Genomic DNA, 57,134 nt, shown 5'->3' with positions numbered 1-57,134 from the left:
CATTGCTCCGACCGGGTGATACCGGGGTGTCGGAAGGGTGACGCGGGAGCATTGAGGGGGTCGCGTCGGCCGCTCTGTGAGCCTGATACCGTGGGTGACGCACATCCCGACGTCCTTTAAGGTCCGTCCCGTGAGGCGGAGAAGGAGGTCCGTTTCGTATGGACAAGCAGCAGGACGCGCCCTCGGGCGCGCAAACCGATGCGCGGCCCGTTCTCGAGGGTCCCGACATCGCCCGGGTCCTGACCCGCATCGCCCACGAGATCGTCGAACGCGCCAAGGGCGCCGACGACGTGGTGCTCCTCGGCATCCCGACCCGGGGCGTCTTCCTCGCCCGGCGGCTCGCCGACAAGCTCGAGCAGATCACCGAGCGCAAGATCCCGGTCGGCTCGCTCGACATCACCATGTACCGCGACGATCTGCGCATGCACCCGCCGCGTGCCCTGGCCCGCACCGAGATCCCCGGTGACGGCATCGACGGCCGCCTGGTCGTCCTCGTCGACGACGTGCTCTTCTCCGGCCGCACCATCCGCGCCGCCCTCGACGCGCTGAACGACATCGGCCGCCCGCGCGCGGTGCAGCTCGCCGTCCTCGTCGACCGCGGCCACCGCGAACTGCCCATCCGCGCCGACTACGTCGGCAAGAACCTCCCGACGTCGCTGCGGGAGACGGTCAAGGTCCAGCTCGCCGAGGAGGACGGTCGCGACACCGTGCTGCTCGGTGCCAAGCCGGCCTCCCCGGGCGCCCACCCGTAGCACCCCGCGTACGCGCCCAGCCGTGCCGTACGCCTGCTCGGTGTGCCCGCACGCACGCCCGGCCGCCCGAATTATCCCGCTCTTCCGCATGAATCGCCCTACGGAGCCTGACAGATGCAGCGTCATCTCATCTCGGCCGCCGACCTCACCCGCGACGACGCCGTCCTGATCCTCGACACCGCCGAGGAGATGGCCCGGGTCGCCGACCGGCCGATCAAGAAACTGCCGACCCTGCGCGGCCGGACCGTCGTCAACCTCTTCTTCGAGGACTCGACGAGGACCCGGATCTCCTTCGAGGCCGCCGAGAAGCGCCTGTCGGCGGACGTCATCAACTTCACCGCCAAGGGCTCCAGCGTCTCCAAGGGCGAGTCCCTCAAGGACACCGCCCAGACCCTGGAGGCCATGGGGGTCGACGCCGTCGTGATCCGGCACGGCGCCTCCGGCGCCCCCTACCGCCTGGCCACCTCCGGCTGGATCGACGCCCACGTCATCAACGCCGGTGACGGCACCCACCAGCACCCCACCCAGGCCCTGCTGGACGCCTTCACCATGCGCCGCCGCCTGGTCGGCCGCGACGCCGGCCTCGGCAAGGACCTGGACGGACGCCGGATCACCCTCGTCGGCGACATCCTGCACAGCCGTGTCGCCCGCTCCAACGTCGACCTGCTGCACACCCTGGGCGCCGAGGTCACCCTCGTCGCCCCGCCCACCCTGCTGCCGGTCGGCGTCGAGACCTGGCCCTGCGAGGTCTCCTACGACCTCGACTCCACGCTGACCAAGTCCGACGCGGTGATGCTGCTGCGCGTGCAGCGCGAGCGCATGAACGCCGCGTTCTTCCCCACCGAGCGCGAGTACTCCCGCCGCTACGGCCTCGACGGCGACCGCATGGCGAAGATGCCCGACCACGCCATCGTGATGCACCCCGGCCCGATGGTCCGCGGCATGGAGATCACCGCCGAGGTCGCCGACTCCGACCGCTGCACCGTCGTCGAGCAGGTCACGAACGGCGTCTCCGTCCGCATGGCCGTCCTCTACCTGCTGCTCGGCGGCAACGAACCCGCCGTGACCCACGCCCGCCCCACCGAGGAGAAGTAAGAAGATGAGCAAGACCCTGATCCGCGGTGCGAAGGTGCTCGGCGGCGAGCCGCAGGACGTGCTGATCGACGGCGCGACGATCGCCGAGGTCGGCACCGGGCTGTCCGCCGAGGGCGCCGAGGTGGTCGAGGCCGACGGCAAGGTGCTGCTGCCCGGCCTGGTCGACCTCCACACCCACCTGCGCGAGCCCGGCCGCGAGGACTCCGAGACCGTGCTGACCGGCACCCGGGCTGCGGCGAGCGGCGGCTACACCAACGTCTTCGCCATGGCCAACACCTTCCCGGTCGCCGACACCGCCGGCGTCGTCGAGCAGGTCTGGCGGCTCGGCCAGGAGTCCGGCTACTGCGACGTGCAGCCCATCGGCGCCGTCACCGTCGGTCTGGAGGGCGCCAAGCTCGCCGAGCTGGGCGCCATGCACGAGTCCGCGGCCGGCGTCACCGTCTTCTCCGACGACGGCAAGTGCGTCCACGACGCCGTGATCATGCGCCGCGCCCTGGAGTACGTGAAGGCCTTCGGCGGCGTCGTCGCCCAGCACGCCCAGGAGCCCCGGCTCACCGAGGGCGCCCAGATGAACGAGGGCGTCGTCTCCGCCGAGCTGGGCCTCGGGGGCTGGCCGGCCGTCGCCGAGGAGTCGATCATCGCGCGGGACGTGCTGCTCGCCGAGCACGTCGGCTCCCGCGTCCACATCTGCCACCTGTCCACCGCGGGCAGCGTCGAGATCGTCCGCTGGGCCAAGTCCCGCGGCATCGACGTCACCGCCGAGGTCACGCCGCACCACCTGCTCCTCACCGACGAGCTGGTCCGCTCCTACAACCCGGTCTACAAGGTGAACCCGCCGCTGCGCACCGAGCGTGACGTGCTGGCCCTGCGCGAGGCGCTCGCCGACGGCACGATCGACATCGTCGCCACCGACCACGCCCCGCACCCGCACGAGGACAAGGACTGCGAGTGGGCCGCCGCCGCCATGGGCATGGTCGGCCTGGAGACCGCGCTGTCGGTGGTCCAGGAGACCATGGTGGACACGGGCCTGCTGGACTGGGCCGGCGTCGCCGACCGCATGTCCTTCAAGCCCGCCAAGATCGGACAGGCCACCGGACACGGCCGTCCCGTCTCGGCTGGTGAGCCCGCCAACCTCACCCTCGTCGACACGGCATACCGTGGCCAGGTGGACCCCGCGGGCTTCGCCTCGCGCAGCCGCAACACCCCCTACGAGGGGCGTGAGCTGCCGGGCCGTGTGACGCACACGTGGCTGCGGGGCAAGGCCACGCTCGTCGACGGGAAGCTCACGTGACACCTGTAATCCTGCTGGCCGCCGAGAAGGAATCGGCGGAAGTGACCGACTGGGCCGCCCGCATCGGCTGGGTCGTCGGCCTCGGCCTGTTCGTCGCGCTCGTCTACTGGCTGATGCGCGAGGGCTGGAAGTGGCGCAGCACCCTCCAGGGCGACCTGCCCGAGCTGCCCAGCGCGCCGGACGCCCCCGGCCCGGTGAAACTGAGCCTGAGCGGTCGCTACCACGGCTCCACCAGCGCCGGGCAGTGGCTGGACCGCATCGTGGCGCACGGCCTGGGCACCCGCAGCCGGGTCGAGCTCACGCTGACGGACGCGGGCCTGGACGTCGTACGCCCCGGCGCGAACGACTTCTTCGTCCCCGTCGCCGCGCTGCGCGAGGCCCGGCTCGACAAGGGCATCGCCGGCAAGGTGCTCACCGAGGGCGGCCTGCTGGTCGTCACCTGGGAGCACGGCGACAAGCTGATCGACTCCGGCTTCCGCTCCGACCACGCGGCCGAGCACAACGAGTGGGGCGAAACACTGAACGACATGATCAACAAGACGGAAACGGAAGGCGCACGATGACGACCTCCACCCGGGGAGCCGGCAAGGCTCCCGCCGTACTCGTCCTGGAGGACGGCCGGATCTTCCGCGGCCGAGCCTACGGGGCCGTGGGGGCCACGTTCGGCGAAGCCGTGTTCTCCACCGGCATGACCGGTTACCAGGAGACCCTCACCGACCCGTCGTACCACCGCCAGGTGGTCGTGATGACCGCCCCGCACGTGGGCAACACCGGCGTCAACGACGAGGACATGGAGTCCAAGAAGATCTGGGTCTCCGGCTACGTCGTCCGCGACCCCGCCCGCGTGCCCTCCAGCTGGCGCTCCCGCCGCACGCTGGACGACGAGCTGGACGCCCAGGGCGTCGTCGGCATCTCCGGCATCGACACCCGCGCCCTCACCCGCCACCTGCGCGAGCGCGGCGCCATGCGCGTCGGCATCTTCAGCGGGGAGGCCATCCAGGACGACGCCGCGCTGCTGGCCCGCGTCCAGGAGGCCCCGGAGATGAAGGGCGCCGACCTCTCCGCCGAGGTCGCCACCACCGAGGCGTACGTCGTCCCGGCGATCGGCGAGAAGAAGTTCACCGTCGCCGCCGTCGACCTCGGCATCAAGGGCATGACCCCGCACCGCATGGCCGAGCGCGGCATCGAGGTGCACGTGCTGCCCGCCACGGCGACCGTCGAGGACGTCTACGCCGTCAACCCCGACGGTGTCTTCTTCTCCAACGGCCCCGGCGACCCGTCCACCGCCGACCACCCCGTCTCCGTCATGCGGGGCGTCCTGGAGCGCGGCACCCCGCTCTTCGGCATCTGCTTCGGCAACCAGATCCTCGGCCGCGCCCTCGGCTTCGGCACCTTCAAGCTGAAGTACGGCCACCGCGGCATCAACCAGCCCGTGCAGGACCGTACGACCGGCAAGGTCGAGGTCACCGCGCACAACCACGGATTCGCCGTCGACGCCCCGCTCGACAAGGTCTCCGACACCCCCTACGGCCGCGCCGAGGTCTCCCACGTCTGCCTCAACGACAACGTGGTGGAGGGCCTCCAGCTCCTCGACAAGCCGGCCTTCAGCGTCCAGTACCACCCCGAAGCGGCGGCCGGCCCGCACGACGCCGCCTACCTGTTCGACCGCTTCGTTTCCCTGATGGAGGGCCAGCGTGCCTAAGCGCACCGATATCCAGTCCGTCCTGGTCATCGGCTCCGGCCCGATCGTCATCGGCCAGGCCGCCGAGTTCGACTACTCCGGCACCCAGGCGTGCCGGGTCCTGAAGGCCGAGGGCCTTCGGGTCATCCTCGTGAACTCCAACCCGGCGACGATCATGACCGACCCGGAGATCGCCGACGCCACCTACGTCGAGCCGATCACTCCCGAGTTCGTCGAGAAGATCATCGCCAAGGAGCAGCCCGACGCCCTGCTGCCCACCCTGGGCGGCCAGACGGCGCTCAACACGGCCATCTCGCTGCACGAGAACGGCGTCCTGGAGAAGTACGGCGTCGAGCTGATCGGCGCCAACGTCCAGGCGATCCACAAGGGCGAGGACCGCGACCTGTTCAAGGAGGTCGTCGAGGAGGTCCGCAAGAAGATCGGCCACGGCGAGTCCGCCCGGTCCTACATCTGCCACTCCATGGACGACGTCCTCAAGGGCGTCGAGGAGCTGGGCGGCTATCCGGTCGTCGTCCGCCCGTCCTTCACCATGGGCGGCGCCGGCTCCGGCTTCGCCCACGACGAGGAGGAGCTGCGCCGCATCGCCGGACAGGGCCTCACCCTCTCGCCGACCACCGAGGTCCTCCTGGAGGAGTCCATCCTCGGCTGGAAGGAGTACGAGCTGGAGCTGATGCGCGACAAGAACGACAACGTCGTGGTCGTCTGCTCCATCGAGAACTTCGACCCCATGGGCGTCCACACCGGCGACTCGATCACCGTCGCGCCCGCGATGACGCTCACCGACCGCGAGTACCAGGTGCTGCGCGACGTCGGCATCGCGATCATCCGCGAGGTCGGCGTCGACACCGGCGGCTGCAACATCCAGTTCGCGGTGAACCCCGAGGACGGTCGCGTGATCGTCATCGAGATGAACCCGCGCGTCTCGCGCTCCTCGGCGCTCGCCTCCAAGGCGACCGGCTTCCCGATCGCCAAGATCGCCGCGAAGCTCGCCGTCGGCTACACGCTGGACGAGATCCCGAACGACATCACGCAGGAGACCCCGGCCTCCTTCGAGCCCACGCTCGACTACGTGGTCGTCAAGGCCCCGCGCTTCGCCTTCGAGAAGTTCCCGAGCGCCGACTCCACCCTCACGACCACCATGAAGTCGGTCGGCGAGGCCATGGCCATCGGCCGCAACTTCACCGAGGCCTTCCAGAAGGCGCTGCGCTCGCTGGAGAAGAAGGGCAGCCAGTTCACCTTCGTCGGCGAGCCGGGCGACAAGAAGGCGCTGCTGGAGGAGGCCGTCCGGCCCACCGACGGCCGCATCAACGCCGTCATGCAGGCCATCCGCGCGGGCGCCACGCCCGAGGAGGTCTTCGAGTACACGAAGATCGACCCCTGGTTCGTCGACCAGCTCTTCCTGATCAAGGAGACCGCCGACGAGCTGGCCGCCGCGCCCGAGCTGACCGCCGACCTGCTCGCCGAGGCCAAGCGGCACGGCTTCTCCGACCAGCAGATCGGCGAGATCCGCGGCCTGCGCGAGGACGTCGTCCGCGAGGTGCGGCACGCGCTCGGTATCCGCCCGGTCTACAAGACGGTCGACACCTGCGCCGCCGAGTTCGCCGCGAAGACGCCGTACTTCTACTCCTCCTACGACGAGGAGACCGAGGTCGCGCCCCGCGAGAAGCCGGCCGTCATCATCCTGGGCTCCGGCCCCAACCGCATCGGCCAGGGCATCGAGTTCGACTACTCCTGCGTCCACGCCTCCTTCGCGCTGAGCGACGCCGGGTACGAGACCGTGATGGTCAACTGCAACCCGGAGACCGTCTCCACCGACTACGACACCTCCGACCGGCTGTACTTCGAGCCGCTCACGCTGGAGGACGTCCTGGAGATCGTCCACGCCGAGCAGCAGGCCGGCCCGGTCGCGGGCGTGGTCGTGCAGCTCGGCGGCCAGACCCCGCTGGGCCTGTCCCAGGCGCTCAAGGACAACGGCGTGCCGATCGTCGGCACCTCGCCCGAGGCCATCCACGCCGCCGAGGACCGCGGCGCCTTCGGCCAGGTCCTCAAGGAGGCGGGCCTGCCCGCCCCCAAGCACGGCACCGCCACCACCTTCGCCGAGGCCAAGGCCATCGCCGACGAGATCGGCTACCCGGTCCTCGTCCGCCCCTCCTACGTCCTCGGCGGACGCGGCATGGAGATCGTCTACGACGAGACCCGGCTGGAGGCGTACATCGCCGAGTCGACCGAGATCAGCCCGTCCCGGCCGGTCTTGGTCGACCGCTTCCTGGACGACGCGATCGAGATCGACGTCGACGCCCTCTACGACGGCGAGGAGCTGTACCTCGGCGGCGTCATGGAGCACATCGAGGAGGCCGGCATCCACTCCGGCGACTCGGCGTGCGCCCTGCCCCCGATCACGCTCGGCGGCTTCGACATCAAGCGGCTGCGCGCCTCCACCGAGGGCATCGCCGCGGGCGTCGGCGTGCGCGGCCTGATCAACATCCAGTTCGCGCTGGCCGGGGACATCCTCTACGTCCTGGAGGCCAACCCGCGCGCCTCGCGCACCGTGCCCTTCACCTCGAAGGCGACCGCGGTGCCGCTCGCGAAGGCCGCCGCCCGCATCTCGCTGGGCGCGACCATCGCCGAGCTGCGCGCCGAGGGCCTGCTCCCGGCCAACGGCGACGGCGGCACGCTCCCGATGGACGCGCCGATCTCCGTCAAGGAGGCCGTGATGCCGTGGTCCCGCTTCCGGGACATCCACGGCCGCGGCGTCGACACGGTCCTCGGCCCGGAGATGCGCTCCACCGGCGAGGTCATGGGCATCGACTCCGTCTTCGGCACGGCGTACGCCAAGTCGCAGGCGGGTGCGTACGGCCCGCTGCCGACCAAGGGACGGGCGTTCATCTCGGTCGCCAACCGCGACAAGCGTTCGATGATCTTCCCGGCCCGCGAGCTGGTCGCCCACGGCTTCGAGCTGCTCGCCACCTCCGGCACCGCCGAGGTCCTCAAGCGCAACGGCATCAACGCCACGGTCGTGCGCAAGCAGTCCGAGGGCACCGGCCCGAACGGCGAGAAGACCATCGTCCAGCTCATCCACGACGGCGAGGTCGACCTCATCGTCAACACCCCGTACGGCACCGGCGGCCGCCTCGACGGCTACGACATCCGTACGGCGGCCGTGGCCCGCTCCGTGCCGTGCCTGACGACGGTCCAGGCGCTGGCGGCGGCGGTCCAGGGCATCGACGCCCTCAACCACGGCGACGTGGGAGTGCGCTCGCTCCAGGAACACGCGGAATTCCTGACCGCGGCCCGCGACTAGCAGCCCCGAGGGGGACACCGGAAACGGTGTCCCCCTCTTCATGAGGCTTCATGAGGACACCCATGTACAAAACCTTCTTCTTGCTCGTCTTCAAGCGGATGGACCCGGAGCGGGCGCACCACCTCGCCTTCCGCTGGATCCGCCTCGCCGTGCGCGTGCCCGTCCTGCGCACCTTCGTCGCGGCCGTGCTCGCGCCCCGCCACAAGGAGCTGCGCACCGAGGCGTTCGGCCTGCGCATGCACGGCCCCTTCGGACTGGCCGCCGGCTTCGACAAGAACGCCGTCGCCATCGACGGCATGGCCATGCTCGGCTTCGACCACGTCGAGATCGGGACCGTGACGGGGGAGCCGCAGCCCGGCAACCCCAAGAAGCGGCTGTTCCGGCTGGTGAGCGACCGTGCGCTGATCAACCGCATGGGCTTCAACAACGACGGCTCCCTGGCCGTCGCCGCCCGCCTGGCCTCCCGCACGCCCGTGTTCAAGACGGTCGTCGGCGTCAACATCGGCAAGACCAAGGTCGTCCCGGAGGAGGAGGCCGTCGGCGACTACGTGAAGTCCGCCGAGCGCCTCGCCCCGCACGCCGACTACCTCGTGGTCAACGTCTCTTCCCCGAACACACCCGGCCTGCGCAACCTCCAGGCGACCGAGGCGCTGCGCCCGCTGCTGACCGCCGTGCGCGAGGCCGCCGACCGCGCGGTCACCGCGCGGCGCGTCCCGCTCCTGGTCAAGATCGCCCCGGACCTCGCCGACGAGGACGTCGACGCGGTCGCCGACCTGGCCGTGGAGCTGGGCCTGGACGGCATCATCGCCACCAACACCACCATCGCCCGCGAAGGACTCGGCCTGACGTCCTCGCCGGCCCTGGTCCAGGAGACCGGCGGTCTGTCCGGCGCTCCCCTCAAGGCACGTTCCCTGGAGGTGCTGCGCCGCCTCTACGCGCGCGTGGGCGACCGGATCACCCTGGTGGGCGTCGGCGGCGTCGAGACCGCCGAGGACGCCTGGCAGCGCATCCTGGCCGGGGCCACGCTGGTCCAGGGCTACAGCGCGTTCATCTACGAGGGGCCCTTCTGGGGACGGGCCGTCCACAAGGGGCTCGCCGCGCGCCTGCGGCAGAGCCCGTACGCCACCCTCGCCGACGCGGTCGGCGCCGACGTGAGGAAGAACGCATGACGGTACTCGAGCCCTTCGGTGCGCGCCTGCGCCGTGCCATGGACGAACGCGGGCCGCTGTGCGTCGGTATCGACCCCCACGCCTCCCTGCTCTCCGAGTGGGGCCTGAACGACGACGTGGCCGGTCTGGAGCGCTTCAGCCGCACCGTCGTGGAGGCCGTGGCCGACCGGGTGGCGGTCCTCAAGCCGCAGAGCGCCTTCTTCGAACGTTTCGGCTCGCGCGGCGTCGCCGTCCTGGAGAAGTCGGTGGAGGAGGCGCGGGCGGCCGGCGCGCTGGTCGTCATGGACGCCAAGCGCGGCGACATCGGCTCCACCATGGCCGCGTACGCCGAGTCCTTCCTGCACAAGGGCGCGCCGCTGTTCTCGGACGCGCTGACCGTCTCCCCGTACCTCGGCTACGGCTCCCTGAAGCCGGCCGTCGACCTGGCCCGCGAGAACGGCGCGGGACTGTTCGTGCTGGCGCTCACCTCCAACCCGGAGGGCGCCGAGGTCCAGCACGCGGTGCGGGCCGACGGGCGGAGCGTCGGGGCGACGATGCTGGCGCACCTGGCCGCGGAGAACGCGGGGGAGACCCCCCTGGGCTCCTTCGGCGCGGTCGTCGGCGCCACACTCGGCGACCTCTCGTCGTACGACCTGGACGTCAACGGGCCGCTCCTCGCGCCCGGCATCGGTGCCCAGGGTGCGACGCCGGCGGACCTGCCGGGGGTGTTCGGGGCGGCGGTGCGCAACGTCGTGCCGAACGTCAGCCGGGGTGTTCTTCGTCACGGCCCGGACGTGACCGCGCTGCGGAACGCGGCGGACCGCTTCTCCGACGAGGTCAGGACCGCGGTGACGGCCGCCTAGGCTTCCAGACCTTGGATACATCCTCAAATCCGAGGCAATATGTCTGAAATGTCTAGCCTGACGGAGGCTGACCAGGACTTTTCCGCCGTTCTCGCTGACTCTGGCGGAGTTGACCGCTAGTCTCCGTCGAGAGTCCTCGGGCAAGCGTGTTGCCCGCGACTCCCCAGGTGTGGGGCGACTAGGTTCCTCACCGGTCCGTATCCGACAGTTCGACATCCGAGGTGACGTAGGCGTGGCTCTTCCGCCCCTTACCCCTGAACAGCGCGCAGCCGCGCTCGAAAAGGCCGCCGCGGCTCGCCGGGAGCGGGCCGAGGTCAAGAATCGACTCAAGCACTCCGGCGCCTCCCTCCACGAGGTCATCAAGCAGGGCCAGGAGAACGACGTCATCGGCAAGATGAAGGTCTCCGCCCTCCTCGAGTCCCTGCCGGGCGTGGGCAAGGTCCGCGCCAAGCAGATCATGGAGCGGCTCGGCATCTCCGAGAGCCGCCGTGTGCGGGGCCTCGGTTCCAACCAGATCGCCTCCCTGGAGCGCGAGTTCGGCAGCACCGGCAGCTGAGTCCGGACCACTCCGGAACAACTGGAATAATCGCCGCATGGCTGCAACATCCCGGGGGACGACCCCCGTGCCCCCGGAATCACGTCCGCGGCTGACCGTGCTCTCCGGCCCCTCGGGGGTCGGCAAGAGCACGGTCGTCGCCCATATGCGCAAGGAACACCCCGAGGTCTGGCTCTCGGTGTCGGCGACGACCCGCAAACCTCGTCCCGGTGAGCGGCACGGAGTCCACTACTTCTTCGTCACCGACGAGGAGATGGACAAGCTGATCGCCAACGGCGAGCTGCTGGAGTGGGCCGAGTTCGCCGGCAACCGCTACGGCACGCCGCGTGCGGCCGTACTGGAGCGCCTGGAGGCCGGTGAGCCGGTGCTCCTGGAGATCGACCTCCAGGGCGCGCGGCAGGTCCGGGAGTCCATGCCGGAGGCCCAGCTCGTGTTCCTGGCCCCGCCCTCCTGGGAGGAGCTGGTGCGCAGGCTCACCGGCCGGGGTACCGAGCCGCCGGAGGTCATCGAGCGCCGCCTCGCCGCCGCCAGGGTCGAACTGGCGGCCGAGCGGGAGTTCGACCGGACCCTGGTCAACACCTCCGTCGAGGACGTGGCGCGCGAGCTGCTAGCCTTGACGAACGTCGTGTGATCGTTACCGGTCACTGTGACTGAATCTTTCCCATCCATCGGAAGGTAGAGCGTGTCCTCTTCCATCTCCGCGCCCGAGGGCATCATCAACCCGCCGATCGACGAGCTCCTCGAGGCCACGGACTCGAAGTACAGCCTCGTGATCTACGCGGCCAAGCGGGCCCGCCAGATCAACGCGTACTACTCGCAGCTCGGCGAGGGTCTCCTCGAGTACGTCGGTCCGCTCGTCGACACCCACGTCCACGAGAAGCCGCTCTCGATCGCCCTGCGCGAGATCAACGCGGGTCTGCTGACCTCCGAGGCCATCGAGGGTCCGGCGCAGTAACACCGGCGGTAGTATTTTCAGCCTGAAGCTGACTTATCCACAGGCCCGGCAGCCCGACTGTCGGGCCTGTGGTGTGTGATGGGTCGTACGCGCTGCCCGAGCGCGTCATCCGAGCCGGGGAGAGACGGTGGAAAAGCCCAAGGTCGTTCTGGGGGTCAGCGGCGGGATCGCCGCGTACAAGGCCTGTGAGCTGCTGCGCAGGCTCACGGAGTCGGGGCACGAGGTCCGTGTCGTCCCCACCGCCTCCGCGCTGCACTTCGTCGGCGCCGCCACCTGGTCCGCCCTGTCCGGCAACCCGGTGTCGACCGAGGTGTGGGACGACGTCCACCAGGTCCCGCACGTGCGCATCGGCCAGCACGCCGACCTCGTCGTCGTCGCCCCGGCCACCGCCGACATGCTGGCCAAGGCCGCCCACGGCCTCGCCGACGACCTCCTCACCAACACCCTGCTCACGGCCCGCTGCCCGGTCGTCTTCGCCCCCGCCATGCACACCGAGATGTGGGAGCACCCGGCCACCCAGGAGAACGTGGCGACGCTCCGCCGCCGGGGCGCGGTCGTGATCGAGCCGGCCGTCGGCCGCCTCACCGGCGTCGACACCGGCAAGGGCCGGCTGCCCGACCCGGGGGAGATCTTCGAGGTATGCCGCAGGGTCCTCGCCCGCGGTGTGCGCGAGCCCGACCTCGTCGGCCGGCACGTCGTGGTCAGCGCCGGCGGCACCCGGGAGCCCCTCGACCCGGTCCGCTTCCTCGGCAACCGCTCCTCCGGCAAGCAGGGCTACGCCCTGGCCCGCAGCGCCGCCGCGCGGGGTGCCCGGGTCACCCTCGTCTCGGCGAACGCGTCGCTCCCGGACCCGGCCGGCGTGGACGTCGTCCCGGTCGGCACCGCCGTGGAGCTGCGGGAGGCCGTGCTGCGCGCCGCGACGGACGCAGACGCCGTCGTCATGGCCGCGGCGGTCGCGGACTTCCGCCCGGCGACGTACGCCGCCGGGAAGATCAAGAAGAAGGACGACCAGGAGCCCGCGCCGATCACCCTGGTGCGTAATCCGGACATCCTCGCGGAGATCGCCGGCGACCGCGCGCGCTCCGGGCAGGTGATCGTGGGCTTCGCCGCCGAGACCGACGACGTCCTCGCCAACGGCCGCGCCAAGCTGAAGCGCAAGGGCTGCGACCTGCTCGTGGTGAACGAGGTGGGGGAGCACAAGACCTTCGGTTCCGAGGAGAACGAGGCGGTCGTCCTCGGTGCCGACGGCAGCGAGACCCCGGTGGCACACGGCCCGAAGGAAGCGCTGGCCGAAACCGTGTGGGACCTCGTGGCGGAACGGCTGGGCTGAATGACTCATTCACTCCACGGACCTCGCCGACCCCGCGTATTCGAGCGTGGCGACCCTGGCCAAGGGCGCTCCGTTCTGGGCAGAATGCCCGTGCCGCAGGTCACAGCCCTTCCGAGAGGCGAGACGGGTGGGCCCGTGGCGGAGTGCGACCGATAAACTGTTCTCGGACGTCGCCGGGTGCAGCTCCCCGCGCCGTCCACCAATGATCAGCCAGCAGCCGCTGCAACCCCAGGGAGCGTTGTGTCCCGTCGCCTGTTCACCTCGGAGTCCGTGACCGAAGGTCACCCCGACAAGATCGCTGACCAGATCAGCGACACCATTCTCGACGCGCTTCTGCGTGAGGACCCGACCTCCCGGGTCGCCGTCGAAACCCTGATCACCACCGGACTGGTGCACGTGGCCGGCGAGGTCACCACCAAGGCCTACGCGGACATCGCCAACCTGGTCCGCGGCAAGATCCTGGAGATCGGCTACGACTCCTCGAAGAAGGGCTTCGACGGCGCCTCCTGCGGCGTCTCCGTCTCGATCGGCGCGCAGTCCCCGGACATCGCGCAGGGTGTCGACACGGCCTACGAGAACCGGGTCGAGGGCGACGAGGACGAGCTGGACCGCCAGGGCGCCGGCGACCAGGGCCTGATGTTCGGCTACGCGTCCGACGAGACGCCCACGCTGATGCCGCTCCCGGTCTTCCTGGCGCACCGCCTGTCCAAGCGCCTGTCCGAGGTCCGCAAGAACGGGACCATCCCCTACCTGCGCCCGGACGGCAAGACGCAGGTCACCATCGAGTACGACGGCGACAAGGCCGTCCGGCTCGACACGGTCGTCGTCTCCTCGCAGCACGCCAGCGACATCGACCTGGAGTCGCTGCTCGCCCCCGACATCAAGGAATTCGTCGTCGAGCCCGAGCTCAAGGCGCTGCTGGACGACGGCATCAAGCTCGACACGGAGAACTACCGCCTCCTGGTCAACCCGACCGGCCGCTTCGAGATCGGCGGCCCGATGGGCGACGCCGGTCTGACCGGCCGGAAGATCATCATCGACACCTACGGCGGCATGGCCCGCCACGGCGGCGGCGCCTTCTCCGGCAAGGACCCGTCCAAGGTCGACCGCTCCGCCGCGTACGCGATGCGCTGGGTGGCGAAGAACGTCGTCGCCGCGGGCCTCGCCTCCCGCTGCGAGGTCCAGGTCGCCTACGCGATCGGCAAGGCCGAGCCGGTCGGTCTCTTCGTGGAGACCTTCGGCACCGCCAAGATCGACGCCGAGAAGATCGAGAAGGCGATCGACGAGGTCTTCGACCTCCGCCCGGCCGCCATCATCCGCGACCTCGACCTGCTCCGCCCGATCTACGCCCAGACCGCGGCCTACGGTCACTTCGGCCGTGAGCTGCCCGACTTCACCTGGGAGCGCACCGACCGCGTGGAGGCGCTGCGGCAGGCGGCGGGGCTGTAGCACCCCGGGGCGCCACCGCAGTCCGCGCCGGACGGCACGTCGACGAAGCCCGGTGATCCCGATGGGGACGCCGGGCCTCGGCGTGTCCGGGGACCCGCGCCGCAAATCGTTCGCGGGGCCCCGACGCACCCGTCTACGCTGATCACCCTCCCGGTGCGCAGGCCGCGGGTACTTCCGATGGAGCGCGCCTCGTCGCGCGCGGTGAAATGGGAAACACGTGACCGCTGCCACCCTGATCTCGGGAGGACGACACGACGCGCGTCCGGTGCGGAGGCGACGGGTACTTCGGGGCGCTGAGCCCCCGCGGGTTCGAATCCCGTCGCCGGTCGGCCGAGGCCGGCCGGCGTGGCCGAGTGGTCCAAGGCGCAGTCGCACCGTCGCCGGTGAGACGGTGAGAACTCGGGCGCCGTCGGTTGTCAGTGGTCTTTGGTAAGAATGCAGGCGTGAGCAGCGAGAACGAACCGACGGGCGGTGGCGCGGGGGACGCGCCGCCCGAGCAGCTCGCGCTCATCCGGGAGAGCGTGCGCCGGGCGAAGGCGCCACGGGCCAAGCCGCGGACCTGGCGCGGAGCGGCCCTCGCCAAGGAGCTGCCCGTCGCCCGGGTCCTCGTCGACAAGGGCGTGCTCCACCTCGACCGGTACTTCGACTACGCCGTGCCCGAGGAGCTCGACGCCGACGCCCAGCCCGGCGTGCGGGTGCGGGTGCGGTTCGGGGCGGGCCGGCACCGGGTGCGGGACGGGCGGCGCGAGGGCGGGGGACTCGTCGACGGGTTCCTGATCGAGCGGCTCGCCGAGTCCGACTACTCGGGTCCCCTGGCCGCGCTGGCCCAGGTCGTCTCGCCCGAGCCGGTGCTCGACGGGGAGTTGCTGGGACTCGCGCGGGCGGTCGCGGACCGTTACGCGGGCAGCCTCGCCGACGTCCTGCAACTCGCCGTACCGCCGCGCAGCGCGCGCGCCGAGAAGCGGACGTCACCGGACCCGCTGCCCCCGCCACCGGTGCCGGATCCGGGGTCCTGGGCGCGGTACGAACAAGGGGCGGCGTTCGTGGCGGCCCTCGCCTCGGGGGGCGCGCCGCGCGCGGTGTGGAACGCGCTGCCCGGCCCGCAGTGGGCCGAAGAGCTGGCGCGGGCCGTCGCGGCGACGCTGGCCTCCGGACGGGGCGCGCTCGTCGTCCTGCCCGACGGACGGGCGGTAGCCCGCGCCGACACCGCGCTGACCGCCGTGCTCGGCGAGGGACGGCACGCGGTGCTCACCGCCGACGCGGGACCCGAGAAGCGGTACGCGCAGTGGCTCGCGGTGCGCAGGGGGTCCGTACGGGCGGTGGTGGGAACCCGGGCCGCCATGTTCGCGCCGGTGCGGGACCTCGGGCTGGTCGCCCTCTGGGACGACGGCGACGACAGCCACAGCGAGCCGCACGCCCCGCAGCCGCACGCGCGCGAGGTGCTGCTGCTGCGCGCCGCCCAGGACCGGTGCGCCTTCCTGCTGGGCGGCTGGAGCTGCACCGTGGAGGCCGCCCAGCTCGTGGAGACCGGCTGGGCCCGGCCGCTGGTCGCCGCACGCGAGCAGGTGCGGGCCGCCGCCCCGCTGGTGCGGACCGTGGGGGACCAGGACCTCGCCCGGGACGAGGCCGCACGGGCCGCGCGGCTGCCGACCCTCGCCTGGCAGGCCGTCAGGGACGGGCTGCGGCACGGCCCGGTGCTCGTGCAGGTGCCCCGGCGGGGCTACGTGCCGCGGATGGCGTGCGCCTCCTGCCGGACGCCCGCGCGGTGCCGGCACTGCTCGGGGCCGCTGGAGGGCCAGGAGTCCGGGTCCGCCCTGCGGTGCGGATGGTGCGGGCGCGAGGAGGGTGCCTGGCACTGCCCGGAGTGCGGGGCCTTCCGGCTGCGCGCACAGGTCGTCGGGGCGCGGCGCACCGCCGAGGAACTGGGACGGGCCTTCCCGGCCGTGCCCGTGCGCACCTCCGGGCGCGAGCACGTGCTGGACACCGTGTCCGAGGCTCCCGCGCTGATCGTGAGCACGCCGGGCGCCGAACCCGTCGCCGAGGGCGGATACGCGGCGGCCCTGCTGCTCGACGGCTGGGCGATGCTCGGGCGGCCCGACCTCCACGCCGGTGAGGACGCGCTGCGGCGCTGGCTGGCCGCCGCCGCGCTGGTGCGTCCGCAGAGCGCCGGGGGCACCGTCGTCGCGGTCGCCGAGCCGACGCTGCGGCCGGTGCAGGCGCTGGTGCGCTGGGATCCCGTCGGCCACGCGCTGCGGGAGCTGGCCGAGCGGGCCGAGCTCGGATTCCCGCCGGTCTCCAGGATGGCGGCCGTGGCGGGTCCGCCTCAGGCGGTGGCCGACTTCCTGGGCGCCGTCGAACTGCCCGGCGAGGCCGAGGTGCTCGGTCCCGTGCCGCTGCCGGTCACGGCCGCGGGGCGTCCGCGCCGGGTTGGCGCGCCGCCGCCGGGCGAGCACTGGGAGCGTGCGCTGGTCCGGGTGCCGCCGGGGCGCGGGGCGGCGCTGGCCGGTGCGCTGAAGGCCGCCCAGGCGGCGCGGATGGCGCGGGGGAGCGACGCGGCGGTGTGGGTGCGGATCGATCCGCCCGACATCGGGTGAGGCGTGGGCAGGCCGTGGTGAGCGGTGTGCGCGTGCTGTGAGGCGTGCGTGCGACGGCCCTCCGGTTCCCGGGGCGGGAGACGGAGGGCCGGTGAGTCGTCGCGGACCGGTCGGTGCGGCTCAGCCGTTGCGCGGGCCGGGGAAGGCCGTGGGCCGGACGTCGTCGCGCAGGGCCGGGCTGCCCGCCGTCGGCTGGGTCGGCATCGAACGGGCCGCGGGGACGGTGGGCACGGCGGGCAGGACCGAGCCCACGTTGACCGGGCGGGTGGCCGCCGGCTCCGGTGCGTGCTCGGTGGTCTCGGCGGCGGGCGCCGTCTGGGCGGCCGCGCGGCGGGAGCCGTAGCGGCGGTGAACGGCCTGCTTGGTGACGCCGAGCGCGGAGCCCACCGCGTCCCACGAGAAGCCGAGCGAGCGGTCGAAGTCCACGGCGGCCGTGACCAGGGTCTCGACACTGTCCCGCAGCTCCTGGGCGAGACGGACCGTCGGGGCGGGGGCGCGCCCGTAGACGACGAAGCCCGTGGAGGGGCCGGAGCGCCGCGGGCGGTAGACGTTGCCCAACTGGGCGGTGAGGGTGCGCAGTGCGTCCACCTGCCGGCGGACCCGCTCGATGTCCCGCACCAGCAAGTGCAGGCTGGCCCGAGCCTGGGCGTCGTGGGTTGCGTGGTCGGCCATGAACAAGCCTCTCGAACCGGCGTTGAAAGGAATCGGGCCGCGCGGGCGGCCCGGTGGTCAACTCTTTCTTGACCAACGCGTGGGCGCTCCGCTGGTCACGGGGTGGGGGCGCGGTGGCATATGCGTGCGCCTGGTCGGGCGGGGTGTGCGCCTCGACCTTCGGCCGTCGGCGCTCTTCCTTCTCCCACTCGCGCACCGCCCGTTTCCAGCCGGTCGAGAGGCCGGGGTCTGCCGTGGGGGTGCTTCGTCGTCGGCGGCTGCCCGTGGTCTCCGGGCTCGTAGACTGGTGCGTCGCCCGCATCCGCCCCCGCCCGAGAGGCCCGTCCCACCCATGAAGCTCGTCTTCGCCGGTACCCCCGAGGTCGCCGTTCCCGCCCTGGACGCTCTGATCGCCTCCGGGCGCCACGAGGTGGCCGCCGTCGTCACGCGGCCCGACGCTCCGGCCGGGCGTGGTCGTCGGCTGGTCGCCTCTCCCGTGGCCGAGCGGGCGGAGGAGGCCGGGATCGAGGTGCTCAAGCCCGCCAAACCGCGTGACCCGGAGTTCCTGGAGCGGCTGCGCGAGATCGCGCCGGACTGCTGCCCCGTCGTCGCCTACGGGGCGCTGCTGCCCCGCGTCGCCCTCGACGTGCCCGCCCAGGGCTGGGTCAACCTGCACTTCTCGCTGCTGCCCGCCTGGCGCGGGGCCGCGCCCGTGCAGCACGCGCTGATGGCGGGCGACGAGATCACCGGGGCGTCCACCTTCCTGATCGAGGAGGGCCTGGACTCCGGCCCCGTGTACGGCACGGTCACCGAGACCGTCCGCCCCACCGACACCAGTGGCGACCTGCTGACCCGGCTCGCCTTCGCCGGTGCCGGGCTGCTGGCGGCCACCATGGACGGCATCGAGGACGGCAGCCTGAAGGCGGTGCCGCAGCCGTCCGAGGGTGTCACCCTCGCCCCGAAGATCACCGTCGAGGACGCCCGGATCGACTGGTCCGCCCCGGCGCTGCGCGTGGACCGGGTGGTGCGCGGCTGCACCCCCGCCCCCGGCGCCTGGACCACCTTCCGGGGCGAGCGGCTCAAGCTCGTCCAGGCCGTGCCGGTCCCCGACCGCGCGGACCTCGCCCCCGGGCAGCTCGCCGCCGGCAAGAACAACGTGTACGTCGGCACCGGCTCGCACGCCGTCGAGCTGCTGTGGGTGCAGGCCCAGGGCAAGAAGCCGATGCGCGCCGCCGACTGGGCGCGCGGCGTGCGGATCGCCGAGGGCGAGCAGCTCGGCGGCTGACCTGCGCCTCCGCGTCACCGCTCACCGGCCCGGCGTACGCTGGTGAGCGCACTTCACCCCACACCCGGAGCACCTTTTTCGTGAGCGAGCAGCCCCGCCGTCCCCGCAAGCCGTACCGCAGGCCCCAGAAGGACCCCGTCCGCATCCTCGCCTTCGAGGCGCTCAGGGCCGTGGACGAGCGGGACGCGTACGCCAACCTCGTGCTGCCGCCGCTGCTGCGCAAGGCCCGGGAGAAGGGGGACTTCGACGCGCGGGACGCGGCGCTCGCCACCGAGCTGGTGTACGGGACGCTGCGCAGGCAGGGGACGTACGACGCGATCGTCGCCGACTGCGTCGACCGGCCGCTGCGCGAGGTCGACCCGCCGGTGCTGGATGTGCTCGGCCTCGGCGTGCACCAGCTGCTCGGGACGCGTATCCCGAGCCATGCCGCCGTGTCCGCCACCGTCGAGCTGGCGCGGGTCGTGCTCGGTGACGGGCGGGCCAAGTTCGTCAACGCCGTGCTGCGCAAGGTCGCGCGGGACGATCTCGACGGGTGGCTGGAGCGGGTCGCCCCGCCCTACGACGAGGACCCCGAGGATCACCTCGCCGTGGTGCACTCGCACCCCCGCTGGGTCGTCTCGGCGCTGTGGGACTCGCTCGGCGGCGGCCGGGCCGGCATGGAGGAGCTGCTGGCCGCGGACAACGAGCGCCCCGAGGTCACCCTGGTCGCCCGCCCCGGCCGGGCCACCCGCGACGAGCTGCTCGCCGAGGAGGCCGCCGTGCCGGGCCGCTGGTCCCCGTACGCCGTGCGCCTGAGCGAGGGCGGCGAGCCCGGCGCCGTCGACGCGGTACGCGAGAACCGGGCCGGCGTGCAGGACGAGGGCAGCCAGCTCGTCGCCCTGGCCCTGGCCAACGCGCCCCTGGACGGCCCGGACCGGCGCTGGCTGGACGGGTGCGCCGGGCCCGGCGGGAAGGCCGCGCTGCTCGGCGCCCTGGCCGCCGAACGAGGTGCCTTCCTGCTCGCCTCCGAGAAGCAGCCGCACCGGGCCGGGCTGGTGGCCAAGGCTCTGGACGGCAACCCGGGTCCGTACCAGGTGATCACCGCCGACGGCACGCGCCCGGCATGGCGCCCGGGCAGCTTCGACCGCGTCCTGGTCGACGTGCCGTGCACCGGCCTCGGTGCCCTGCGCCGCCGCCCCGAGGCCCGCTGGCGCCGCCGCCCGGAGGACCTGGACGGATTCGCTCCGCTCCAGAGGGCCCTGCTGCGCAGCGCCCTCGAGGCCGTCCGGGTCGGCGGTGTCGTCGCCTACGCGACCTGCTCGCCGCACCTCGCCGAGACCCGCGCGGTCGTCGCCGACGTACTGAAGCAGTTCCCCGACACCGACCTCATCGACGCCCGTCCCCTCCTCCCCGACGTTCCCGACCTGGGCGAGGGCCCCGACATCCAGCTCTGGCCCCACCTCCACGGCACCGACGCGATGTACCTCGCCCTGATCCGCCGCACCGCGTAGACGCGGGCCCACACCGTCACCGCCAGGGGCGCGGGAAACCGCGCGCCCAGCCCCCACTCACCCGCGCCCGGCGAACAACCGCACTCCCCGGGGCCCGCTGCGACCGACCCCCCACCGGGACCGATGCCGCCCACCCCCGGAGGGCATGGCAGTCTTGGGGGCATGGCCGCGCAGATCAACCCCAGCATCCTGTCCGCCGACTTCGCCCGCCTCGCGGACGAGGCCAAGGCGGTCCAGGGAGCCGACTGGCTCCACGTCGACGTCATGGACAACCACTTCGTCCCCAACCTCACCCTCGGCGTGCCGGTAGTGGAGTCGCTGGCCCGGGCGACGGACACCCCGCTGGACTGCCACCTGATGATCGAGGCCCCCGACCGCTGGGCCCCCCAGTACGTGGAGGCGGGCGCCGGTTCCGTCACCTTCCACGTCGAGGCGGCCACCGCCCCCGTGCGGCTCGCCCGCGAGATCCGCGCCAAGGGGGCACGCGCCTCCATGGCGCTGCGCCCGGCGACGCCGATCGAGCCGTACGAGGATCTGCTCCCCGAGCTCGACATGCTGCTGATCATGACGGTTGAACCGGGCTTCGGCGGGCAGGCGTTCCTCGACATCATGCTGCCGAAGATCCGCCGCACCCGTGAGCTGATCAAGAAGCACGGTCTGGAGCTCTGGCTCCAGGTCGACGGCGGTGTGTCGGCATCGACGATCGAGCGGTGCGCCGACGCCGGCGCCGACGTCTTCGTCGCGGGTTCCGCCGTGTACGGGGCGTCCGACCCGGCCGAGGCGGTACGTGCACTGCGCAACCGGGCCGACGCGGCCACCGCCAAGGCGTCCTGGGCGTGCGACCACTGAGGAACAGAACGTGAACGGCTCCCATCAGGGCTGATCAAGCGCGCCGAATCTGCAAGGATGAACGGCGAATCCAGAGTGTGAACAGCAGTGAGGAGAACGCCGTGTCGGGTATGTCGGCGGGCCGTTCAGCCATGCGGATGGGACCCGCTGAGCTGGTCCAGGCGGCGGCCATGGCCCGCCGCTTCTACCTCGAGGGCAAGTCCAAGATCCAGATCGCGGAGGAGTTCGGCGTCAGCCGCTTCAAGGTGGCCCGGGTTCTGGAGACCGCCCTCGAGCGAGACCTAGTACGAATCGAGATCCGGGTACCTGCCGAACTGGACGCCGAACGCTCGGACGCCCTGCGAGCGCGCTACGGCCTCAGGCACGCCGTGGTCGTGGAGTCCCCGGCCGACGCCGAGGAGACGCCCGACCCGGAGAACCTGGGCGAAGTGGCCGCCGACCTGCTCGGCGAGCTGGTCAACGAGGGCGACGTGCTGGGCCTGGCCTGGGGCCGGTCCACGATCCACATGGCGGCCGCGCTCGACCGGCTGCCGCCGTGCACGGTGGTGCAGCTGACGGGCGTGTACGACGCCGGGACCGCCGAGCGCGGCTCGGTCGAGGCCGTCCGCCGCGCCGCCCAGGTGTCGGGCGGCGACGCCCACCCCATCTACGCGCCGATGCTGCTGCCGGACGCGGCCACCGCGGAGGCACTGCGCCACCAGACCGGTATCGCCCGGGCCTTCGAGTACTTCGACAAGGTCACGGTCGCCTGCGTCTCCATCGGCTCCTGGGAGCCGGGCATCTCGACGGTGCACGACATGCTCAGCGACGAGGAGCGCGCGCACTACGCCTCGCTCGGTGTCGCCGCCGAGATGTCCGCGCACCTCTTCGACGCCGAGGGGCGCCGGGTCGGACGGGACCTGGGGGAGCGGTGCATCACGGTCAAGGCCGACCAGCTCCGCCGCATCCCCGAGGTCGTGGCGATCGCGGGCGGGCAGCGCAAGGCGGCGGCGATCGACGCGGTGCTGCGCTCCGGGCTGGTCACCAGCCTGGTGACGGACACGTCGGCCGCCGACTACCTGATGACGGCCGGCCCGGCACCGAAGTCGACGCTCAACCGGGCCGATCCGGACGGCGTCTGACGGGTATTCAGGAACGGGAGTAAGGGGCAGGACGATGACCGAGGACCCCGCGGGGCGGCTCGTGGTCACGCTGGACCTCGACGGGGTCACGGACAAGGCGGGCCTGATGGACCGCTGCGCCCGTGACCTCGCGCTGCCCGACTGGTTCGGGCGGAACTGGGACGCGCTCGCCGACTCCCTCGCCGACCCGTCCGTCTGGCCCGAGGGCGCGCGGGACCGGGGGCTGGTCCTCGTCGTCCGGGGCTGGCGGGCGTACGCCGAGGAGCGGCCGGACGAGTGGGCCGTCGCCGAGGAGGTCTTCGCCGAGGCGACGGACCGTGGCCCGGGGCTCTTCGTGACCCTCGGCCCTGGAGGATCCTCCAGTAAGGCCGCTGACCAGCCTGGATGATCTGCCCGGGGATTATCGGCCACCGGTCATGGGAGAATGAAGTACGTGCTCTTTCCCCCTGGCTGACCTGTCCGGGGGCCACCTCTGATCGACTGGGATGTGCAGCACGTGCGTTTCCTCAATGACATCCAGCCCTCGTACGACCTGACGTACGACGACGTCTTCATGGTGCCGAGCCGCAGCGCCGTCGGCTCCCGGCAGGGCGTGGACCTCGGTTCCCCGGACGGCACGGGCACCACCATTCCGCTGGTCGTCGCCAACATGACCGCCATCGCCGGACGCCGCATGGCCGAGACGGTGGCCCGGCGCGGCGGCCTCGTGGTCATCCCGCAGGACATCCCGATCGAGGTCGTCACCGAGGTCGTCTCCTGGGTGAAGAGCCGCCACCTCGTCCTGGACACCCCCATCGTGCTGGCCCCGCACCAGACCGTCGCCGACGCGCTGTCCCTGCTGCCCAAGCGGGCGCACAACGCCGGTGTCGTCGTCGACGAGGACCACAAGCCGATCGGCGTGGTCACCGACACCGACCTGACCGGCGTGGACCGCTTCACGCAGCTCGAAGAGGTCATGTCCAAGGACCTGATCCTGATCGACGCGGACATGGACCCGCGCGAGGCCTTCAACACCCTCGACGCCGCCAACCGCCGCTACGCGCCCGCCGTGGACGCGGACGGCCGGCTGGCCGGGATCCTCACCCGCAAGGGCGCCCTGCGCGCCACCCTCTACACCCCGGCCGTCGACGCGAACGGCAAGCTCCGCATCGCCGCCGCCGTCGGCATCAACGGTGACGTGGCGGGCAAGGCCCAGCAGCTGCTGGACGCGGGTGTGGACACCCTCGTCATCGACACCGCGCACGGCCACCAGGAGTCGATGATCAGCGCCGTCAAGCTGGTGCGCGACCTCGACCCGCGGGTACCGATCGTCGCCGGCAACATCGTCTCCGCCGAGGGCGTGCGCGATCTGATCGAGGCCGGCGCCGACATCATCAAGGTCGGCGTGGGCCCCGGCGCCATGTGCACCACCCGCATGATGACCGGCGTCGGCCGGCCGCAGTTCTCCGCCGTCCTGGAGTGCGCCGCCGAGGCCAAGAAGTACGGCAAGCACGTGTGGGCCGACGGCGGCATCCGCCACCCCCGTGACGTGGCGATGGCCCTCGCGGCCGGCGCGTCCAACGTGATGGTCGGCTCCTGGTTCGCCGGCACCTACGAGTCCCCGGGCGACCTCCAGCACGACGCCGACGGCCGCGCCTACAAGGAGTCCTTCGGCATGGCCTCCGCCCGTGCGGTGCGCAACCGCACCTCGGAGGAGTCCGCGTACGACCGGGCTCGCAAGGCGCTGTTCGAGGAGGGCATCTCCACCTCCCGCATGTTCCTCGACCCGACCCGGCCCGGCGTCGAGGACCTGATCGACTCGATCATCGCGGGCGTCCGCTCCTCCTGCACCTACGCCGGTGCCGCCTCCCTGGAGGAGTTCGCCGAGAAGGCCATCGTCGGCATCCAGAGCGCCGCCGGCTACGCCGAGGGCAAGCCGCTGCACGCCAGCTGGAGCTGACCGCGTCCGCCCGCTCCGCACGGCCCCCGTTCCTCCCGTCCGCCGGGCAGGGACGGGGGCCGTTCCCTCGCTCGGCGGCGGAACGGGCCGGCGGCTGGACGGGCCCGGCCGACCGCCTGTGACCAGGCCCGATCCGTCATCCGCCGGGCCCGTGCGCAACGCCTTGCACCCTCCGCGCAACGAACGTCCGTCCCGCCCCGGTGAACGCAACGATCGTGCGGAGATGCGCAAGGTTGCTGCATTACCGGCGCGGCGCCCCCCTCGTAGTGTTCTGCGCTGTACGTGGCGTGGCGGGGACCCCGCTCGGTGGGTCTCCGTGCTTCTCACGGGTGCCCGCCGCGTTCCCGCCGCTCCAGAGCCCGCCGCGAGCCCGTCCGCTCACACCGACGGGCCCGACCGGCAGCGACAAAGGAGTCAACGCGTGCTCGACCAAGGCGCACCCCCGCACCACGACACATCGGCCGGCCCCGCGTCCCCGGGCCTGGCCGCGCGCCTCATGCGCCGCAAGCCCGTGGAAACGCTGGTCGCCGAGGGCGGCCAGGGCGAGGGCGGCACGCTGCGCCGCTCCCTCGGCCTGTGGCAGCTCACGATGATCAGCATCGGCGCCACCCTCGGCACCGGCATCTTCGTCGTCCTCGGCGAGGCCGTCCCCAAGGCCGGCCCGGCCGTCACGCTCTCCTTCGTCATCGCCGGCCTCACCGCGCTCTTCTCGGCCCTGTCCTACGCCGAACTGGCCGGCACCATCCCGGTCTCCGGCTCCTCCTACTCGTACGCCTACGCCACCATGGGCGAGCTGGTCGCCTGGGTCTGCGGCTGGTGCCTGGTCCTGGAGTACGGCGTGTCCGTCGCCGCGGTCGCCGTCGGCTGGGGCGAGTACCTCAACGAACTCCTCGACGGCACCATCGGCGTCACCATCCCGGCCGCGCTGTCCGCCCCGCCCGGCGACGGCGGCGTCTTCAACCTGCCCGCCCTGATCGTCGTGCTCCTCGCCATGACCTTCCTGCTCGGCGGTGCCCGCGAGTCCGCCCGCGCCAACACCGTCATGGTCGTCGTGAAGATCGCCGCGCTGGTGCTGTTCTGCGCGATCGGCGTGCAGGGCTTCCGCTCCGGCAACTACGAGAACTTCATGCCGCTCGGCATGGCCGGCGTCAGCGCGGCCGGCGCGACGCTCTTCTTCTCGTACATCGGCTTCGACGCCGCCTCCACCGCCGGCGAGGAGGCCAAGAACGCCCAGCGCGACCTGCCCCGGGCGATCATGCTCTCCCTGGTCATCGTGACGGTGCTGTACGTCCTCGTCGCCGCCGTCGCCGTAGGCGCCCGCCCCTGGCGCACCTTCACCGACTCCGAGGCCTCCCTCGCCCAGATCATGAGCGACGTCACCGGCCAGACCTTCTGGGGGACCCTGCTCGCGTTCTGCGCGGTCGTCGCCATCGCCAGCGTCGTCCTGACCGTGCTCTACGGCCAGACCCGCGTCCTGTTCGCCATGTCCCGCGACGGGCTCGTGCCGAAGGTGTTCTCCCGCGTCCACCCGAAGACCGGCGCACCCCGCGCCAACACGCTGATCGTCTCCCTGTTCTGCGGAGTCCTGGCCGCCGCCATCCCGCTCGGGCAGCTCGCCGACGCCACCAGCATCGGCACCCTCTTCGCCTTCGCCCTGGTCAACGTGGCCGTCGTGGTGCTGCGCCGGACCCGCCCCGACATGCGCCGCACCTTCCGCGTGCCCCTGTCGCCCGTCCTGCCGGCGCTGGGCTTCGCCTTCTGCGTCTGGATGATGGGCAGCCTGTCCACCGTCACCTGGGTCGTGTTCGGTGTCTGGATGGCGGTCGGGCTCGTGTTCTACTTCGTGTACGGCCACCGCCGCTCCCGGCTGGCCACGCCGGACACCGTGACACCAGAAGCGAAGTGAACCACCCGCAGTGCTGAACGATCTCGACGAACGCATCGTGCACGCCCTCGCCGAGGACGCCCGCCGCTCCTACGCGGACATCGGCCAGTCGGTCGGCCTGTCCGCGCCCGCCGTGAAACGGCGCGTGGACCGGCTGCGCGCCACCGGGGCCATCACCGGATTCACCGTACGGGTCGACCCCGCGGCGCTCGGCTGGGAGACCGAGGGGTTCGTCGAGATCTTCTGCCGCCGCAACACCTCGCCGGAGACCATCCAGCGGGGCCTGGAGCGCTACCAGGAGGTCGTGGCCGCGTCCACCGTCACCGGGGACGCGGACGCGGTCGCCCAGGTCTTCGCCTCCGACATGCGGCACTTCGAACGGGTCCTGGAGCGGATCGCCGGGGAGCCGTTCGTCGAGCGGACCAAGTCCGTTCTGGTCCTGTCGCCGCTGCTGCGGCGCTACTCGTCGGGCTCGCCCACGTAATCGCGGGACCGGAGCCGGGTCGCCCGACTACCATCGGTGCCATGACCTGGCGACATTGATCCCACCGCCGCGCCTCCTCCCGAGGGCCGCCCCGGACGCCGTACCCCCGGTGTCCGATCCGCCCCCTCGGGAAGGCCTCATGACTCTCTCACCCGAGCGTGCCCCCAAGACCGCCGGTACCCGGCGGCTGACGCGCACGCTGTACGCCTCGGCGTTCTGCGACGAGTTCGTCCTGCTCTACCCGGTGTACGCGCTGTTGTTCAGCGACACCGGTCTGTCCGTCTGGCAGATGTCGTCCCTGTTCGCCCTGTGGTCGCTGACCGGCGTCCTGCTGGAGGTGCCCTCCGGCGTCTGGGCCGACGCGTTCTCCCGGCGACTGCTGCTGGTGCTCGGTCCGCTGCTGACCGCCGCCGGCTTCGCCCTGTGGGTCCTCGTGCCCTCCTACGGCGCCTTCGCGGTCGGCTTCGTGCTGTGGGGCGCCGGCGGGGCGCTCGGTTCGGGCGCGCTGGAGGCACTGGTCTACGACGAGCTGGACCGGGCCGGTGCCGCCGACCGGTACGCCCGGGTCATGGGCCGGGCACGCGCCGTCGGGATCACCGCCACGATGGCCGCCATGGGTCTGGCCGGCCCGGTGTTCGCCTGGGGCGGGTACGACGCGGTGGGCGCGGCGAGCGTCCTGGTCTGCCTGGCCGGGGCGGCCGTGGCGACCCGGTTCCCCGAACACCGCGCACCGTCCGCGGCCGGCGACCGCTGGACCACGACCCTGCGGGCCGGGCTCACCGAGGCCCGCACCGACCGCTCGGTGCGGGGCGCGCTGCTGCTGGTACCGGCTGTGACCGCGGTGTGGGGCGCGCTCGACGAGTACACCCCGCTGCTGGCGGCCGACACCGGTGTGGCGCAGGAGACCGTCCCCTGGCTGCTGCTGGTGATCTGGGCCGGCGCCACGGCGGGGGGCCTGCTGGCGGGCGCCGCCGAACGCCTGACCACGACCGGGTTCGCCGTCCTGCTCGCCGGTTCCGCGCTCGCCCTTTCGGCGGGCGCCGCACTGGGCACCGCGCCCGCACTGGTGCTCGTCGCCCTGGCCTTCGGCGGATTCCAGCTGGCGACCGTGCTGGCCGACGCCCGCCTCCAGCGGCGCATCGACGACACCGGGCGGGCCACCCTGACCTCGGTCGCGGGCCTCGGCACCGAGCTGGGCACCCTCGCCACCTACGGCGCCTACGCCGCCACGGCCACGGTGACGGGGCACGGCACCGCGTTCGTCTGGTCCGCGGTGCCGTACCTGCTGACGGCGGTGCTGCTGGCCGCCGCCGCCCGGACTACAGCCGCGGCTGCCAGGGCACGACCTCGAAGTCGCCGGTCCCCTTCTTGACCTTCTCGAAGGGCGCCGACGACACGCACGGGGGCAGCTCCCCGCCCTCGGCGGGGCTCCCCGTCACGGCCCAGCTGTATCCGAGCCGGTCGTGGCGCCCGAGGTCGTGGACCGTGACGCCGACCCGCTTGCCCTTCGCGCCGGGCAGGTCGGAGTCGGTGATGACGCCGGAGACGACGGCCACGTCACCGCCGGTCAGGAGACAGTCGACGTCGACCTCGGCCCGGGCGCCCTTGCCGTTCAGGTAGTGGCTGAACTCGAAGGTCCCGGTGGCCTTGAGGGGGTCGTCGTGGTGCTCGGCCGCCAGATGGGCGTCGAAGGTGAAGGTGATGTCGTCCCCGGCCGACCGGTACAGCTCGGCCGTGCCGGTGAGCGCGGCGGCCTCCCTCGGGGACTGTTCCCCGTGGGGGCCGGAGGCGACGGCCGCGCCCGTGGTGACGGCGGCGATCAGCAGGGCGACACAGAGCGAGACGGTTGTCGTACGGCGTTTCATGGAGGACCTCTCCCAAGGATCGAAGCCGGTGAACCGAACGGTCACCACTGTCCCGGCGCCGCGCCCGCGTCACATCGCGCCGAGGGCGGGAGAGCCCTCCGCCGCGCGGCGGGGGAGGACGGACGCGATCTGGTTCTCGGGGAGGACGGGGGCCGCGCAACGAATCACCGCCAGGCGCCGGACGCACGCAACGATCCGCTCACCGGCGCGCAACGGCTCCTTCTTGTCCGGCCGAGTCCGCCGACCGTACCGTCTATCTGGCCCCCCGACCCCCTTCCCTCCGGTGAGGAACACGCATGCGCACCGCCCTGCTCCAGAGCTCCGGACGGCCCGGATCCGTCGCCGAGAACCTCAAGGTCCTCGACGAGGCCGCCGCCCGTGCCTCGGCCGGTGGTGCGGGACTGCTCGTGACCTCGGAGCTGTTCCTGACCGGGTACGCGATCGGCGACGACATCGCCGTCCTCGCCGAGCCGGCCGACGGCGACTCGGCCGACGCCGTCGCGGAGATCGCCGGGCGCCACGGTCTGGCCGTCGCCTACGGCTACCCCGAGCGGGACGGCGAGCGCGTCTTCAACTCCGTCCAGCTCGTCGCCGCCGACGGCACCCGCCTCGCGAACTACCGCAAGACCCACCTCTTCGGCTGCTTCGAGCGCGACCACTTCACCCCCGGCGAGCAGCCCGTCGTGCAGGCCGAGCTGAACGGCCTCACCGTCGGCCTGATGATCTGCTACGACGTCGAGTTCCCGGAGAACGTCCGCGCCCACGCCCTGGCCGGCACCGACCTGCTGCTGGTCCCCACCGCTCAGATGCACCCGTTCCAGTTCGTCGCCGAGTCCGTCGTGCCGGTGCGGGCCTTCGAGAACCAGATGTACGTCGCGTACGTCAACCGCGTCGGACCGGAGGGCGAGTTCGAGTTCGTCGGGCTCTCCGTGCTCGCCGGGCCCGACGGCACGTCCCGCGCCCGCGCCGGACGCTCCGAGGAGCTGGTCCTCGCCGACGCCGACCCGGCCTTCCTCGCCGCGTCCCGCGAGGCCAACCCGTACCTGAAGGACCGTCTCCCCGGCCTGTACGGGTCCCTGGCCCGCAACCTCTGAACAGCTCAGCCGCTTTCCCCGCTTCACCGTGCAAGGAGTCCGTACCCCATGACGTCCACCGTGCCCAACGCGATCGAGCACGCAGACGAGCAGCAGCCGCCGATCACCATGTTCGGGCCGGACTTCCCGTACGCGTACGACGACTTCCTGGCCCACCCGGCGGGCCTCGGCCAGATACCGGCCACCGAGCACGGCACCGAGGTCGCCGTCATCGGCGGTGGCCTGTCCGGCATCGTCGCCGCCTACGAGCTGATGAAGATGGGCCTCAAGCCGGTCGTCTACGAGGCCGACAAGATCGGCGGCCGGCTGCGGACCGTCGGCTTCGACGGCTGCGACGAGTCCCTGACCGCCGAGATGGGCGCGATGCGCTTCCCGCCCTCCTCGACCGCCCTCCAGCACTACATCGACCTGGTCGGCCTGGAGACCCGCCCCTTCCCCAACCCGCTCGCCGAGGCCACGCCCTCCACCGTCGTCGACCTCAAGGGCGAGTCGCACTACGCCGAGACGCTGGACGACCTGCCGCAGGTCTACCGGGACGTCGCCGACGCCTGGGCGAAGTGCCTGGAGGAAGGCGCCGACTTCTCCGACATGAACCGCGCCCTGCGCGAGCGCGACGTCCCGCGCATCCGCGAGATCTGGGCGAAGCTGGTCGAGAAGCTCGACAACCAGACCTTCTACGGCTTCCTCTGCGACTCCGAGGCCTTCAAGTCCTTCCGGCACCGCGAGATCTTCGGCCAGGTCGGCTTCGGCACCGGCGGCTGGGACACCGACTTCCCCAACTCCATCCTGGAGATCCTCCGCGTCGTCTACACCGAGGCCGACGACCACCACCGCGGCATCGTCGGCGGCTCCCAGCAGCTGCCGCTCCGGCTCTGGGCGCGCGAGCCGGAGAAGATCGTCCACTGGCCGTACGGCACCTCGCTGAAGTCCCTGCACACGGACGGCGAGCCGCGCCCGGCGGTGACCCGCCTGAACCGCACGGCCGGCAACCGGATCACCGTCACCGACGCCGACGGCGACATCCGCACGTACCGGGCGGCGATCTTCACGGCCCAGTCCTGGATGCTGCTCTCCAAGATCGCCTGCGACGACTCGCTCTTCCCGATCGACCACTGGACCGCGATCGAGCGCACCCACTACATGGAGAGCTCCAAGCTCTTCGTCCCCGTGGACCGGCCCTTCTGGCTGGACAAGGACGAGGAGACCGGCCGGGACGTCATGTCGATGACGCTCACCGACCGCATGACCCGCGGCACCTACCTCCTGGACGACGGCCCCGACAGGCCCGCCGTCATCTGCCTTTCCTACACCTGGTGCGACGACAGCCTGAAGTGGCTGCCGCTGTCCGCGAACGAGCGGATGGAGGTCATGCTGAAGTCGCTCGGCGAGATCTACCCGAAGGTCGACATCAGGAAGCACATCATCGGCAACCCGGTGACCGTCTCCTGGGAGAACGAGCCCTACTTCATGGGCGCGTTCAAGGCCAACCTCCCCGGCCACTACCGCTACCAGCGGCGCCTGTTCACCCACTTCATGCAGGAGGAGCTGCCCGAGGACAAGCGGGGCATCTTCCTCGCCGGCGACGACATCTCCTGGACGGCCGGCTGGGCCGAGGGAGCCGTCCAGACGGCGCTCAACGCCGTCTGGGGCGTCATGCACCACTTCGGCGGGCAGACCGACGCGACCAACCCCGGACCGGGTGACGTGTACGACGAGATCGCGCCGGTGGAACTCCCCGAGGACTGACCGACGGGATTCCTAGACCCCGGCCGCCCGGGCCTTCTCGTACACCTGGGCGGCCAGGTCCTTCAGCTCCTCGGCGTCCCGCGCCGAGCCCTGGAGGTCGATCAGGATCTCGTCGAGGCCGATCTCGGCGTGGGCGGCGAGGTCCTCGACGATCTGGTCGACGCTGCCGTGGAAGGGGCGGCGATCGGCGCCTTCCTGGCCCGGCGCGCTGTAGCGGGCGTTGACCCGCAGCACCGTCCGGATCGGCTCCGTACGGCCGCGTTCCTCGGCCAGCTCGCGCAGTTGCCGCCACTGGCCGGCCACGGCCTCGACGCCCAGGCCGTTGGGCAGCCAGCCGTCGGCGTGGTCCACGAGCCGGCGCCGGGCCTTGTCGCTGCCCGCCGCCAGGAGGACCGGGATCGGCCGGGCGGGCTTGGGGCCCACCACGGCGGACGCGATCTTCGTGACGTGCCCGTCGTACACCACCGGGTCCGGGCCCCAGACCGCGCGGCACACCTCGATCAGCTCGTCCAGGGCCCGCCCGCGCTCGGCGAACGGCCGCACCGAGGCCGCCGCGTACTCGTCGTGCGACCAGCCGGTGCCGAAACCGGCGACCACCCGGCCGCCGCTCGCCGCGTCCAGCGAGGCCAGCGCCTTGGCCAGCTGGAACGGCCCGTGCAGCGGGGCGACCAGCACGCTGCTGCCCAGCTCGGCCCGTTCGGTGGCCGCGGCGGCGAGGGTCAGGGTGATCAGCGGGTCCGCCACGTTCCGGTACGAGTCCGGCCAGGGCAGGCCCTCGATGCCGTACAGCCCCTGGGTGGCGGGCTCGGGGAACAGCGCGCGCTCGAAGACCCACAGACTCTCGTAGCCCAGCCCTTCCGCCGCGCGTGCCACGTCGGGGACGTCCTTGCCGAGGTCGTACTGCCGCATCTGGGGAAGGCCGAGTCCGAGCCGGGTCGTCATGTCCGGTGCTCCTTCGCTGTGGGGACGCGAGTCGCTCAAGGGTGCAACGTACAGCGGTGGTACGGGTGTTCCGGGGGCGCTCGCCGGGGAACGGCCGGATCAGTCCGGCAGCGGGGTGAGCAGCATGCGGCCGGCGAAGCCCACCGCCGCGTCCAGTCGCTCGGTGAACTCCCCGGCGACATCCGGCAGTCGGCGCAGCGCCCACAGCGCGCGGGCCGCCGCCCAGGTGGCGTCGCGGGCGCGCTCCAGGCTCCAGGAGCCGAGCAGATGGGTCAGCGGGTCGGCGATCTGGAGGAGGTCGGGACCCGGCATCAGCTCTTCGCGGACGCGCTCCTCCAGCGACACGAGGAGTTCGCCCACCCGGTCGAACTCGTCCTCCAGGTCGACGGGTTCGCAGCCGAGCGTACGACAGGCGTCCACCACGGCCAGCGCGAGATCGTGGCCGATGTGCGCGTTGATGCCCGACAGCGCGAACTGCAACGGACGTACGCCGGGGTGGCGGCGGAACTGGAACAGGGGACGCCAGCAGGCGGGCGGCCGACGGCCGTTCTCCAGTGCGTCGACGGCCGCCAGATAGCGCTCGGCGAACCGCACGTCCAGCGCGATCGCCGAGCGGGCGTCCGGGAAACGGCCGCCGTCGATGTGCCGGTCCACCGCCTCGGTGACGGCCAGGTAGACGCGGTTGAAGACCGCCACCCCGTCCCGTGGAGGCAGCGTCGTGTCGAGGGCGCGCATCCGGGTCAGGACCGTGTCCACCGTCGAGGCGGCCGTCGGGAGTTGCTCGCAGTGCGCCATGGCGGCAGGGTCGCAGCTTTAGGCTGACGGGAGTGCCGGCGGGCCCGACGCTTCCCCAGAACGGGGGAACGCGCCCGCCGTGCGGGGGAGGGGGAACCGTAGTGTCAGGCCTTCGTGCCCGGCGCCTGGCCGCTCGCAGGGCCGAGCGCAGGCGTGCCGCCCGACGCGCAGCGATGGTCGCGGCGGCGTCCGTCGTCGTCGCGGTCGGCACCGCGACCGGCATGCTGACCGCGTTCGGCGACGACGACGGCGGCAAGGACGAGGCCCGACCGCAGGCGACCCGGCCAGCTCGGCTGCAGTCCCTGCCCCTGGTGCCGTCCCCGTCCCCGTCCCCGTCGGTGACGCCGTCGGTCTCCGCCCCGCCCTCGCCCTCGGCCCCGGCGAAGAAGGCGAGCCCCGAGCCGTCGCCGGAGAAGACCGCCGAGAGGGAGCCCCGGGCGACCCAGGCCGCCACCCGGCTCTACCGGCACCCGCAGTCGCAGATCCTCTCCTGGGTCCGGGCCCACCCCGACGACCCGCGCCAGGACGTCATCCGCTCGCGGATAGCCGACCACCCGGCCGCCGTGTGGTTCGCCGACTACACGCCCTCGACCATCACCTCACGGGTCCGGGCCGTGACGTCGGGCGGCGCCGCCGAGGGCCGGGTGCCCGTGCTGGTGCCGTACGCGATACCCGACCGCGACTGCGGCGGCCACTCCCAGGGCGGCGCGCCCGGCCTCGACGCCTACGACGACTGGATCGGCCTCTTCGCCGCGGGGCTCGGCTCCGGCGAGGTCGTCGTCATCCTGGAGCCCGACTCGGTGGCCCAGGCCGATTGCCTGGCCGCCGGGGAACGCGCCGACCGCTTCGCCTCCCTGGCCCGCGCCGGACGCGTGCTCAAGGAGGCGAACCCCAACGCCCGCGTGTACTACGACGCGGGCCACTCCGGCTGGCACGCGCCCGCCAAGCAGGCGGGCTGGCTGAAGGAGGCCGGCGCCGCCTCGCCCGCCTCCTCCGACGGCATCTTCAGCAACGTCTCCAACTTCCACAGCACCGCCGACGAGATCGCCTACGACCGCGCGGTCCTCGACGCCCTCGGCGGCCCGGCGAGCCTCGGCGCCGTCATCGACACCAGCCGCAACGGCAACGGCGCCCCGGCCGACGGCGAGTGGTGCGACCCGGCCGGCCGCAAGGTCGGCCGCACCCCGACCCTGAGCACCGGCATGGGGCGCATCGACGCCTACCTGTGGGTGAAGCTGCCGGGGGAGTCGGACGGCTGCAAGGGCAAGCCGGGCACCTTCACGCCGTCCTACGCCTACGACTTGGCGCGCTGAGACCCGTCGCCGTTCCCGGACTGCCCGTCCCGCGAGGCCGCCCCGGTCTTCTCGTCGTACGACGACGTGCCCTCGTCGAGCAGCGGCTGCTGCGTCTTGAGGTGGGCCGGGGCGAAGGCGCGCAGCGCGTGGTAGCCGGTGATGACCACGAGGGTGCCGAGCGCGATGCCGCTGAGCGAGAAGTTGTCGGTGATCTCCATGCTGACGTTGCCGACGCCGATGATGATGCCCGCGGCGGCCGGCACCAGGTTCAGCGGGTTGCGCAGGTCCACCTTGGCGTTGATCCAGATCTGCGCGCCGAGCAGGCCGATCATGCCGTAGAGGATGACGGTGATGCCGCCCAGCACGCCGCCGGGGATCGCGGCGACGACCGCGCCGAACTTCGGGCAGACGCCGAAGAGGAGGGCGAAGCAGGCGGCGGCCCAGTACGCGGCCGTCGAGTAGACCCGGGTCGCCGCCATCACTCCGATGTTCTCGGAGTACGTGGTGTTGGGCGGGCCGCCGACCGCGGTCGACAGCATCGAGCCGACGCCGTCCGCGGAGATCGCCGTGCCGAGCTTGTCGTCGAGCGGGTCCCCGGTCATCTCGCCGACGGCCTTGACGTGACCGGCGTTCTCGGCGACCAGTGCGATGACGACCGGCAGGGCGACCAGGATCGCCGACCACTCGAAACTCGGTCCGTGGAAGGACGGCAGCCCGATCCAGTCGGCCTGCCCCACGGCCGAGAAGTCCAGCCGCCAGTGGTCGGTCAGCTTGCCGCTGCCGTCCACCGAGTGGATCTTGCCGAAGATCCGGTCCAGGGCCCAGGACAGGACATATCCGAAGACCAGTCCCAGGAAGATCGCGATCCGGGACCAGAAGCCCCGCAGGCAGACCACGGCCAGACCGGTGAACAGCATCACCAGCAGGGCCGTCCACTGGTCCTGCGGCCAGTAGGTGGAGGCGGTGACCGGGGCCAGGTTGAAGCCGATCAGCATCACCACCGCGCCGGTGACGATCGGCGGCATCGCGGCGTGGATGATCCGCGCCCCGAACCGCTGCACGGCGAGCCCCACCAGGAACAGCGCGGCGCCGACGACCAGGACCGCGCCGGTCACCGTGGCGCTCGTACCGCCCTGGGTCCGGATCACCGCGGCGACGCCGACGAAGGAGAGGGAACAGCCGAGGTAGCTGGGGACCCGGCCGCGGGTGGCGAGCAGGAAGATGGCCGTGGCCACGCCGGACATCATGATCGCGAGGTTGGGGTCCAGGCCCATCAGGACCGGAGCCACGAAGGACGCCCCGAACATGGCCACCACGTGCTGGGCGCCGAGCCCGACCGTGCGGGGCCACGAGAGCCGTTCGTCGGGGCGGACCACCGCTCCGGGGGCGGGGACCTTCCCGTCCCCGTGCAGCTTCCAGCGCACGCCGAGGTCCATGGTGAGGTTTCGCTTTCTGTACGTGATGACTGTCCGGACCATTGTCAGGGGTGCCCGGCCGTGCGGCTGACCTGCACCCTTCTCCGACGGGCATGCTGAGCGTCCGCTTAGGATGGTGGTGATCGTCCGTACGTCAGTACCGCCGCGTACCACCACGCACCACCCAGGAGCCCGTCGTGACCGCCGAAGCGCCCGCCGCCCCCGCCCTGCCCGCCGTGCCGTACGGCCGCCTCGTCCCCGTCACCGTCCACTTCGACGACCTCGACGCGCTCGGCCTGCTGCACAACGCCCGCTACCCCGTGATGGTCGAGCGTGCCTGGGCCGAGCTGTGGACGGAGCACGGATTCCGGTTCGAGGGCGACTGGGCGGCGGCCGGCGACGCCTGCAACGCGGTCAAGGAACTGACGATCACCTACGACGCGCCGGTCACCCGGCCGGGCGCCTACGCCGTCCACCTCTGGCTGGACCGGCTCGGCACGACCGGGCTGACCTACGGCTTCCGCTTCTGCTCGGCGGACGGCGCCACCACGTACGCCCGCGGCACCCGGGTGCTGGTCCGGCTGGACTCGGAAACCCTGCGCCCGGCGCCGTGGAGCGACACGTTCAGGACTGCCGGTCGGGCACTCCTGCGTTCGACGGACTGATCTTCGGCCGGTCCCGGTCCCCGGCGCGCAGCACCTTCGCGAACACCACGAGGCAGCAGGCCAGCACCGTCACCAGGCCGAACGACACCACCAGGCTGGTCGCCTGGGCGAGGCCGCCGATCGCGCTCGGGGCGACCAGGCCTGAGGTGTACGTGATGGTGGCGACACCCGCGATGGCCAGGCTCGGGTTGGAACCGGCGCGGCCGGCCGCCGCGAAGCACAGCGGGACGACCACGGCGATACCGAGCCCCATCAGCGCGAAGCCGGTCATCGCCACCGCCGGGTGGCCGCCGACGACGACGAGCAGGCCGCCGAGGGAGGCCAGCACTCCGCTCACCCGCACCGTGCGTACCGCGCCGAAACGGTCCACCACCTTGTCGCCGGCGAGCCGGGCCACGGCCATGGTGAGCGTGAAGCCCGTCGTGCACGCCGCCGCCAGTCCCGCCGACGTCTCCAGCTCGTCCCGCAGGTAGACCGCCGACCAGTCCAGGCTCGCGCCCTCCGCGAACACCGCGCAGAACCCGACCGCGCCGATCAGCACCGCCGACCGGGGCGGCAGCGCGAACCTCGGCGGCGGGTCCTCGTCCTCGGCGGGCTGGAGGTCCAGCACCCAGGTGCAGGCGACCAGGCCCGCGACGGTCAGCACCGCGGCGGCCAGGACGTGGTGCAGGCGGGCGTCCGAGCCCAGGTGGGCGGCGAGCGTGCCGGCCGCCGAACCGATCAGGGCTCCCGCGCTCCACATGCCGTGCAGGCTGGACATGATCGACTTGTCCAGGCGGTTCTCGATCTCGACGCCGAGCGCGTTCATCGCCACGTCCGACATGCCCGCCGTGGCGCCGTAGACGAAGAGGGCGAGGCAGAGTGTGAGCAGGTTCGGGGCCAGTGAGGGCAGGACCAGCGCCAGTGTCCACAGGGCCAGCAGGCCGCGCAGGGCGGTGCGGGCGCCGAAGCGGTGACTGACGCTGCCGGCCAGCGGCATGGCGAGGGACGCGCCGAGTGCCGGGAAGGCGAGCGCCAGGCCCAACTGGCCCGCGCTGACCCCGGCATGGTCCTGGATCCACGGCACCCGGGTCGCGAACGAGCCGGTGACGGCGCCGTGCACGGCGAACACGGCCGCCACGGCGTACCGGGCGCGCCTCACCTGGCCCTGCTCGTAGACCACTGCGCTCATTCTCGGCCCCTCCGTCCGGTCCGCACCGGCTCGTCTCCCTGCCGCACCGCTCGCTGCCGTACTGCGCCGCGTAAACTATCAGGGACCCTTCCTGATGGATAGGGGATTATCGGCGCGGGCCGCCGCGCCGCCGATCTGGAAGGATCCCGGCATGCCCGCATCACCGAGCACCGCCCGGGCCATCAACGACCGGTTCGCCCTGCGCCTGCTGCAGCGCGAGGGCCCGTTGACGGCGGGGCAGTTGAAGCAGCTGACCGGCCTGTCCCGGCCCACCGTGGCCGACCTCGTCGAACGCCTCATCGCCTCCGGCCTCATCGAGGTGGCCGGCGAATCGGGGGAGCAGCGCCGCGGTCCCAACGCCAAGCTGTACGGCATCGTCGCCGACCGCGCGCACCTCGCCGCCCTCGACGTGCGCACCGAGGGCGTCGCCGTGCTCGTGTCCGACCTGCTCGGCCGGGTCCTCGCCGAGGCGTCCGTGCCGATCGGCGACGACACCGGGACGGGACCCGCCGTGGAGCAGGCGGTGAGCCTGGTCGAGCGCGCGGCGAAGGAGGCCGGCGCCGACCGGCTGCACACCGTCGGCATCGGCGCGCCCGGCCTGATCGACCCGGCGAGCGGTGAACTCCGCGACTCCACCGGCCTGCCCGCCTGGCACCGCCGGCTGATGGCCGCGCTGCAGGAGAAGTTCCCCGAGGCGCGGGTCGGCGTGGAGAACGAGACCAACCTCGCGGCCCTGGCCGAGCAGCGCGACGGGGCGGCCCGGGACCGGGAGACGTTCGTCCTGCTCTGGCTCGGCCTCGGCATCGGCGCCGCGGTCGTCCTCGACGGCACGCTGCGCCGGGGTGTCTCCGGCGGCGCGGGCGAGATCGGCTTCATGCCGGTGCCGGGCACCGCGGGCCTGCCGTCGGCCACCGACTGCGACGGCGGGTTCCACTCCGTGGCCGGGGCGGCGGCGGTGAGCGCGCTGGCGGCGGAGCACGGTGTGACGGCCGTGCCCGAGGGGCCCGAGCCGCGAGCCGCCGCGCTGGTGCGGGAGGCGGTACGCCGGTCGGCCACGGCCCCGGAGGCCGCCCGCTTCCTGGACGCCCTCGCCGACCGGGTCGCCCTCGGCGCGGCCGCCGTCGTCTCCGTCCTCGACCCCGGATGCCTGGTGCTGGCCGGCGAGGTCGGCCGGGCCGGCGCCGACGCCCTCGCCGCCCGGGTACAGCACCGCCTCGACCGCATGTCGCCGCTGGCCACCGAGGTACGGGCCAGCACGCTGGGCGGCGGCGCCGTACTGCGCGGGGCACTGCTGACCGCCCGGGACCGCGCGCAGGACGAGCTGTTCTCGCCGTCGGAGGCGTAGGGGTCTGCCGCGGGTTCAGCCCCTTCGGACTCCAGGGGGCGCTCCCGGGCGGAACGCCCCGTCGTCGCCCGGGACGTTCCGGCAGCCGCGGAATGTGGCATGCGGACGCGCTGGAGAGGCCCGGCGGCGGGCAAGGGCCGTCGTCACCGCCGCCGGGCCGGTATCGCCGGGGGTCAGCAGGTGCCGAGGTCCTGCCAGACGCCCCACTCGCCGGTGGTGCCGGGCTCCTCGCCCTTCGTCCACCACTTGGACTTCCACGAGTGCCCCTCGTGTGACACGGTGATGCCACCTCCGTACGGCGTCGCCGCGTCCCAGGCCGGTGCCGTGCACTGCCCGGTGCCGTCCGTGGGGCTCGGACTCGGGCTCGGTGCCCCGGTGCCCGTGGGTGTCGGGGTCGGGTTCGGCGTCTCCGTCCCCGGTTCGACGACGGTCGTGCCCCGGGCCAGGTCGCCCGCGAGGGCGTACGTCTTCCCGGCGAACGTCACCGTCCAGTTCGACGGCGTCGACACCGGCAGGTAGTAGACGAAGTCCACCGTTGTCGACGCGCCCGGCGCCAGCGACTGCCAGGCCGGCAGCTTCAGGGAGACGCGGTGGTAATCGCCCTTCAGACCGCCGACGTTGCCGCCCGTGTGGTCGCTGCGGATCACCGAAGTGCCCCAGCCGGACTGGTCCTTGGCGTTGCCGGGCGCCGAGGTGGAGTAGTCGAACCGGAACTCGGTGCCGCCGGGCAGGGTGGTCCTCGTGTTGTTGGTGATCTTCAGCTTGGGGCTGATCGGGTAGTTGGAGTCACCGAGCGGGAACTCCCCGAACTCCACGTCGACGTCCAGCGCCTCGGCCGGCAGGTCGATCGTGGCGCGCTCGGCACCGTAGGGCGACGCGTCCTTGAACGTCTCGTACATCGTGTCGGTCAGCGTCGAGCCCGGCACGTACTGCCCCTTGCCGGCGTCCCAGGCGTAGTCGCCCGCGAGCTCCCACACCATCGTCCCGCCGATGCCGCGGTCGACCACGTAGTCCGCCTTGGCCCGGACCGACTGCTCGTCCTCGGTGGACAGGAAGACCTTCTTCTCGGCGTTCCACAGCCAGGGCGCGACCAGCGTCGCGTCGTACTTGCGGGCGTACGTCCCGGTCAGTGTCGTGTCGGCCGGGAAGCCGTAGTCGGTGACGTAGTCGCCGACGATGCCCTTCTCCAGGTTCTTGGCGTGCCACATCGGGTTGGAGCCCGCGGGTGACTCCTCGCCGTCGGTGTCCAGGTCGTGCCAGAGGTTGTCGATGCCGACCGCGCCGTCACCGCACTTGGTCAGGCCGGAGCCCGCCGGGCAGTCCGTGGCGGGCGCCTTGCCCCAGAGCCCGTCGGTGCCGCCGGTGACGTTCTTGAAGCCGCGCGTGTAGTACGGCAGCCCGATGTTGATGCGTCCGGCCGGCATCGAACCGCGGAAGTAGTGGTAGGCCCAGTCGGTGTTGAGGTAGCCGATGCCGCCGTACTGGGAGGTGGTGTACACGCCCGCGGCGGCGAGTTCGGAGTCCTTGCCGTCGTCGAAGAGGGAGGCGTTCGGGCCGACGTGCTCGTTCCAGGCGCCGTGCAGGTCGTACGACATGATGTTGACGTAGTCCAGGTACTTCTGGACCTGGAAGGTCTCCATGCCGCGCAGCAGGTAACCGGAGGACGGCGCGGCGACGGAGAGCAGGTAGTGCTTCCCGTCCGCGGCGCCCGCGCGGTCGAGCTTCTCGCGCAGCGTCTGCATCAGGGCCGCGTAGCCCTTGACCAGCCCGGCCCGGCGGCCGTTCGCGAAGGACCAGTCGAGCGGGTTGCCCGCGTCCTTCATCGTCGTCGGGTACTCGTAGTCGATGTCGACGCCGTTGAAGCCGTACTTCCGCACGAAGTCGACCGCGGAGTCGGCGAAGGTGTCGATGCCGGCCTGGTTGACCGAGCCGTCGGCGTTGGTGGCCATCGAGTAGAAGCCGCCCGAGTCCACGCGCTTGCCGTCGGCCGCGAAGTAGCCGCCCGTCTCCGCCCAGCCGCCCACCGAGATCATCGTCTTGACGTCCGGGTGCTGCTTCTTGAACTTGTTCAGCTGATTGAAGTGGCCCTTGTAGGGGAGGCCCGGGTCCATCTCGGCACCCTCGACCCCCGGCCACGTCATGCCGGTCGCCGGGTTCGTCGCGCTGTCCGGGCCGACGGAGAGCTTGTTGCCGCCGTCCACGTGCGCGAAGGCGTAGTTGATGTGGGTGATCTTGTCCCACGGGATGTCGGAGGCGAGGTAGGCGGGCTTGCCGTCCTTGCCGGTGCGCCAGCCCGTGAAGTAGCCGATCACCCGGCGCGGGTGGTCCGCGCCCATCCTCTCCCGGCCCTCGGTGTCGTAGACCGAGCAGTAGGGGACGTCGACGCCAGGGGTCTGGTAGAGCCCGTCGGGACGGCAGCTTTCCTGGTCGGCGGCCTGCGACGCGGTCGCCGGGAGGCCGGCGAGGACCAGGCCCGCGACGGCGGTGGCCGCCGCGAACAGGGCCGGTCTCGCTCCGCGGCCGGTTCTGGAGCGTGAGGGGGAAGGCACAGTCGGTTCCTCTCCACGGAAGTTGCGCAGACCCTAGAGAGGACTAGACCAGTGAGTCAATAGGTATGGACCAATCTCAAGTCGGGGGTCCGGCGGGCGGGTTGGTGCGGTCGAGGCCGGGACGGGTTCCGGTGGAGGGGTTGTCCTGTGAGCCACTCCACACACTCCGGCCGCATGGAGGGCGATCGGGCGTGGCACACTGAGCCTGTACCAGAAGCAGCGCACTCCGGGGTCGGTGAAAGTCCGAACCGGCGGTTACAGTCCGCGACCCGGTCGCCTCCAGCGACCGGTTGACCAGGTGAAATTCCTGGACCGACGGTTAAAGTCCGGATGGGAGGCAGTGCGCGGCGGGCGGGCATACGTGCGCGCCGCCGATCTCTGGGACCGCCCCTCACGGGTGGGTCCCGTCCGGCGTCGCTCCCGGTGTCCTCGCTCGCGATCTCTGTCGTCCTCGACAGCCCCGGAGTCCGTGCCCGAAGAGGCAGGAGGACCCGGGAAGTGTTCACCGGAATCGTCGAAGAGCTGGGCGAGATCACCGCCGTCGAGACCCTCGACGACGCCTGTCGCTTCCGCCTGCGAGGCCCCGTGGTCACCGAAGGGGCACGGCACGGCGACTCCATCGCCGTCAACGGCGTCTGCCTCACCGTCGTCGACCACGAGGGCGACGAGTTCACCGCCGACGTGATGGCGGAGACCCTGAACCGCTCCAGCCTGGGCGTCCTCACCACCGGCTCCCGCGTCAACCTGGAGCGCCCCACCGCCGTCGGCGCCCGCCTCGGCGGGCACATCGTGCAGGGCCACGTCGACGGCACCGGCGAGATCCTGGAGCGCAAGCCCTCCGAGCACTGGGAGATCGTCAAGATCTCCCTCCCCGCCGACCTCGCCCGCTACGTCGTGGAGAAGGGCTCCATCACCGTCGACGGCATCAGCCTCACCGTCGTCGACGCGGGACCTGACTTCTTCACCGTCAGCCTCATCCCCACCACCCTCGCCCTGACCACGCTCGGCCTCAAGCAGCCCGGCGACCCGGTCAACCTCGAGGTGGACGTCATCGCCAAGTACGTCGAGCGGCTGCTCGGCACCCAGGGGGGCACCCGGTGAACTGGCTCAACTCCGAGGCGTTCACGCTCTTCGACCAGCACATCAAGTGGTCGGACATGATCGGCAACGTGATCGGTCTGCTCGGTCTCGCGCTCGGCTGGCGGCGTTCGATCTGGACCTGGCCCGTGCAGTTCGTCTCCGGGCTCATCCTCTTCACCGCCTTCGCCACCGCCCACCTCTCCGGCAGCGCGGGCAAGCAGATCGTCGTCATGATCGTCGCCGCCTGGGGCTTCTGGCAGTGGAACCGCGGCCGGCAGCAGACGCAGGACGGCTCGATCGCCGTCCGGTTCGCCACCTGGCGCGAGCGCGGCGTCCTGCTCGCCGCGGCCGCCGTCGGCACCCTCGCGGTCGGCGGCCTGTTCACCGCCTTCCCCACCCTGTCCTGGGACCCCTGGCCGGACGCGTACATCTTCGTCGGCACCGTCGTCGCCATGTACGCCCAGGCGCGCGGCATGGTCGAGTTCTGGTTCGCCTGGCTGCTGGTCGACCTGGTCGGCGTCCCGCTGAACTTCGCCAACGGCTTCGCCTTCTCCGGCTTCGTCTACGTCATCTACGGCGCGCTCGTCCTGTGGGGCCTGCGCGACTGGTGGCTGCGCTCCCGCACCGCGGCGCGGCCCGTCCCGGAAGGAGCGCCCGCATGAGCACGGCAACCGTCCTCTACACGCCCGACGGCCCCGAGGACCTGCTCCTCGACCCCGTCGAACAGGCCATCGCCGACATCGCCGCCGGCCGCCCGGTCGTCGTCGTCGACGACGAGAACCGCGAGAACGAGGGCGACCTCGTCATCGCCGCCGAGAAGGCGACCGAGGAGATCGTCGCCTTCATGATGAGCGAGTGCCGCGGCCTGATCTGCGCCCCCATGGAGGGCGACGAACTCGACCGGCTGCGCCTGCCGCAGATGGTCGACGACAACACCGAGTCGATGAAGACCGCCTTCACCGTCTCCGTCGACGCCACCGCCGCGCACGGCGTGAGCACCGGCATCTCGGCCTCCGACCGCGCCACGACCCTCCAGCTCCTGGCGAGCGGCACCGCCGAGCCGACCGACCTGGTCCGTCCCGGCCACATCTTCCCGCTGCGCGCCCGCTCCGGAGGCGTCCTGGTGCGCAACGGCCACACCGAGGCCGCCGTCGACCTCGCCCGCCTCGCGGGCCTGCGCCCGGCCGGCGCCATCGTCGAGATCGCCGGCGAGGACGGGCGCATGCTGCGCCTGCCCGAGCTGATCCCGTTCGCCCGCAAGCACGGCCTGACGATCATCTCCATCGAGGACCTGATCGCCTACCGCCGCAGCGCCGAGCCCACCGTCCGCCGCGAGGCCGAGGTCCACCTGCCCACCCGGCACGGCGAGTTCACCGCGTACGGCTACCGCTCCACCGTCGACGGCGTCGAGCACGTCGCCCTGGTCCACGGCGAGATCGGCGACGGCAAGGACGTCCTCGTCCGCATCCACTCCGAATGCCTCACCGGCGACGTCTTCGGCTCCCAGCGCTGCGACTGCGGCCCCCAGCTCGACGCCTCCCTGGAACGCATCCAGGCCGAGGGCAGGGGAGTGGTCGTCTACCTGCGCGGTCACGAGGGGCGCGGCATCGGCCTGATGTCCAAGCTGCGCGCCTACGAACTCCAGGAGCGCGGCCGGGACACCCTCGACGCCAACCTGGAACTCGGCCTGCCCGCCGACGCCCGCGACTACGGCGCCGGCGCCCAGATCCTCCAGGACCTCGGTGTGCGCGCCGTCCGCCTGATGACCAACAACCCGGACAAGAGCGACGCCCTCGAACGGCACGGCATCGACGTCACCGGCCGCGAGCCGATGCCCGTCCAGGCCGGCGAGCACAACCTCCGCTACCTGCGCACCAAGCGGGACCGGATGGGCCACGACCTGCCCTGGCTGGACACGACGCCCGTGTCCACCTGCGGCAACCAGTAAGCAAGCAACACGAGGAGAGACGTGAGCGGCAAGGGTGCACCGGAACTGTCCGTACGCAACGTGGGGGACCTGCGGGTCGCCGTCGTCGCGGCACAGTGGCACGACAAGGTGATGGACGGACTGGTGGACGGCGCCCTGCGCGCCCTGCACGAGCTGGGCATCGACGAGCCGACCCTGCTCAGGGTCCCCGGCAGCTTCGAGCTCCCGGTCGTCGCCAAGGTCCTCGCCGGCCGCGGCTACGACGCGATCGTCGCCCTCGGCGTCGTCATCCGCGGCGGCACCCCCCACTTCGACTACGTGTGCCAGGGCGTCACCCAGGGCCTGGTCCAGGTCTCCGTGGAGACCGGCGTCCCCGTCGGCTTCGGCGTCCTCACCTGCGACACCGAGGAGCAGGCCCTCGACCGGGCCGGCATCGAGGGCTCCAGCGAGGACAAGGGGCACGAGGCGGTGACCGCGGCCGTCGCCACGGCGGCCACGCTCCGCTCAGTATCCGAACCGTGGCGCTAGGCCGCCCGGCACTACGCGTAAAGTGGGCGGCACCATGTCCAAGAAGACTTTCGAGGAGCTCTTCACCGAGCTCCAGCACAAGGCCGCAGGCGGCGACCCCGCCACCTCCCGCACCGCCGAACTGGTGGACAAGGGGGTCCATGCCATCGGCAAGAAGGTCGTAGAGGAGGCCGCCGAGGTCTGGATGGCCGCCGAGTACGAGGGCAAGGACGCGACGGCCGAGGAGATCTCCCAGCTGCTGTACCACGTCCAGGTGATGATGGTCGCCCGCGGCATCTCCCTGGACGACGTCTACGCCCACCTGTAAAGCCGGACCCCCTTCTTCTCCACCCCTCCACACAAAGGAAGCCGACCTCATGCTGCGCATCGCCGTCCCCAACAAGGGTTCCCTGTCAGGCCCCGCGGGGGAGATGCTGCATGAGGCCGGCTACCAGCAGCGCCGCGAGTCCAAGGAACTGCGGATCGTCGACCCGACGAACGAGGTCGAGTTCTTCTACCTGCGCCCCCGGGACATCGCGATCTACGTCTCCTCCGGCAAGCTCGACATCGGCATCACCGGCCGCGACCTGCTGATCGACTCCGGTGCCGACGCGGAGGAGATCCTGCCGCTCGGCTTCGCCCGCTCCACCTTCCGCTTCGCCGGCAAGCCGGGCACCGCGAACGGCGTCACCGACCTCAAGGGCCGCACCGTCGCCACCTCCTACGAGGGCATCGTCGCCGCCCACCTGGCCGAGCAGGGCGTCGACGCCTCCGTCGTCCACCTCGACGGCGCCGTCGAGACCGCCATCGAGCTCGGTGTCGCCGAGGTCATCGCGGACGTGGTCGAGACCGGCACCTCCCTGCGCAACGCGGGGCTGGAGGTCTTCGGCGAGCCCATCATGAAGTCCGAGGCCGTCGTGATCCGCCGCTCCGGCGCGGACGCCGAGGAGCCCAAGGTGCAGCAGTTCCTGCGCCGCCTCCAGGGCGTCCTGGTGGCCCGGACGTACGTGATGATGGACTACGACTGCCGGGTGGAGCAGCTCGAGAAGGCCGTCGCCCTCACTCCCGGCCTGGAGTCCCCGACCGTCTCCCCGCTGCACAACGAGGGCTGGGTCGCCGTCCGCGCCATGGTCCCCGCCAAGGAGGCCCAGCGGATCATGGACGACCTCTACGAGATCGGCGCCCGGGCCATCCTGACCACGGCCATCCACGCCTGCCGTCTCTGACCACGGCCTCCACGCCTGCCGCCTGACCACGGCCCTCACGTCCGCCGTCTCTGAGCGCGACCCGGAGCACCTCATGCCCGACACCCCGCCGGACCTGCCGGCCCTGCCCGTCACCTTCCGGCCGGGCCGTACCCGCGCCGTCCTGACCGTCCTCGCCGTGCTCACGTTCGCGGCCATCACGGCGGTCGGCATGCTGCTGGACGGCCTCGGCACCGGGGAGCGCCTCAGCTTCGCACTGACCGCCCTCCTCCTCGCCGGGGTCCTGCTCCTGCTGGCCAGGCCCCACGTCACCGCCGACGAGACGGGCGTCACCGTCGTCAACCTCACCACCAAGCGGCGCCTGGCCTGGGCCGAGATCCTCCGGGTCAACCTCCGGCAGGGCGACCCCTGGGCCTTCCTCGACCTCAGCGACGGCAGCAGCCTGCCCGCGCTCGGCATCCAGCCGGGCATCGCCCGTCAACGCGCCATCCAGGACGCGCGCGCCCTGCGCGCCCTCGTCGAGGCCCGCTCCACCGCCACCCCCGAGGCACCGCGCGGCTGACGCGGAGGCGCCGACCCTGCCGCGGGCACCCTTTTCGTGATTAATCTGGGAACGAGGACGCGGCCGTCGCGTCCTCGCCCCTGTCGCTCCGCCCGGTGCGCGGGGGTTCCTGCTACCCGAGGAGTGACTCCCTCCGGCGATGGACGGATCGTCCTGCAGTACCTGCGCCGCCCCCTGCTGTGAACCTCCGCAGGCGGCGGCCTCATGACCACCCCCCTGCTGCTCCTGGCAGCCGCGTTCCTGCTGATCCTCGCCAACGGCTTCTTCGTCGCCGCCGAGTTCGGCCTGGTGACCGTCGAACGCGCGGACGCCGAGCAGGCCGCCGCCGACGGCGACCGGCGCGCCCACCGTGTCGTGGAGTCCCTGAAGGAGCTGTCCTTCCAGCTCTCCGGCACCCAGCTCGGCATCACCGTCACCTCCCTCGTCGTCGGCATGCTCGCCGAACCGGCGCTCGCCCGGCTCCTGGACGGCCCGCTCACGGCGATCGCCGTCCCCGACGGCGCCGTCCCCGGCGTGTCCGTCGTCGTCGGCATGCTGCTGGCCTCCGCGGTGCAGATGGTGATCGGCGAGCTGGTGCCCAAGAACTGGGCGGTGTCCAGGCCCCTCCAGGTCGCACGCTTCGTCGCGGGCCCGCAGCACGCCTTCGCCCGGCTGTTCCACCCGGTGATCGCCGCGCTGAACGCCGTGGCCAACCGCCTGGTCCGCACGCTCGGCATCGAACCCGCCGAAGAGCTGGCCTCCGCCCGCACCCCCGACGAACTGGTCTCCCTGGCCCGGCACTCCGCCCGGGCCGGCGCCCTGGAACAGGACACCGCCGACCTCTTCGTACGGACCCTGTCGCTGGGCGAACTGACCGCGCAGCACGTCATGACCCCGCGCGTGAAGGTCAGCGCCCTGCACTCCTCGGCCACCGCCGAGGACGTGGTCAACCTGACCCGCGCCACCGGCCTGTCCCGCTTCCCCGTCTACCGGGAGAAGATCGACGAGATCGTCGGCATGGTCCACCTCAAGGACGCCCTGGCGGTCCCCGCGCGGGACCGGCTGCGCACCCCCGTCGGCCGGATCGCCCGCCCGGCGCTCCTCGTCCCCGAGACCCTGCCCGTACGGCCGCTGCTCACCCGCCTGCGCAGCGAGCAGCCCATCGCGGTCGTCGTCGACGAGTACGGCGGCACGGCCGGTGTCGTCACCCTGGAGGACATCGTCGAGGAGCTCGTCGGCGAGGTCCGTGACGAGCACGACGGCCAGGACGTCCCCGAACTCGCCGCCGCGCCGCCCGAGGACGGCCGGCCCGCCTGGGACGTCGACGGCAGCTGCCGTGTCGACGCCCTGCGCCGCATCGGCCTCGACGCTCCCGAGGGACCGTACGAGACCGTGGCCGGCCTCGTCGCCGACCTGCTGGGCCGCATCCCGGCCGTCGGTGACCGCGCGGAGCTGCCCGGCTGGCGGCTCTCCGTCCGCCAGGTCGGTCACTACCGCGCCGAGCGCATACGGCTGGTGCGGACGGCACCGGTCTCCGTGCTGGAGGCCGCCCGATGAGCGTCCTGCAACTCCTCCTCGCCGCCCTGCTCGTGCTCGCCAACGGCTTCTTCGTCGGCGCCGAGTTCGCCCTCGTCTCGGTCCGCCGCAGCCAGATCGAACCGCTCGGCACCGCCCGCGCCCGCCAGGTGCTGTACGGCCTGGAGCGGCTGCCGCAGATGATGGCGGCCGCCCAGTTCGGCATCACGGTCTGCTCACTCACCCTCGGCGCGGTCGCCGAACCGACCGTCGCGCACCTCCTGGAGCCGGTCTTCGAGTGGATGCGCCTTCCGCACGGAGTCATCCACCCGCTCGGCTACGTCATCGCACTGGCCGCCGTGGTCTTCTGCCACCTCGTCATCGGCGAGATGGTCCCGAAGAACCTCGCGATGGCCGCTCCCGAGAAGACCGCGTTGTGGCTGAGTCCCGGCCTGGTCGCCTTCGCCCGTCTCTGCAAGCCGATCACCTTCGCGCTGGGTGCCTGCTCCCGGGCGATCCTGCGGCTCTTCCGCGTCGAGCCCAGGGACGAGGTGGAGGCGGTCTTCACCAGTGAGCAGCTCAACCGGCTGGTGGAGGACGCCGGTCAGGCGGGCCTGCTCGACCCCGAGGAGCAGGAGCGCCTGGAGGACGCCCTGGAACTGGGCTCCCGCCCGGTGACGGACGTGCTGCTCGGCCGCGAGTCCCTGGTGACGGTCGGCCCTTCGGTCACCCCGGGAGAGATCGTCGGGCTCACCGCCCGCACCGGGTACTCACGCTTCCCGGTCGCGGCCGAGCAGGGTGCCTTCATGGGATACCTCCACGTCAAGGACGTCCTCGACGCGGAGGAGTCGGACCGGGCCGTCCCGCAGCACCTGTGGCGCCCCATGACGACCCTCCGCCCCGACCTCCCCCTCGACGACGCCCTCACCGTGATGCGCCGCGCGGCCACCCACCTGGCCCAGGTCACGGACGCGTCGGGGAGGGTCCTGGGCCTGGTCGCCCTGGAGGACGTGCTGGAACTCCTGGTCGGCGAGGTACGGGACCCGGCCCACCGGGAGGTGACGCTGGCGACGTAGCTCCTACAACGCCGACGGATCCTGCGGCCCCCGCCCCGACAGCACCTCCCCGTAGGCCTGCATCAGGTCCGGCAACCGCAGCGTCGCCAGGTCGTCCCGGCTCAGCACCCCCGGGTACACCGACAACCGCAGATCCCGGTACGCACAGCTCTTCTCGTACAGCGTCCGCAGGAACCGCCCGTTCCCCAACTCGTCGATCCATCCCTGGTCCACCACGTGCCCGGCGATCGACCGCAGTTCGTCCAGCGCCTCCTCGTCCCACACGTCCCCGTTCTCGGCCGCGAGGACCTCACCGATCGAGGTGAGCTCCAGCGGCCGGTACGACGGGAAGTCGACCCGCGTGGTGAAGCGGGAGGACAGCCCCGGGTTGGCGGTCAGCAGCCGGTCCATGCCCTCCGGGTAGCCGGCCAGGATCACCACCAGATGGTCGCGGTTGTCCTCGGCACGCTTCAGCAGCACCTGCAGCGCCTCGTCGCCGTACGCGTCCCCCTTGCCGTACCCGGAGTTGGACAGGGAGTACGCCTCGTCCACGAAGAGGACGCCGCCGAGCGCGGAGTCGATCAGTTCGTTGGCCTTCACGGCGGTCTGGCCGAGGTACTCGCCGACCAGATCGGCCCGTTGCGCCTCCACGAGGTGGTCGCCGCCGAGCAGGCCGAGGGCGTAGAAGACGCGGCCCAGGATGCGGGCCACGGTGGTCTTGCCGGTGCCCGAGGGGCCGGAGAAGACGAAGTGACGTTTGGGCGGCTGGACCGGCAGGCCCTGCCCGGCCCGCAGGCGTGCCATGTTCAGCTGCGCGGACAGGGCCTTGACCTGCCGCTTCACCGGTTCCAGGCCCACCATGCGCTCCAGTTCGGCGAGCGCCTCCTCCAGGAGTGCCGGGTCGGTGGGGCCGGTGGGCAGCGAAGGGTCCGGCCCGTCGGTCTTCTCCCGTACCTGCGGTCCCGTCAGCGAGGGCAGCGGGGCGGACAGTCCGGGATCGGGGACGGACAGTTTCAGGTCGCGCTCCTCGGCGTCCGAGAGGGGATCGAGCCCGTCGGGCCCGTCCAGGCCGTCCGGGCCCAGGACGGCCTGCGCCTGCCCCGAGAGGTCGGCGGCGTCGTCGTAGCCGTCGCCCTCGGAGATCGCGGCCAGCCGGGCCGAGGTGTCCATGAAGGCCGGGTCGACCCGGTGCACGGCCCGGTACAGCGGCAGCGCGGCGGCGCTGCGGCCCGTGCCCTCGTGCGCCCGCGCCAGCCAGTACCGCAGTTCCTTGCGCTGCGGCTGCTCGCTGCGGCACCTCATCAGGGCCGCCGACAACAGCGGTTCGGCCTGCCCGTACATCTCCAGCCGGACCCGGGCCATGCCGCTGAACAGACCGGCCTCGATGCCCAGCAGGGGATCACCGAGCAGCGGGTCGGTGTGCCGGACTAGCTGCTCCCAGTCCTTGACCAGGTACGCCCGGCAGGCGTGCAGGAAGCGGACCTGGGGGTCGGTGTCCACGGGCGGCAGCCCGGCCAGGGCCCGGTCCAGCTCCGGGACATGGCGGCCGTCCAGCCAGTGGGAGGCGTGCGCGAGCAGCAGGTCGCGGGGACTCTCCAGCACGGGCTGCACCCACCAGCCCAACCAGTACCAGGAGTTGAGGGTACGGCGATGACGGGCGCGCTGCTCGCCGAAGCGCTCGCGGTGCCGGAACATCCTGAGCAGGGCGTTGGTGGTGTCGACGCGCAGCGCGTGCAGGCCCAGCCAGCCGTCGGCCATCGCGGGATCGATGCGTACCGCGGTCCGGAACTCCTCCTCCGCCTGCGGATAGGCCCCCATGGTGTAGGCGTCCACGCCGCGCAGCCAGGCGAGGTCGGCCGGGGCCTGCGGCCCCTGCGTGCCGAAGTCCATCCCGTCCCCCACGTACCGTGCCCCCGTCGGTATGCCGCCGAGCCGTCGCCCGCCGGCCGCCTCGGCCAACGGCTCTGCCGCGGGCCGGAGTTGCAAGGTGCGCGTGGCAGCCGCGCCCCGGGTCGCACCGAGGGCATCGTACCCGCGGGGGTCTTCCCTCCGAAGGGTGCCGGGGCCCCTCGTTCCACGAGGTGGGAGCGCGCGGGGCGCACGAGGAAGCGTCACAGAGGGTGAGCGGACAGCGTCACGGAGCAGCCGCGAAACGCGCTCAGGGCAGAACGAAGCCCCCGGTCACGGGGGAACAACCGGGGGCTTCGTGTCTGCGGGCGGCTTCGAACGGCCGCACATTCAGAACGTAAGACCTGTACGGGCCCTGGGTCAAGCGCAGTTGGGGCACTCCGGCCCGTTGCGGCTCGGCGATCTTCACGAGTTCAGCACATTGCGGACGGTCCGTCACCCTGAGTGAGGAACCAGGGTGGGGAGGCGCATCCCGCAGGCCCCGGCAGTACCTCGTACCCCTCCTCACCCTGCCGCACCAGAAGGTGCGCGAAGGGGCGCGACGGGTCGGCGGCGAAGTGCCGGCGCTCCGCCGGGATCCACCCGTCCCAGAACGTCCGCTGCTCCGCTCCGTCGCGCTCCCGCCCGCGCGCCCACGCTTCCTGGCGGGGCAACTCCATCCAGAACAGCCGGGCCAGATGCGGGCGCAGCGCCTCCCGCCCCGCGCCCACCCCCTCGACGAGGACCACCGGGGCCGGCGGCAGGGGGCGGGGCGCGGTGAAGCGCCGGGCCCGCCAGTCGTAGGGGGCGTAGCGCGCCGTCTCGCCGCGCCGCAAGGGCTCGATCACCTGGCTCAGCAGCCGTCCGGTCCAGTCGAAGAGCTCGTCGTGACTGGCGATGTCGTCGAGATGCAGCACCGGCGCACTGTCCAGCTCGGCGGCCAGCCGGCCGGCGAAGGTGGACTTCCCGGAACCGGCGTGCCCGTCGACGCCGATCAGGCGCACGGGACCGCAGGAAGGGGGGAGTCCGCGGAGCAGGGCTGCGAGGTCGTGGATGGGGGCTCCCGGGCGGCGCGAAGGGGTGGACGGCGTTCGCCCGCACTCTAACCGCGTCCGATCGGGCCGCGTCGTCCCGGCCGGTCCCGATTCCTGTCCGGCCGGTCCCGACTCCTGTCCGGCCGGTCCCGGCTCTTCTCCGGCCGGTCCGGTCCGCGGGTCCGTCCGGTCCGCGCCACTGGTCGACACCAATGTTCATGGCGTGGCGAGCGCACAAGTGCTGGCAGGAGCGGGCGCCTGCGGCCATAGTTGGCCCACGACCGTGCAACGGACCCGCCCGACTCGGACACCTGGGGGTCTTCCACCCATGAGCAGAGCCGAACAGCCGTCCCGCAGAACCGTCCTGGCCGCCGCGGTGGCCGCCGCCGTGGCCGGCGGCGCGGTCCCGGCCACCGCCGAAGCCGCGCCCGGCACGGGCGGTGGCCCGGCGGGCTCCGACCCCGCCCCCGGCCGGCAGGCCGACTACCGCGCCTGGACCACCTTCCGCGACTGGCGCCGCGGGACCGCGCGAGGCGTCCGCCCCGTCGCGGGCGACCGGGCCGGCGTCGTGATCGGCGCCCCGGCGGGCACCGCGGACTACACCGACCCGCACACCGGCAGGACCGCCAGCTGGGAGTACGCCACCTGGACCTCGCCGGTCCACCGGCTCGCCGTGCCCGCGACCGAGGTCATCGCCTCCTGGAACGCGCACACCCCGGCCGGCACCTGGATCCAGGTCGAGCTCGAGGGGACCTACTCCGACGGCACGGAGACGCCCCGGTACGTGATGGGCCGCTGGGCTGCGGGCGACGGCGACCAGGACATCCGGCGCACCTCGGTCGACGACCAGGGCGACGGCCGGAGCAGCGTCTGGACGGACACCTTCTCCATCGACGACGCCTCCACCGGCCTGCGCCTGGCCTCCTACCGGCTCCGGCTCACCCTGTACCGCCGTCCCGGCACGAAGGCCACGCCCACCGTGTGGCGGCTCGGCGCGATGGGCTCGGACGTCCCCGACCGCTTCACCGTCCCGGCCTCCACCCCGGGGCTCGCCCGGGAACTGCGCGTCCCGCGCTACTCCCAGGAGATCCACAAGGGCCAGTACCCCGAGTACGACAACGGCGGCGAGGCCTGGTGCAGCCCCACCTCCTCGCAGATGATCATCGAGTACTGGGGCGGCCGGCTCACCGAGGAGCAACTCGCCTGGGTCGACCCCTCCTACGCCGACCCGCAGGTCTGCCACGCGGCCCGGTACACCTACGACTACCAGTACGCCGGCTGCGGCAACTGGCCCTTCAACGCCGCCTACGCGGCCACGTTCAAGGACCTCCAGGGCGTGGTCACCCGCCTCGGTTCCCTCACCGACCTGGAGACGCTGATCGCGGCCGGGATCCCCGCCATAACGTCCCAGTCCTTCCTGGCGGAGGAGCTGACCGGGGCCGGCTACGGCACCTCGGGCCACCTGATGACCGTGATCGGCTTCACGGCCGAGGGCGACGTGATCGCCAACGACCCGGCGTCGGACGACAACGAGGCCGTGCGCCGGGTCTACAAGCGGCGCGAGTGGGAGAACATCTGGCTCAGGACCAAGCGGTACAACGCCAATGGCAAGGTCGTCTCCGGGACCGGCGGCGTCTGCTACCTGTACTTCCCCGCGCACCCCGGCCCGCGCCAGCGCAAGGCGCTCGCGGCGGTGGGCGTGCGCTGATCGCCGCCCTGACGACGGCCCCCGGCACGGCTGCCGGGGGCCTCGCTGTGACCAACGTCTCCGCCGCGAAAGCCGCTCACGGTGGCAAGGTGGACAGGGTTCCCGGGGGAGCGGGCCGCCAGAGGCCCGACGGGGGAGCCGGGGGAGTCCACCGCACGCCCGAGATCAGCGAGAAGCCATGACCGCACACAGCGCCACCGCCGCCCGCGTCCGTACCGGCGGCCCCAAGGACGACGGTCCGAAGATCCTCGAGCACGTCATGGGCTGGACCCTCGTCGTGGTGCTCGCGATGTTCGTGGTCCAGTTGGGCCTGCTGTGACGTGACCCTCGTGTGACCTGCCCCACCATCCGACCTGCCATACTGCGGGTGTCCTGCCCCCCGTAGGAGACCAGGGTCGAAATTGAATATCAGTCAACAGCGCGCCGACGTCCGTCCCCGGGCGCGCGGCACCGAGCGCTCGCTGGCACGTCGCGCCGAACTGATCGCCATCGGGCGGAAGTTGTTCGCCGACACGTCGTACGACGCGTTGTCGATGGACGACATCGCCCGTCAGGCGCATGTCGCCAAGGGGCTGATCTACTACTACTTCCAGTCCAAGCGCGGCTACTACCTGGCGATCATCCAGGACTCCGTCGCGGACCTGGTCACCACGGCCGCGGGCGGCACCGAACTGCCGCAGGTGGACCGCGTTCACCGCACCATCGACGGCTACCTGCGCTACGCCGAGCACCATCAGGCCGCCTACCGCACGATCGTCAGCGGCGGCGTCGGCTTCGACGCCGAGGTGCACGCCGTCCGGGACGGGGTGCGCGAGGCGATCGTCGTCACCATCGCCGAGGGCGCGTACGGGCGCTCGGACATCGGTGCGCTGGCCCGGATGGGTCTGCTCGCCTGGGTATGCGGCGTCGAGGGCGCCACCCTGGACTGGATCGGCCGCCCCGAACTGCCCCGCGACACCATGCGCGATCTCCTGGTGAAGTCGCTCGGCGGCACGCTGCGCGCCATCGAGGAACTGGACCCCGCCTACCCGGCCCCGGCCGCCGCCCGCCGGGACTGACGAAAGGCCCGCCGGGACAGACGGAAGGGCGGGGACCCGAGCCGGCCTCCGCCCTTCCGCCCCCCGTGGCGCAGGGTCAGTCGATCGCCTTGATCAACTCACCGTTCGCGGTGTCACCACTCAACTCCCAGAAGAACGTGCCGCCCAGCCCCTGCTCGTTCTTGTACGCCATCTTGGTCGCGATGGTCTCCGGGGTGTCGTAGCTCCACCAGTCGCCGCCGCACTTGGCGTAGGCGGTGCCGGCCACCGTGCCGGTCGCCGGGCAGCTGGTCTTCAGCACCTTGTAGTCCTCGATGCCGTTCTCGTAGGTGCCCTTCGCCGGGCCGGTCGCGGTGCCGCCCGGCTCCGCCCGGGTGACACCGGTCCAGCCGCGGCCGTAGAAGCCGAGTCCCAGCAGGAGCTTGGAGGGCGGAATGCCGAGACCCTTGAGCTTCGCGATCGTCGCCGAGGTGTGGAAGCCCTCCTTCGGAATGCCGGCGTACGAGGTCAGCGCCGAGTGCGGGGCGGTCGGGCCGGCGGCGTCCCAGGCGCCGAAGAAGTCGTACGTCATCGGGTTGTACCAGTCGACGTACTGCGCCGCCCCCGCGTAGTCGGCCGCGTCGATCTTGCCGCCGGTGGTCGCGTCGGCCGTGATCGCCGCGGTGACCAGGTAGTCCGGGCCGAATTCGGCGCGCAGGGCCTTCATCAGCTCCGGGAAGGCATCCCGGCCGCTGGTGTCGCAGGTCAGCCCACAGGCGTTCGGGTACTCCCAGTCGATGTCGATGCCGTCGAAGACGTCGGCCCACTCGGAGTTCTCGACCAGGTCGTGGCAGGACCGGGCGAAGGCGGCCGGGTTCTTCGCGGCCTCCGCGAAGCCGCCGGACCAGGTCCAGCCACCGAAGGACCAGAGGACCTTGAGGCCGGGGTGCTGCTTCTTCAGCTTGAGCAGCTGGTTGAAGTTGCCGCGCAGGGGCTGGTCCCAGGTGTCGGCGGCCCCGTCGACGGACTCGGCGGCGGTGTACGCCCGGTCGGTGGCCGCGTACGCGTCGCCCATCGCGCACTTGCCGCCGGTGACGTTGCCGAAGGCGTAGTTGATGTGGGTCAGCTCGGCTCCGGAGCCGGACGTCTCGATGTTCTTGACGTGGTACTCGCGGTCGTAGGTGCCCCATTCGGTGAAGTAGCCGACGACCTTCGAGCCGGCCGCGGCCTGTGAGGTCCGCGCGGCCTGTGTGTCGGGCGCCGCCGGTGCCGCGGTGGCCGCGGTCGGGCCGGCGCCGGCCAGCAGCCCCGCGCCGAGGGCGGCGGCACACAGCGCGGAGAGGAGCGTCCGGAGGGAGTGGGCGCGGGGGAGGTGCGGGACGTGCATCGGGTGTCTCCTCGTGGGGGGGGAAGAGGGAACGCGCTCCGATTGGCATGAACGCGGTAAGGGCGTTCGGGCCGTCACCGTAGAAGGACTAGACCAGTCGGGTCAATGGTGCGGACCAACTTCGTGTCCGGGTGGCGGAACACGGCCTTCCGGGAGTCGCCGGGCACCTTCTTGAAGTAAGCGGTCGTTAACTGGTGACGCCATGCCTCCGATCGGGCATACTCACAGCGCACAGCCGCTGGTCAGCCGCTCCTGCGACCCGGGAGTGCGAGCATCGGCCAGGCCGAACAGAGCCGGCGGAACCGCCTCCACCCAAGGCGCACGTCCGCCGATGTGCCCGACAGGGAGGAGAGCGTCGCCATGCCCGACCGCGCCCCGCAGCCGGTGGACCGGCAACTGCCCACGGACGAGGCACGGGACCTGATCTCACTCGTCCGCGACATCGCGCAGCGTGAGATCGTCCCGAGCGCGGCCGAGGAGGAGGACGCGGGACGCTTCCCGCGCGAGGTCTTCGCCCTGCTCTCCGAATCCGGCCTGCTCGGCCTGCCGTACGACGCCGAGCACGGCGGCGGTGACCAGCCGTACGAGGTGTACCTCCAGGTCCTCGAAGAGCTCGCCGCGGCCCGCCTCACCGTCGGCCTCGGCGTCAG

The 57,134-nt window shown here is 72.1% G+C and carries 51 protein-coding genes and 1 riboswitch (1 of these 52 cut by a window edge); of the genes, 41 read left to right on the top strand and 10 right to left on the bottom strand.

Translation table 11 applies throughout. The features are described from left to right. Nucleotides 1-158 precede the first annotated feature (158 nt). The 14 genes from pyrR to ACLIN4_RS06220 all read left to right on the top strand — a co-directional run bounded on the left by pyrR (nt 159) and on the right by ACLIN4_RS06220 (nt 17,036). Nucleotides 159-752, top strand: coding sequence for a bifunctional pyr operon transcriptional regulator/uracil phosphoribosyltransferase PyrR (gene pyrR, locus ACLIN4_RS06285; protein ID WP_289911518.1), 594 nt, complete (start codon nt 159-161; stop codon nt 750-752). A 114-nt stretch (nt 753-866) separates the two neighbouring features. After that, nucleotides 867-1,847 carry an aspartate carbamoyltransferase catalytic subunit gene (locus tag ACLIN4_RS06280; RefSeq protein ID WP_100048621.1) on the top strand — a complete coding sequence of 327 codons (981 nt, stop codon included), beginning with the start codon at nt 867-869 and terminating at the stop codon, nt 1,845-1,847. Nucleotides 1,848-1,851: 4 nt separating this feature from the next. Beyond that, nucleotides 1,852-3,138, top strand: a complete 1,287-nt coding sequence (locus ACLIN4_RS06275; RefSeq protein ID WP_107479245.1) for a dihydroorotase — start codon at nt 1,852-1,854, stop codon at nt 3,136-3,138. Next, nucleotides 3,135-3,701 carry a hypothetical protein gene (locus ACLIN4_RS06270; protein ID WP_411575563.1) on the top strand — a complete coding sequence of 189 codons (567 nt, stop codon included), beginning with the start codon at nt 3,135-3,137 and terminating at the stop codon, nt 3,699-3,701. The genes ACLIN4_RS06275 and ACLIN4_RS06270 overlap by 4 nt, the downstream gene beginning before the upstream one ends. Next, a complete protein-coding gene (carA, locus tag ACLIN4_RS06265) occupies nt 3,698-4,840 on the top strand; it encodes a glutamine-hydrolyzing carbamoyl-phosphate synthase small subunit (protein WP_107479246.1) in 1,143 nt (380 codons plus the stop codon). The genes ACLIN4_RS06270 and carA overlap by 4 nt, the downstream gene beginning before the upstream one ends. Then, nucleotides 4,833-8,141, top strand: a complete 3,309-nt coding sequence (carB, locus tag ACLIN4_RS06260) for a carbamoyl-phosphate synthase large subunit (protein WP_107479247.1) — start codon at nt 4,833-4,835, stop codon at nt 8,139-8,141. Before carA ends, carB begins: the two co-directional genes overlap by 8 nt. A 62-nt stretch (nt 8,142-8,203) precedes the next feature. Further along, nucleotides 8,204-9,310 carry a quinone-dependent dihydroorotate dehydrogenase gene (locus tag ACLIN4_RS06255; protein WP_411576739.1) on the top strand — a complete coding sequence of 369 codons (1,107 nt, stop codon included), beginning with the start codon at nt 8,204-8,206 and terminating at the stop codon, nt 9,308-9,310. Beyond that, the gene (gene pyrF / locus ACLIN4_RS06250; protein ID WP_107479249.1) at nt 9,307-10,152 is read left to right on the top strand and encodes an orotidine-5'-phosphate decarboxylase; all 846 of its coding nucleotides are present in this window, start codon (nt 9,307-9,309) and stop codon (nt 10,150-10,152) included. The genes ACLIN4_RS06255 and pyrF overlap by 4 nt, the downstream gene beginning before the upstream one ends. Nucleotides 10,153-10,384: 232 nt before the next feature. Further along, nucleotides 10,385-10,708: an integration host factor gene (locus ACLIN4_RS06245; protein ID WP_003977346.1), complete on the top strand. Its 324-nt coding sequence runs from the start codon at nt 10,385-10,387 to the stop codon at nt 10,706-10,708. 37 nt (nt 10,709-10,745) lie between these two features. Further along, nucleotides 10,746-11,339, top strand: a complete 594-nt coding sequence (gmk, locus tag ACLIN4_RS06240) for a guanylate kinase (protein WP_107479250.1) — start codon at nt 10,746-10,748, stop codon at nt 11,337-11,339. 51 nt (nt 11,340-11,390) lie between these two features. Beyond that, on the top strand, nt 11,391-11,663 hold the full coding sequence (gene rpoZ, locus ACLIN4_RS06235) for a DNA-directed RNA polymerase subunit omega (RefSeq protein ID WP_003977348.1): 273 nt from the start codon (nt 11,391-11,393) through the stop codon (nt 11,661-11,663). A gap of 127 nt (nt 11,664-11,790) precedes the next feature. Further along, nucleotides 11,791-12,993 carry a bifunctional phosphopantothenoylcysteine decarboxylase/phosphopantothenate--cysteine ligase CoaBC gene (gene coaBC / locus ACLIN4_RS06230; RefSeq protein WP_289911470.1) on the top strand — a complete coding sequence of 401 codons (1,203 nt, stop codon included), beginning with the start codon at nt 11,791-11,793 and terminating at the stop codon, nt 12,991-12,993. A 240-nt stretch (nt 12,994-13,233) separates the two neighbouring features. Beyond that, on the top strand, nt 13,234-14,442 hold the full coding sequence (gene metK, locus ACLIN4_RS06225) for a methionine adenosyltransferase (protein ID WP_073730792.1): 1,209 nt from the start codon (nt 13,234-13,236) through the stop codon (nt 14,440-14,442). A 443-nt stretch (nt 14,443-14,885) separates the two neighbouring features. Next, nucleotides 14,886-17,036 (top strand): primosomal protein N', encoded by a 2,151-nt coding sequence (locus ACLIN4_RS06220; RefSeq protein ID WP_289911467.1) that lies wholly within the window; start codon nt 14,886-14,888, stop codon nt 17,034-17,036. A gap of 120 nt (nt 17,037-17,156) precedes the next feature. Here ACLIN4_RS06220 and ACLIN4_RS06215 read toward each other — a convergent pair whose 3' ends face one another. Beyond that, nucleotides 17,157-17,708, bottom strand: a complete 552-nt coding sequence (locus tag ACLIN4_RS06215) for a hypothetical protein (protein ID WP_100048629.1) — start codon at nt 17,706-17,708, stop codon at nt 17,157-17,159. A 331-nt stretch (nt 17,709-18,039) separates the two neighbouring features. On the opposite strand from ACLIN4_RS06215, the gene fmt reads away from it, so the two are divergent. The 9 genes from fmt to ACLIN4_RS06170 all read left to right on the top strand — a co-directional run bounded on the left by fmt (nt 18,040) and on the right by ACLIN4_RS06170 (nt 28,112). Continuing rightward, nucleotides 18,040-18,972, top strand: a complete 933-nt coding sequence (gene fmt / locus ACLIN4_RS06210) for a methionyl-tRNA formyltransferase (RefSeq protein ID WP_289911464.1) — start codon at nt 18,040-18,042, stop codon at nt 18,970-18,972. Between the two features lie 80 nt (nt 18,973-19,052). Then, the gene (locus ACLIN4_RS06205; RefSeq protein ID WP_100046395.1) at nt 19,053-20,462 is read left to right on the top strand and encodes an RsmB/NOP family class I SAM-dependent RNA methyltransferase; all 1,410 of its coding nucleotides are present in this window, start codon (nt 19,053-19,055) and stop codon (nt 20,460-20,462) included. A gap of 162 nt (nt 20,463-20,624) precedes the next feature. Beyond that, complete coding sequence (rpe, locus tag ACLIN4_RS06200; RefSeq protein ID WP_043375173.1) at nt 20,625-21,311, top strand: ribulose-phosphate 3-epimerase; 687 nt, start codon at nt 20,625-20,627, stop codon at nt 21,309-21,311. Between the two features lie 77 nt (nt 21,312-21,388). After that, nucleotides 21,389-22,432, top strand: a complete 1,044-nt coding sequence (locus ACLIN4_RS06195) for a sugar-binding transcriptional regulator (protein ID WP_100046394.1) — start codon at nt 21,389-21,391, stop codon at nt 22,430-22,432. 34 nt (nt 22,433-22,466) lie between these two features. Then, nucleotides 22,467-22,820 (top strand): barstar family protein, encoded by a 354-nt coding sequence (locus ACLIN4_RS06190; RefSeq protein WP_107476388.1) that lies wholly within the window; start codon nt 22,467-22,469, stop codon nt 22,818-22,820. A 108-nt stretch (nt 22,821-22,928) separates the two neighbouring features. After that, nucleotides 22,929-24,371 (top strand): GuaB1 family IMP dehydrogenase-related protein, encoded by a 1,443-nt coding sequence (locus ACLIN4_RS06185; RefSeq protein WP_179342264.1) that lies wholly within the window; start codon nt 22,929-22,931, stop codon nt 24,369-24,371. 421 nt (nt 24,372-24,792) lie between these two features. Beyond that, on the top strand, nt 24,793-26,277 hold the full coding sequence (locus tag ACLIN4_RS06180; RefSeq protein ID WP_381914027.1) for an amino acid permease: 1,485 nt from the start codon (nt 24,793-24,795) through the stop codon (nt 26,275-26,277). 10 nt (nt 26,278-26,287) lie between these two features. Beyond that, entirely contained in the window at nt 26,288-26,740 is a 453-nt protein-coding gene (locus tag ACLIN4_RS06175; protein WP_043375183.1) for an Lrp/AsnC family transcriptional regulator, read from the top strand. 139 nt (nt 26,741-26,879) lie between these two features. Next, a complete protein-coding gene (locus tag ACLIN4_RS06170) occupies nt 26,880-28,112 on the top strand; it encodes an MFS transporter (protein ID WP_107476390.1) in 1,233 nt (410 codons plus the stop codon). On the opposite strand, the gene ACLIN4_RS06165 is transcribed toward ACLIN4_RS06170, so the two are convergent. After that, nucleotides 28,060-28,605, bottom strand: a complete 546-nt coding sequence (locus ACLIN4_RS06165) for a Repetin (protein WP_107476415.1) — start codon at nt 28,603-28,605, stop codon at nt 28,060-28,062. The two genes, ACLIN4_RS06170 and ACLIN4_RS06165, sit on opposite strands and share 53 nt — an antisense overlap. Before the next feature lie 296 nt (nt 28,606-28,901). Between ACLIN4_RS06165 and ACLIN4_RS06160 the strand changes: the two genes are divergently transcribed. Together ACLIN4_RS06160 and ACLIN4_RS06155 are read left to right on the top strand one after the other, a co-directional pair. Next, nucleotides 28,902-29,699 (top strand): carbon-nitrogen hydrolase family protein, encoded by a 798-nt coding sequence (locus ACLIN4_RS06160; RefSeq protein ID WP_289911452.1) that lies wholly within the window; start codon nt 28,902-28,904, stop codon nt 29,697-29,699. 48 nt (nt 29,700-29,747) lie between these two features. Beyond that, nucleotides 29,748-31,445, top strand: a complete 1,698-nt coding sequence (locus tag ACLIN4_RS06155; RefSeq protein ID WP_411575562.1) for a flavin monoamine oxidase family protein — start codon at nt 29,748-29,750, stop codon at nt 31,443-31,445. 12 nt (nt 31,446-31,457) lie between these two features. Here ACLIN4_RS06155 and ACLIN4_RS06150 read toward each other — a convergent pair whose 3' ends face one another. Together ACLIN4_RS06150 and ACLIN4_RS06145 are read right to left on the bottom strand one after the other, a co-directional pair. Further along, complete coding sequence (locus tag ACLIN4_RS06150; protein WP_107476392.1) at nt 31,458-32,387, bottom strand: LLM class F420-dependent oxidoreductase; 930 nt, start codon at nt 32,385-32,387, stop codon at nt 31,458-31,460. Between the two features lie 99 nt (nt 32,388-32,486). Further along, on the bottom strand, nt 32,487-33,182 hold the full coding sequence (locus ACLIN4_RS06145; RefSeq protein ID WP_107476393.1) for a DUF5995 family protein: 696 nt from the start codon (nt 33,180-33,182) through the stop codon (nt 32,487-32,489). Nucleotides 33,183-33,355: 173 nt separating this feature from the next. On the opposite strand from ACLIN4_RS06145, the gene ACLIN4_RS06140 reads away from it, so the two are divergent. Next, a complete protein-coding gene (locus ACLIN4_RS06140) occupies nt 33,356-34,495 on the top strand; it encodes a glycoside hydrolase family 6 protein (protein ID WP_411576738.1) in 1,140 nt (379 codons plus the stop codon). On the opposite strand, the gene ACLIN4_RS06135 is transcribed toward ACLIN4_RS06140, so the two are convergent. Continuing rightward, entirely contained in the window at nt 34,477-35,913 is a 1,437-nt protein-coding gene (locus ACLIN4_RS06135) for a uracil-xanthine permease family protein (protein ID WP_381943726.1), read from the bottom strand. The genes ACLIN4_RS06140 and ACLIN4_RS06135 overlap by 19 nt on opposite strands. Nucleotides 35,914-36,089: 176 nt before the next feature. Here ACLIN4_RS06135 and ACLIN4_RS06130 point away from each other — a divergent pair, with 176 nt between their 5' ends. Next, a complete protein-coding gene (locus ACLIN4_RS06130) occupies nt 36,090-36,557 on the top strand; it encodes an acyl-CoA thioesterase (RefSeq protein ID WP_107476396.1) in 468 nt (155 codons plus the stop codon). Here the strand turns inward: ACLIN4_RS06130 and ACLIN4_RS06125 are convergent. Continuing rightward, nucleotides 36,517-37,728 carry an MFS transporter gene (locus ACLIN4_RS06125; protein ID WP_269958616.1) on the bottom strand — a complete coding sequence of 404 codons (1,212 nt, stop codon included), beginning with the start codon at nt 37,726-37,728 and terminating at the stop codon, nt 36,517-36,519. The genes ACLIN4_RS06130 and ACLIN4_RS06125 overlap by 41 nt on opposite strands. A gap of 151 nt (nt 37,729-37,879) precedes the next feature. Here ACLIN4_RS06125 and ACLIN4_RS06120 point away from each other — a divergent pair, with 151 nt between their 5' ends. Beyond that, the gene (locus tag ACLIN4_RS06120) at nt 37,880-39,073 is read left to right on the top strand and encodes an ROK family transcriptional regulator (RefSeq protein ID WP_107476398.1); all 1,194 of its coding nucleotides are present in this window, start codon (nt 37,880-37,882) and stop codon (nt 39,071-39,073) included. A gap of 173 nt (nt 39,074-39,246) precedes the next feature. On the opposite strand, the gene ACLIN4_RS06115 is transcribed toward ACLIN4_RS06120, so the two are convergent. Further along, nucleotides 39,247-41,622, bottom strand: a complete 2,376-nt coding sequence (locus ACLIN4_RS06115; RefSeq protein WP_411575561.1) for a chitinase C-terminal domain-containing protein — start codon at nt 41,620-41,622, stop codon at nt 39,247-39,249. A gap of 217 nt (nt 41,623-41,839) precedes the next feature. Continuing rightward, a riboswitch (FMN riboswitch) is annotated at nt 41,840-41,970 on the top strand. Nucleotides 41,971-42,120: 150 nt separating this feature from the next. Here ACLIN4_RS06115 and ACLIN4_RS06110 point away from each other — a divergent pair. The 9 genes from ACLIN4_RS06110 to ACLIN4_RS06070 all read left to right on the top strand — a co-directional run bounded on the left by ACLIN4_RS06110 (nt 42,121) and on the right by ACLIN4_RS06070 (nt 49,473). Further along, nucleotides 42,121-42,723, top strand: a complete 603-nt coding sequence (locus tag ACLIN4_RS06110) for a riboflavin synthase (protein WP_043375208.1) — start codon at nt 42,121-42,123, stop codon at nt 42,721-42,723. After that, nucleotides 42,720-43,364: a nicotinamide mononucleotide transporter family protein gene (locus ACLIN4_RS06105; protein WP_107476400.1), complete on the top strand. Its 645-nt coding sequence runs from the start codon at nt 42,720-42,722 to the stop codon at nt 43,362-43,364. The genes ACLIN4_RS06110 and ACLIN4_RS06105 overlap by 4 nt, the downstream gene beginning before the upstream one ends. Then, entirely contained in the window at nt 43,361-44,650 is a 1,290-nt protein-coding gene (locus ACLIN4_RS06100; protein WP_289911441.1) for a bifunctional 3,4-dihydroxy-2-butanone-4-phosphate synthase/GTP cyclohydrolase II, read from the top strand. Before ACLIN4_RS06105 ends, ACLIN4_RS06100 begins: the two co-directional genes overlap by 4 nt. A gap of 21 nt (nt 44,651-44,671) precedes the next feature. Beyond that, the gene (gene ribH / locus ACLIN4_RS06095) at nt 44,672-45,157 is read left to right on the top strand and encodes a 6,7-dimethyl-8-ribityllumazine synthase (protein WP_043375214.1); all 486 of its coding nucleotides are present in this window, start codon (nt 44,672-44,674) and stop codon (nt 45,155-45,157) included. A 34-nt stretch (nt 45,158-45,191) separates the two neighbouring features. After that, nucleotides 45,192-45,464 carry a phosphoribosyl-ATP diphosphatase gene (locus ACLIN4_RS06090; RefSeq protein WP_107476416.1) on the top strand — a complete coding sequence of 91 codons (273 nt, stop codon included), beginning with the start codon at nt 45,192-45,194 and terminating at the stop codon, nt 45,462-45,464. A 49-nt stretch (nt 45,465-45,513) separates the two neighbouring features. Then, entirely contained in the window at nt 45,514-46,362 is an 849-nt protein-coding gene (gene hisG / locus ACLIN4_RS06085; RefSeq protein WP_043375216.1) for an ATP phosphoribosyltransferase, read from the top strand. 73 nt (nt 46,363-46,435) lie between these two features. Beyond that, nucleotides 46,436-46,903 carry a PH domain-containing protein gene (locus ACLIN4_RS06080; protein ID WP_107476401.1) on the top strand — a complete coding sequence of 156 codons (468 nt, stop codon included), beginning with the start codon at nt 46,436-46,438 and terminating at the stop codon, nt 46,901-46,903. A 204-nt stretch (nt 46,904-47,107) separates the two neighbouring features. Then, the gene (locus tag ACLIN4_RS06075) at nt 47,108-48,439 is read left to right on the top strand and encodes a hemolysin family protein (protein ID WP_107476402.1); all 1,332 of its coding nucleotides are present in this window, start codon (nt 47,108-47,110) and stop codon (nt 48,437-48,439) included. Then, complete coding sequence (locus ACLIN4_RS06070) at nt 48,436-49,473, top strand: hemolysin family protein (protein ID WP_100046373.1); 1,038 nt, start codon at nt 48,436-48,438, stop codon at nt 49,471-49,473. The genes ACLIN4_RS06075 and ACLIN4_RS06070 overlap by 4 nt, the downstream gene beginning before the upstream one ends. 3 nt (nt 49,474-49,476) lie before the next feature. On the opposite strand, the gene ACLIN4_RS06065 is transcribed toward ACLIN4_RS06070, so the two are convergent. After that, the gene (locus ACLIN4_RS06065) at nt 49,477-51,342 is read right to left on the bottom strand and encodes an AAA family ATPase (RefSeq protein WP_107476417.1); all 1,866 of its coding nucleotides are present in this window, start codon (nt 51,340-51,342) and stop codon (nt 49,477-49,479) included. Nucleotides 51,343-51,773: 431 nt separating this feature from the next. Beyond that, nucleotides 51,774-52,394 carry a uridine kinase family protein gene (locus tag ACLIN4_RS06060; protein WP_107476418.1) on the bottom strand — a complete coding sequence of 207 codons (621 nt, stop codon included), beginning with the start codon at nt 52,392-52,394 and terminating at the stop codon, nt 51,774-51,776. 307 nt (nt 52,395-52,701) lie between these two features. Here ACLIN4_RS06060 and ACLIN4_RS06055 point away from each other — a divergent pair, with 307 nt between their 5' ends. The 3 genes from ACLIN4_RS06055 (at nt 52,702) to ACLIN4_RS06045 (ending at nt 55,139) form a co-directional block, all read left to right on the top strand. Then, nucleotides 52,702-54,081 (top strand): peptidase C39 family protein, encoded by a 1,380-nt coding sequence (locus ACLIN4_RS06055; RefSeq protein WP_289911431.1) that lies wholly within the window; start codon nt 52,702-52,704, stop codon nt 54,079-54,081. A gap of 178 nt (nt 54,082-54,259) precedes the next feature. Continuing rightward, on the top strand, nt 54,260-54,400 hold the full coding sequence (locus ACLIN4_RS06050) for an SCO1431 family membrane protein (RefSeq protein WP_107476404.1): 141 nt from the start codon (nt 54,260-54,262) through the stop codon (nt 54,398-54,400). A gap of 82 nt (nt 54,401-54,482) precedes the next feature. Continuing rightward, nucleotides 54,483-55,139 carry a TetR/AcrR family transcriptional regulator gene (locus ACLIN4_RS06045; RefSeq protein WP_107476405.1) on the top strand — a complete coding sequence of 219 codons (657 nt, stop codon included), beginning with the start codon at nt 54,483-54,485 and terminating at the stop codon, nt 55,137-55,139. A 76-nt stretch (nt 55,140-55,215) separates the two neighbouring features. On the opposite strand, the gene ACLIN4_RS06040 is transcribed toward ACLIN4_RS06045, so the two are convergent. After that, complete coding sequence (locus ACLIN4_RS06040) at nt 55,216-56,484, bottom strand: glycoside hydrolase family 18 protein (RefSeq protein WP_411575560.1); 1,269 nt, start codon at nt 56,482-56,484, stop codon at nt 55,216-55,218. Between the two features lie 360 nt (nt 56,485-56,844). On the opposite strand from ACLIN4_RS06040, the gene ACLIN4_RS06035 reads away from it, so the two are divergent. Further along, nucleotides 56,845-57,134, top strand: the 5' portion of a protein-coding gene (locus ACLIN4_RS06035) for an acyl-CoA dehydrogenase family protein (RefSeq protein WP_100046368.1). Its footprint extends 883 nt past the window's final position; only the first 290 of its 1,173 coding nucleotides appear in the window; it begins with the start codon at nt 56,845-56,847; its stop codon lies beyond the right edge, outside the window.

It is taken from the genome of Streptomyces mutabilis (genome assembly GCF_046628145.1).
Taxonomy (GTDB): domain Bacteria; phylum Actinomycetota; class Actinomycetes; order Streptomycetales; family Streptomycetaceae; genus Streptomyces; species Streptomyces mutabilis.
The sequence above is the reverse complement of the archived record's forward strand: the minus strand, read 5'-3'. Positions and strand labels throughout refer to the sequence as shown.

Coding starts and splice junctions, on each gene's coding strand:
- ACLIN4_RS06155 (WP_411575562.1), top strand. CDS start 29,748: ATGACGTCCACCGTGCCCAACGCGATCGAGCACGCAGACGAGCAGCAG.
- rpe (WP_043375173.1), top strand. CDS start 20,625: ATGGCCGCGCAGATCAACCCCAGCATCCTGTCCGCCGACTTCGCCCGC.
- ACLIN4_RS06055 (WP_289911431.1), top strand. CDS start 52,702: ATGAGCAGAGCCGAACAGCCGTCCCGCAGAACCGTCCTGGCCGCCGCG.
- ACLIN4_RS06050 (WP_107476404.1), top strand. CDS start 54,260: ATGACCGCACACAGCGCCACCGCCGCCCGCGTCCGTACCGGCGGCCCC.
- fmt (WP_289911464.1), top strand. CDS start 18,040: ATGAAGCTCGTCTTCGCCGGTACCCCCGAGGTCGCCGTTCCCGCCCTG.
- ACLIN4_RS06075 (WP_107476402.1), top strand. CDS start 47,108: ATGACCACCCCCCTGCTGCTCCTGGCAGCCGCGTTCCTGCTGATCCTC.
- pyrR (WP_289911518.1), top strand. CDS start 159: ATGGACAAGCAGCAGGACGCGCCCTCGGGCGCGCAAACCGATGCGCGG.
- ACLIN4_RS06065 (WP_107476417.1), bottom strand. CDS start 51,342: ATGGACTTCGGCACGCAGGGGCCGCAGGCCCCGGCCGACCTCGCCTGG.
- ACLIN4_RS06275 (WP_107479245.1), top strand. CDS start 1,852: ATGAGCAAGACCCTGATCCGCGGTGCGAAGGTGCTCGGCGGCGAGCCG.
- ACLIN4_RS06040 (WP_411575560.1), bottom strand. CDS start 56,484: ATGCACGTCCCGCACCTCCCCCGCGCCCACTCCCTCCGGACGCTCCTC.
- ACLIN4_RS06280 (WP_100048621.1), top strand. CDS start 867: ATGCAGCGTCATCTCATCTCGGCCGCCGACCTCACCCGCGACGACGCC.
- ACLIN4_RS06190 (WP_107476388.1), top strand. CDS start 22,467: ATGACCGAGGACCCCGCGGGGCGGCTCGTGGTCACGCTGGACCTCGAC.
- ACLIN4_RS06170 (WP_107476390.1), top strand. CDS start 26,880: ATGACTCTCTCACCCGAGCGTGCCCCCAAGACCGCCGGTACCCGGCGG.
- ACLIN4_RS06080 (WP_107476401.1), top strand. CDS start 46,436: ATGCCCGACACCCCGCCGGACCTGCCGGCCCTGCCCGTCACCTTCCGG.
- gmk (WP_107479250.1), top strand. CDS start 10,746: ATGGCTGCAACATCCCGGGGGACGACCCCCGTGCCCCCGGAATCACGT.
- ACLIN4_RS06150 (WP_107476392.1), bottom strand. CDS start 32,387: ATGACGACCCGGCTCGGACTCGGCCTTCCCCAGATGCGGCAGTACGAC.
- ACLIN4_RS06135 (WP_381943726.1), bottom strand. CDS start 35,913: ATGGACCTCGGCGTGCGCTGGAAGCTGCACGGGGACGGGAAGGTCCCC.
- ACLIN4_RS06090 (WP_107476416.1), top strand. CDS start 45,192: ATGTCCAAGAAGACTTTCGAGGAGCTCTTCACCGAGCTCCAGCACAAG.
- ACLIN4_RS06140 (WP_411576738.1), top strand. CDS start 33,356: ATGGTCGCGGCGGCGTCCGTCGTCGTCGCGGTCGGCACCGCGACCGGC.
- pyrF (WP_107479249.1), top strand. CDS start 9,307: ATGACGGTACTCGAGCCCTTCGGTGCGCGCCTGCGCCGTGCCATGGAC.
- ACLIN4_RS06145 (WP_107476393.1), bottom strand. CDS start 33,182: ATGGCGCACTGCGAGCAACTCCCGACGGCCGCCTCGACGGTGGACACG.
- ACLIN4_RS06125 (WP_269958616.1), bottom strand. CDS start 37,728: ATGAGCGCAGTGGTCTACGAGCAGGGCCAGGTGAGGCGCGCCCGGTAC.
- ACLIN4_RS06165 (WP_107476415.1), bottom strand. CDS start 28,605: ATGAAACGCCGTACGACAACCGTCTCGCTCTGTGTCGCCCTGCTGATC.
- ACLIN4_RS06160 (WP_289911452.1), top strand. CDS start 28,902: ATGCGCACCGCCCTGCTCCAGAGCTCCGGACGGCCCGGATCCGTCGCC.
- ACLIN4_RS06100 (WP_289911441.1), top strand. CDS start 43,361: ATGAGCACGGCAACCGTCCTCTACACGCCCGACGGCCCCGAGGACCTG.
- ACLIN4_RS06120 (WP_107476398.1), top strand. CDS start 37,880: ATGCCCGCATCACCGAGCACCGCCCGGGCCATCAACGACCGGTTCGCC.
- ACLIN4_RS06070 (WP_100046373.1), top strand. CDS start 48,436: ATGAGCGTCCTGCAACTCCTCCTCGCCGCCCTGCTCGTGCTCGCCAAC.
- ACLIN4_RS06255 (WP_411576739.1), top strand. CDS start 8,204: ATGTACAAAACCTTCTTCTTGCTCGTCTTCAAGCGGATGGACCCGGAG.
- ACLIN4_RS06215 (WP_100048629.1), bottom strand. CDS start 17,708: ATGGCCGACCACGCAACCCACGACGCCCAGGCTCGGGCCAGCCTGCAC.
- carA (WP_107479246.1), top strand. CDS start 3,698: ATGACGACCTCCACCCGGGGAGCCGGCAAGGCTCCCGCCGTACTCGTC.
- hisG (WP_043375216.1), top strand. CDS start 45,514: ATGCTGCGCATCGCCGTCCCCAACAAGGGTTCCCTGTCAGGCCCCGCG.